The organism is Pseudomonas sp. S3_B11 (assembly GCF_054667715.1).
This window is the reverse complement of sequence record NZ_CP162749.1, coordinates 4410904-4467670: the sequence shown is the minus strand read 5'-3', so window position 1 is coordinate 4467670 and position 56767 is coordinate 4410904. Positions and strand designations below refer to the sequence as shown.

Genomic DNA, 56767 nt, shown 5'->3' with positions numbered 1-56767 from the left:
GCCACCAGCACGAACCTGAACGACGGGAGCACAGCCATGGGCTTGCGTGAGTGGTCGATTGGCGGGGTGTTGCTCAGCCCGTTCCTGATTTATGTGGTGCTGGCGTTGCTGGTGACCGGTGCGTTGCGCCTGTTGCTCAGCCTGGTGCCGGCCGGGCGCTGGATCTGGCATGAAGCCTTGTTCGACTGCGCCCTGTATGTCTGTGTCCTGACCGTTATTACCGTGGTCCTCGGGCCGCTATAGGAGTTGAACATGCGTACATCCGTACGTGTCGCCGTCACGCTGTGCATGGTGGCCGTGGCGATCTTCGCCGGGTTTCACCTGTGGCAGTACTACATGCTCACACCCTGGACTCGCGATGCGCGGATCCGCGCCGACGTGGTGGTGATTGCACCCGATGTGTCGGGTTGGGTGCGCGAGCTCAAGGCGGTGGATAACCAACAGGTCAAGGCCGGCGATGTGTTGCTGAGTATCGACCGCGAGCGTTTCGAGGCGGCGGTGGAGAAGGCTCGGGCGGTGGTGCAGACGCGCCAGCAGCAACTGAGCCTGCGTGAACACGAAGCCAGCCGCCGTGCGGCCCTTGGACCCCAGGCCATCAGCGCCGAACTGCGGGAAAACGCCCAGATCAACGCCGGCATCGCCCGCGGCGAACTGCGCGAAGCCCAGGCCGAGGCCAAGGTGGCCGAGCTCAACCTGGCCCGCAGCCAGGTCCTGGCCCCACGCAACGGCCACATCACCAACCTGCGCCTGGCCGAAGGCAACTACGTGAATGCCGGGCAGCCAGTGATGGCGTTGATCGACGACTCGACGTTCTATGTGCAGGCCTATTTCGAAGAAACCAAGTTGCCGAGGATCCGCGTGGGCGATCCGGTCAAGATCTGGCTGATGAGCGCCGGCCATGCGCTGGAGGGTCATGTCGAGAGCATCAGCCGTGGCATTACCGACCGCAACACCAATCCCGATGCGCAGTTACTGGCGGAGGTCGAGCCGACCTTCAACTGGGTGCGCCTGGCCCAACGGATACCGGTGCGGATCAAGTTGGACAAGTTACCGGAGGGGGTGAACCTGAGCGCGGGGATGACGGCGAGCGTGCAGGTGCGCGAAGACCAGCCATAACTTGCCGCGTAACCGTCATTGTGGCGAAGGCCTGCTGTGTGGGAGCAAGGCTTGCCCGCGATGAAGATAACTCGGTCTCTCAGGGAACCGAGGTGCCTGCATCGCGAGCAAGCTTTGCTCCCACACAACGGCTCGCCACAAGTCACTCACCGTAGGCGCCTGTGAATCAACCGACGGTGATCGCCGGCAATGTCGGCAAGGTCACGGTCTGCTGCTTGCGCGGTGCGAGGATTTCGGCTTCGCCGTCCACCACCAGCTCGTCGCGCTGGTTGAACACGCGTGTGGCGATGCGTACACGGAATTTCGGCAGTTTTTCCAGGATCTCCAAGCGCACGGTCAGGGTGTCGCCGATTTTCACCGGCTTCTGGAAGCTCATCTGCTGGCCGATATAGATAGTGCCCGGCCCAGGCAACTCGCAGGCCACCGCGGCGCTGATCAGCGCACCGCTGAACATGCCATGGGCGATGCGCTCCTTGAACATGCTCGCGGCGGCGAACTCGGCGTCCAGGTGCACCGGGTTGTGATCGCCCGACATCGCCGCGAACAGCTGGATGTCACGCTCTTCGACGGTCTTGCTGTAGCTGGCGGTCTGGCCTACTTCGAGGGCTTCGTAAGGAGTGTTGGTAACCTGGGTCATCTGTTTCAAATCCTGTGAAGGAGTAAAGGAAAAATGCTGCAAGCCTACTCGCTGCGTGGCGGCCGCTTGTGGCTCAGGGCCTGGGCAATCCAGGCCAGTACGTCGGCGGTCACTTCATCGCGGTTGGTTTCATTGAACAGTTCGTGCCGGGCCTGCGGGTAAATCGTCAATTGCAGGTGCCGGATGCCGGCGTCACGCAAGGCGTCGGCCAGATCCTTCAGACGCTTGCCTTCGCTCACCGGATCACATTCGCCACCGATCACCAGCACGGGCAGGCCCGGATCGATCTGGGCGAGATTGGACGCTTTGCTGATTTGCTGCAACCCGCCGAGCAGGTCGACCCACAGTTGATTGGTGCAGCGAAAGCCACACAGCGGGTCGTGGACATACTGGTCGACTTCGGCCGGGTCGCGGCTGAGCCAGTCGAAGGGGGTACGCGTGGGTTTGAATTTCTTGTTGAAACTGCCGAACGACAGCCACTCGATCAACGCGCTGCGCCCCGTGGCACCCTGGCGCCGACGTTCGAAGCGGGCGATCAGGCGAGCGCTGCGGTAGAGCGTCACCGGTTGAAAGTTCGATCCGCTGAGAATCGCCCCGTGCAGGCTGGCGCTGTGATGCAACAGGTAACCCTGGGCGATGTAGCTGCCCATGCTGTGGCCCAGCAGCAGGATCGGGGTATCGGGGTATTGCTGGACGATGTGGTGGTTGAGGCTGGCCAGATCGCCCACGACCTTGGCCCAGCCGTCCTCGTCGGCAAAATGGCCGAGAATCGCTTCCTCGCCGGTCTTGCCATGGCCGCGCAGGTCCATGGCGCAGACACCGTAGCCTTCGTCGCACAACGCCTGGGCCAGACGGGCGTAGCGGCCGCTGTGTTCGGCCATGCCGTGGGCCAGCATGATCACCGCCAAAGGGGCGGTTTCGGGCAGCCACTGGTTGACGAACAGGCGGCTATGGTCGGTCGCGGTCAGCCAGAACGTTTGGTGGATCATGGCGATTCCTTTGCACAAAGTCAGACGCAGCGTCGCTGCATTGTATAGCGCATCCGCTGCGTCTCGCCTGATCAGGCCACGCCATGGCAGGAAGATTCACACAATCTATGACGCAGGTTGCCATATTTGCCTGATTGGCCATAGCTGCTAGTGTCCCAGGAGCTCCGCCTCTGCAAGCGATACAGATGCGGCCCGGACATGCTCAGGTAAAGAGGACAAAAACAATGCAGCCTGATTTCTGGAATGACAAACGCCCGACCGGCGTGCCCCTGGATGTTGATCTTGGGGCCTACAAGTCGGTGATCGAGGTGTTCGAACGTTCCTGTAAGAAATTTGCCGACCGTCCGGCGTTCAGCAACATGGGGGTGACCCTCACCTATGCCGAGCTGGAGCGCTACAGCGCGGCTTTCGCCGGCTACCTGCAAGCCCATACCGACCTGGCGCCGGGTGATCGAATCGCGGTGCAGATGCCTAACATCCTGCAGTACCCGATCGCCGTGTTCGGTGCCTTGCGCGCCGGGCTGATCGTAGTCAACACCAACCCGTTGTACACCGCGCGGGAAATGCGTCATCAGTTCAAGGACTCCGGTGCCCGGGCGCTGGTGTACCTGAATATGTTCGGGCAGAAAGTCCAGGAGGTGTTGCCCGATACGGACCTGCAGTACCTGATCGAAGCGAAGATGGGTGACCTGATGCCCACCGCCAAGGGCTGGCTGGTCAACACGATGGTGAGCAAGGTCAAGAAAATGGTCCCGGCCTATTCGCTGCCCCAGGCCATTTCCTTCAAGAGCGCCTTGCGCCTGGGGCGCGGCCAGGGCATCAAGCCGCTGAAAGTCAGCCTCGACGATATTGCGGTGTTGCAATACACCGGCGGCACCACCGGATTGGCAAAGGGCGCGATGCTGACCCACGGCAACCTGGTGGCCAACATGCAACAGGCCCGGGCCTGCCTGGGGCAGCTCGGCGATGACGGCCATCCACTGTTGCGCGAAGGCCAGGAGGTCATGATCGCACCGCTGCCGCTGTACCATATCTATGCGTTCACGGCGAACTGCATGTGCATGATGGTGACCGGCAACCACAACGTGCTGATCACCAATCCGCGGGACATCGGTGGTTTCATCAAGGAACTGAAGAACTGGCGTTTCTCGTTGCTGCTGGGGCTCAATACGTTGTTCGTGGCATTGATGGACCATCCGGATTTCAAGACCCTGGATTTTTCCAGCCTCAAGGTCACCAACTCGGGCGGCACGGCGCTGATCAAGGCCACTGCCGAGCGTTGGGAGCAGATCACCGGTTGTGGCATCACCGAAGGTTATGGCCTGACCGAAACTTCGCCAGTGGCCAGTGCCAACCCTTACGGCGGCAAGTCCCGGTTGGGCACGGTGGGGATGCCGGTGCCAGGCACGCTGATGAAAGTGATCAACGACGATGGCGTCGAGCAGCCCCTGGGCGAGCGCGGTGAGCTGTGCATCAAGGGCCCGCAGATCATGAAAGGCTACTGGAACAAGCCTGAGGCCACGGCCGAAGTGCTGGACCACGAGGGCTGGTTCAAGTCCGGCGATATCGCGGTGATCGACCCGGACGGTTTCGTGCGCATCGTCGATCGCAAGAAGGACATGATCATCGTCTCGGGCTTCAATGTGTACCCCAACGAGATCGAAGACGTGGTGATGGCCCATCCCAAGGTGGCCAACTGCGCGGTAATCGGTGTGCCGGACGAGCGTTCGGGGGAGGCGGTGAAGCTGTTCGTGGTGGCGCGGGAAACCGGCGTCAGCCTTGAAGAACTCAAGGCCTACTGCAAGGAGAACTTCACCGGCTACAAGGTACCCAAGCACATTGTGCTGCGGGAGTCGTTGCCCATGACGCCGGTGGGCAAGATTCTGCGGAGGGAGCTGCGCGATATTGCCTGAGGTCCGCCGGGGTATCTGTCCTGACGAAAACCTGTGGGAGCACATCTTGCTCGATAGCGGTGGAACAGCCTCATTTGTATTGGCTGACATATCCCTATCGCGAGCAAGCTGTGCTCCCACAGTTGTTTGATTCAGAGATTTAACAGGGTGTAGATTTTTTACTCTAAAAATGACCATAAAATATTCATGAGTCATGTTTGTGACTGTGGGGGCTACTTTTGGCTCTAGTCGGCCCCTGGCAAAGCTGCTACTCTCGGCGCGCTTTTGTGACTTCTCGGCCTTGATTCAAGCCAGATTCACCAATAAACACACACCAATAATAATCGCATCAAATGCGGTGAGAATTCGCGTTGCTGAGGAGTGGGCTTCCATGATTGAAGACTTTTGGAAGGATAAGTACCCAGCTGGGATTGCTGCCGACATCAATCCAGACGAGTATCCGAATATTCAGGCGGTGTTGAAGCAGTCCTGCCAACGCTTTGCCAACAAGCCGGCATTCAGCAACCTCGGCAAGACGATCACCTACGGTGAACTCTACGAGTTGTCCGGTGCCTTTGCCGCGTACCTGCAACAGCATACCGATTTACAGCCCGGCGATCGAATCGCCGTGCAACTGCCCAACGTTCTCCAGTACCCGGTGGCCGTGTTCGGGGCGATCCGCGCCGGGCTGATCGTGGTCAACACCAACCCGCTGTATACCGCGCGGGAAATGGAACACCAGTTCAACGACTCCGGGGCCAAGGCGCTGGTGTGCCTGGCGAACATGGCGCACCTGGCCGAGACCGTGGTACCCAAGACGAGCGTCAAGCACGTCATCGTCACCGAAGTCGCCGACCTGCTGCCGCCGCTCAAGCGCCTGTTGATCAACAGCGTGATCAAGTACGTCAAGAAGATGGTCCCGGCCTATCACTTGCCCAAGGCCGTCAAGTTCAACGATGTGCTGAGCAAAGGCCACGGCCAACCCGTGAGCGAAGCGAACCCCACCAGTGACGATGTGGCCGTGCTGCAATACACCGGCGGCACTACTGGCGTGGCCAAGGGCGCGATGCTCACTCATCGCAACCTGGTGGCGAACATGCTGCAGTGCAAGGCGCTGATGGGCTCCAACCTCAATGAAGGTTGCGAGATTCTGATCACGCCGCTGCCGCTGTACCACATCTACGCCTTCACCTTTCATTGCATGGCGATGATGCTGATCGGCAACCACAACATCCTGATCAGCAACCCGCGTGACCTGCCGGCGATGGTCAAGGAGCTGTCGAAGTGGAAGTTCAGCGGTTTCGTCGGCCTCAATACGCTGTTCGTGGCCCTGTGCAACAACGAAGCCTTCCGCAAGCTGGATTTCTCTGCCCTGAAAGTCACCCTGTCTGGCGGCATGGCCCTGCAACTGGCAGCAGCCGAGCGCTGGAAAGCAGTGACCGGTTGCCCGATCTGCGAAGGCTACGGCATGACCGAAACCAGCCCGGTGGCCACCGTCAACCCGATCCAGCACATCCAGATCGGGACTATCGGCATTCCGGTGCCGTCGACGCTGTGCAAGGTGATCAATGACGCGGGTGTCGAACAGCCATTGGGCGAAATCGGCGAATTGTGTGTGAAAGGTCCGCAGGTCATGAAGGGCTACTGGCAGCGCCAGGAAGCCACCGACGAGATCCTCGACAGCGAAGGCTGGCTCAAGACCGGTGACATTGCGTTGATCCAGCCGGACGGCTACATGCGCATCGTCGATCGCAAGAAAGACATGATCCTGATCTCCGGTTTCAACGTGTACCCCAACGAACTGGAAGATGTGCTGGCAACCCTGCCGGGCGTGCTGCAGTGCGCGGCCATCGGCATACCGGACGAGAAGTCCGGCGAGGCGATCAAGATCTTCATCGTCGCCCGGCCGGGTGTCACGTTGACCAAGGAACAGGTGATGGAACACATGCGTGCCAACGTCACCGGCTACAAGGTGCCCAAGGCCGTGGAGTTCCGTGATGCCTTGCCGACGACCAATGTGGGCAAGATCCTGCGGCGCGAGTTGCGGGATGAAGAGCTCAGGAAACTGGGGCTGAAGAAGTAAGACCGTTGCCAATGAAAAGCCCCGCTGATGCGGTGATGCTATTCACTTAAGGAAACGGCGCTTTTCCGAGGGAGGGAAAGCGCCGTTTTCTTTTGGGCTGGATTGGGTACATATCCGTTACCGCAGCAACGGATCTACACACCAAAGCTAGGAAATCGCATTACAACCTGAACTGCGCAAAATCCAGATTGGTACCCCCCGGACGCATGTCCTGCAGGTAGGAATCCTTGTCAGCGCTCAATTCCAGGCTCAGGGCCGCCTTGCGCTTGCCCTGGTTGCGCACTTCCAGGCCTTCCATTTTCTCGCGCAGGAACACGGTCGGCACCTTCAGGTGCAGCAGCTCATCGGTGGCCGGCGTGTGCAGCAGCAGGTGAATCCATTCGTATTGACCAATGGCCAGGCGCCCCACCGGGATATCGAACCAGAAGATGTTGCGGTTACGGTTCAATTCGCTGAAGTGGCAGTTGTTGACGCCCAGTACGGCGCCGCCCAGTTCCTGGTTTCTGCGGGCGATGGCCTGCTTTTTATCGAGTTTCATAACGTTCCTACGGGGTTGGAGCTTCAGGCCGCAGCCTGAATACGTGGGGCATTCTCGGTGGTTGCCGGGCAAACATAAAGCCCCGGCTGTAGGAACAATGAAACTTGGCTTGGCAATCGTCGGTCAATTCAGCGTCGGGCATGAAAGACGAAATTGATCCAACGTCGCCAAACAGGCTACTTTGTTGTGATAACGGCCCCTGAGTCGCCAAGCGACCCCCTTTTTTGCGGCGAAAGGAGACGCACATGATGTTCCCGGCCTTGAAAGGCTTACCCTTGCATCGTGTGATGATGCGCACCGTGACCGAGTTTCTCGACGACGAGATGTCGACCTACGCCTCGGCATTGGCTTACCAAATGCTGTTTTCGCTGTTTCCTTTCATTCTCTTTTTGATCGCATTGATCGGCTTCCTGCACCTGCCGGACTTCTTCTCCTGGCTGCGCCTGCAATCGGAGCTGGTGCTGCCGCCCCAGGCCCTGGAGCAGGTCAACCCAGTGATCGACCAGCTCCAGCAATCCAAGGGCGGGCTGTTGTCGGTGGGTATCGTCATTGCGTTGTGGACCGCCTCGGCGGGCGTGCGGCTGATGATGAGCGCGATGAACGCCGCCTACGATGTGGTCGAGGGCCGTCCGGCCTGGAAGCGTTTTCCGCTGTCGATTTTCTACACCATCGGCATCGCCGGCATGCTGTTGGCCGCCGCTGCACTGATGGTGCTCGGACCGCAGGTGATGGGCTGGATCGCGGCCCAGGTCGGATTGGAGACGTTCATCGTCACGCTGTGGACGATCGTGCGCTGGCCGGTGATTGTGTTTCTGTTGATGGTGGCCGTGGCGCTGATCTATTACGTGATGCCCGACGTCAAGCAGGAGTTCCGCTTCATCACCCCGGGCTCTGTGCTGGCGGTGGTGGTGTGGATCGTCGCCTCCCTGGGATTCGCCTTCTACGTCAAGACCTTCGCCGACTACAACGCCATGTACGGCAGCATCGGTGCGATCATCGTGTTGTTGCTGTATTTCTATATTTCTTCGGCGGTGCTGCTGCTCGGTGCGGAGATGAATGCGGTGATCGAGCACATGTCCACCGAGGGCAAGAACCCGGGCGAAAAGAGCGCGGGCGAGCACGAAAAACAGCATGTGTCGGGCCTGGGCCGCGACCATTCCATCCCTCATCCCCACCCTGACGAAGCCCGACCATGATCCGTGACATCCTGAAAATGGGCGACGAACGCCTGCTGCGTATCGCCCCACCGGTGCCCGCCGAAATGTTCGACAGCCCAGAGTTGTGGCAACTGATCGACGACATGTTCCAGACCATGGAAAGCGTCGGCGGTGTCGGCCTGGCGGCGCCACAGATCGGCGTGGACCTGCAACTGGTGATCTTCGGCTTCGAGCACAGCGAGCGTTATCCTGACGCCGAGGCGGTGCCCCAGACCATCCTGATCAACCCGCTGATCACCCCACTGGGCCCGCAGATGGAAGAGGGCTTCGAAGGTTGCCTGTCAGTGCCGGGCCTGCGCGGGGCGGTCGAGCGCTACCAGGATATCCGCTACGAAGGCTTCGATCCCAAGGGCGAGCCGATCGTGCGTTACGCCTCGGGCTTTCATGCGCGGGTGGTGCAACATGAATGCGATCACCTGATCGGGCGCTTGTACCCGTCGCGTATCAGTGATTTCAGCAAGTTCGGGTTTACCGAGGTGATGTTCCCGGACCTGGACCCTACGGCCGACGATTGATAACCCACCACAGAACACTGTGGGAGCGAGCTTGCTCGCGATTGCGGTGTGTCAGCCACTATTGATGCAACTGACCTGACGCCATCGCGAGCAAGCTCGCTCCCACAATGGGGTGTGTTGATTTTCAGGATTTTGCAGGCGCAAGCCCCATCGCAATCATCGGCTTGCTACGCGCATACCGGCTCAGGCGTTCGGCCATCGCATAGGGCAGTTCGGGGTCGAAGCTGAAACCACTCCGTTCATAAAAACCGCGCAGATCCGGGTGGCAGAACAGCCACACCGGTTCATTCACGCCGTTCACCGCTTCGGCGATCAACCGTGCGGCGATGCCTTGTACTCGGTACGCCGGGGCGACGAACAACCCTGTCAACCAATGCCCACCCGACACCGGCCGCAGGCACAGGGCGGCGACGATCTCATCGCGCCGCGCCACCCAGAGCTGCGCGTCACGCACCGCTTTCATCGAGGATTGGTGGGCGCGATAGAACTTGTTCATCAGCGGCCAGAGCGACTCTTCGAGCGCTGCATAATGGATTTCGGACATGACAGGGTCGTGGGCGATAAGGGGAGGGCGATTATAAAAGAACGCAGGTGCGGCGATAGGTGTATACCTGACTTCACATCCCGTATGAGTGGAGTACGTATCATGGCCAAAGGCATGGATTCAAAAAAAGCGGCAAAGAAAAAACCGGCGAAAACTGCCGATGAAAAGCGCGCCGACAAAAAAACCAAGAAGGTGAACCTGTTCGGTCATTGAACCGATACTGCTTCGGTTGGCCTCAGGTTTGAGCTGGGGCGCTAACCCCCAGCTCAAACGCTCCGCCATGCGCGAGGCTTAAAGCGAGGCGAGAAACATATCCGTGGCCGAGGCTTTGTCGTCGGTGCGGCTCTGCTGGGCCTTTTCCACCTGTGCGATCGCCGACTTGTCCTGCATGCGCTGGGCAATTTCCTGGCTGACAGCCATCTGCTTCTCGGGCGGCATCGCCTCGAACTCTTCCTCGGTAATGCCCATCTCTTCGAGAATGCTGTCGCGCAGGCGCTCTTCGGGCGTCTTGCTCATGTAGTCCTTGAATTCTGCCGTCGCAGAACCACCCAATGTCGTGGTTTCTTCGGATGCTGGTGAAGCCACGGTCTGCAATTGCACGCGGGTCTTGGCGAACGCCTCGTCGACGTTGTCGCTGATGGCGGTGCTCGCATTGACCTGTTGCGTGGCTCGTTGGGTGAAGGACTCCTGGACCTGGGCAGCGCCCTGGCTGGCCTGGGCCTGGACGTTATCGCGCAAAGCCTGCAACGCGGCACTTTGCAGGCCGCTGGCGGCTTCGGCAGTGGGATCTTCGCCCGGGCGTTTGAGCGGCAAGACCATCGCTTGCTGTTTTGCACTGACCAACATGATGAATACCTGTGGGTAATGACTGAGCGATGGGCAGGAGCAATTCCCATGCCGTCGCCGCGAGGCCCGTATTCCAACGCGATGGGCTGGCGCGGGGCGAGCGGGGCGGCCAATCCTTGCCGTTCGTCGGCATGGATCGACCGCATCGTGCCGGGCTCAGGTGCTTTCGCGGACCTTGAGCTCAAAGCCCATGTCCACCACCGGCTGCGCGATGCGGTTGCCGGCCATTAACGTCAGCATTTGCTCGGCTGCGCGGCGGCCGATGGCTTCCCGTGGGGTGCTGATGCTGCTCAGGCGCGGCACCGTGTGGGCCGAGGCGGGCAGGTCGTTGAAGCCCAGCACCGCAACCTGCTCGGGAATCTTGATGCCGCAGCGAAGGGCCTCGAACAAGGCACCGTGGGCCAGGTCGTCGTTGCCGAAGAAGATCGCATCGACATCGGGGTGGTTGTCCAGCAACTGCAGGAACAATTCGCCGCCCAGGCCTACCGATGACGGGCGCGGGGTCAGCAGTTCCAGGTCCGGGTCATACAGACCGGCTTTCTGCAGGGCGCGGCGAAAACCTTCGCCACGCAGCAGGGTGCGTTGGTCCAGTTGCGCGCCGATGTAGGCCAGGCGCTTGCGGCCCTTGGAGATCAGATGCTCGGCCGCCGTTTCGCCGGCCTTGAGCTGGGAGAAGCCGACGCAATTGAGCCCCGCGCCGGGGTCCAGTTCCATCATGTACACGCAGGGAATATTGCTGGCCTCGATCATGCGTCGGGCGCTTTCGGTGCGGTCGAAACCGGTCAACAGCAAACCACGCGGCTGATAGGCCATGTAGTTGCGCAACAGGTCTTCTTCTTCGTCCCGGGAATAGTGGTAGTTGCCGATCACCACTTCGAAACCCTTGGGTCGCAGGACCCGATGAATGGCTTCCAGGGTGTCGATGAACAACAAGTTGGACAACGACGGCACCAGCACCACCACCGAATGGCTCTGGGCCGAAGCCAGGGCGCGGGCGGCGGGGTTGACGACGTAGTTGAGCTCCACGGCGGCCTGGCGGACCTTTTCCACCAGATCGACGGCTACGGTGCTGACGCCGCGCAGGGCACGGGAGGCGGTGATCGGGCTGACACCGGCCAGGCGTGCGACTTCGTTGAGCGTAGGGCGACCGGTGGTGCGAGTATTCTTATCGTTTTTAGGGGCGGTCATCAGGGCGGCTTGCCAAACAAAAATCAAGGCACTAAGGTAGCGCTGTCTCGACGCGGCTGCAATTGCGTAAGTGGGGTTTGCCTGATCCCCCGTGTGCTGGTGTCGTGAACGAACATGCTGCAACCACAAAAATGACAAGAAGGCGTCGGCAACTTCTGCTTTTGCTGCGGTGTCATAACTGGCAAAGGTAGCGCTGTCTGCGCGCTGAGGTGTTACATGAATAATCCCATCACCGCCCTGGTCATCATGGGCGTTGCCGGTTGCGGCAAAACTTGCGTCAGCCAGGCGCTATGCGAGCTGAGCGGCGCCACTGCCATTGAAGGCGACACTTTCCACCCAGCGGCCAACATCCAGAAGATGAGCGCCGGTATTCCCTTGAACGACGACGACCGTGCCGGCTGGCTCGACAGCCTGTGCGATGAGTTGCGCCGTGTCGATGCCACGGGCGAGCGCCCGGTGCTGACCTGCTCGGCCCTCAAGCACAGTTATCGCGAGCGTCTGCGCAGTGCCTTGCCTGGCCTGGGCTTCGTATTCCTTGAATTGACCCCCGAAGTGGCCGCCGACCGCGTTTCCCATCGTCCCGGCCATTTCATGCCGTCGACCCTGATCGACAGCCAGTTTGCCACCCTTCAATCCCCTGTCGGCGAGCCCCTGACCCTGGCTCTGGATGCGTCCAGCCACAGCGTTGAAGAGTTGGCGCATCAGGCTTACGTCTGGTGGTTGGACCATGGTTTGAAGCTTGCCGGCTGAGTTTCAAAAAATTTGCGTCAGAAAGATAGCGCTACCCCGACGGCTAACCAATAACTGCTTCAATAACAACAACAAATCAGGAGACACCTCCCATGTTCGGCATGTCCCACGAGACGTTCCTGCTGCTTGATGCAGTGGTCACGGTGATCGGACTCATCATCCTCATCACCAAGTTCAAATTCCACCCGTTCATTGCACTGACCATCGCCGCCGCGTTCCTCGGCCTGACGTCGGGCATGCCGACCGGCACCATCATCAAGGCGTTCCAGGACGGCTTCGGTGGTGTGCTGGGCTTTGTCGGCATCATCCTGGCGCTGGGCACGATGCTCGGCAAAATGATGGCCGAGTCGGGCGGGGCCGATCAGATCGCCCAGACCCTGATCCGCGCCTTCGGCAAGGACAAGGTGCAGTGGGCCATGATGTTCGCCGCGTTCCTGGTGGGCATCCCGCTGTTCTTCGAAATCGGCTTCGTGTTGCTGATCCCGCTGGTGTTCATCGTCGCACGTCGCACCGGCGTGTCGATCATCAAGATCGGTATCCCGCTGCTGGCCGGTCTTTCCGCCGTCCACGGCCTGGTGCCGCCGCACCCGGGGCCGCTGCTGGCGATCGGCGTGTTTGGCGCCGACATCGGCAAGACCATTCTCTATGGCCTGATCGTAGCGCTGCCGACGGCCATCATTGCCGGGCCGATCTTTGGTACGTTCATTGCCAAGCACATCCCCGGCCATCCGAACCAGGAGCTGGTGGACCAACTGGCCCGCGAGACGGACTCCGCCGAACTGCCAAGCTTCAGCATCACCCTGATCACCGTGCTGTCGCCGGTATTCCTGATGTTGCTCAAGACGTTCGCTGACGTAGCGCTGCCCGATGGCAACCTCTTCCGCGCCTGGATGGACATGATCGGCCACCCGATCTCGGCGTTGCTGCTGGCGTTGCTGCTGTCGCTTTACACCTTCGGCTACAAGCAGGGCATCGGTGCCAACCAGATGCTCAAATGGCTGGATGCCAGCCTTGCGCCGACCGCCGCGATCATCCTGATCATCGGTGCCGGTGGTGGCTTCAAGCAGATGCTGGTGACCAGTGGTGTGGGCGACGTGATCGGCCACATGGCGGTGAGTGCGCAGATCTCGCCGATCCTGCTGGCGTGGCTGGTGGCTGCGGTGATCCGCATTGCCACAGGCTCGGCGACGGTGGCGACCATTACCGGTGCCGGGATCGTGGTGCCAGTGGTGGGGATGATGCCGGGTGTGAACCGTGAGCTGCTGGTGCTGGCGACCGGTGCCGGTTCGTTGATCCTGTCCCACGTCAACGACGCGGGCTTCTGGCTGGTCAAGCAGTACTTCAACATGACCGTGGCCGAAACGTTCAAGACCTGGACCGCGATGGAAACCATCCTGTCCGTGGTGGGGTTGATCTTTATCCTGCTGCTGTCGCTGGTGGTCTGAACCAGAGCAATACCCAACTGTGGGAGCGAGCTTGCTCGCGATGGCGGTGTAACAGTCGACAGAGATGCTGACTGTTATGTCGCTATCGCGAGCAAGCTCGCTCCCACACTGGTTTCGGGTGATCAACAGATCCAGGGTGGGAGCAAACTCCCACCGTTGTTTTTGCGTCAGGCGCCAGGTTTGTTTATCAACCCATCCGCCCGGAACATCCCACGTATCCCGCGCACGGCCTGGCGAATCCGGTCCTGGTTTTCGATCAGCGCGAAGCGCACGTGATCATCCCCATATTCCCCGAACCCCACCCCCGGCGAGACGCAGACCTTGGCTTCGGCCAACAGCTTCTTGGCAAATTCCAGTGAGCCCAGATGGGCATAGGCTTCGGGAATCTTGGCCCAGACGTACATCGACGCCTTGGGGTTTTCCACCATCCAGCCCAGTTCATGCAGGCCCTTGACCAGTACGTTGCGGCGCTGGCGGTACTGCTCGGCGATGTCGCGCACGCATTGCTGGTCGCCTTCCAGGGCGGCGATGGCGGCCACTTGCAGCGGGGTGAAGGTGCCGTAGTCGTGGTAGCTCTTGATCCGCGCCAGGGCGTTGACCAGTTCCGGGTTGCCCACCATGAAACCGATGCGCCAGCCGGCCATGTTGTAGCTCTTGGACAGGGTGAAGAACTCCACCGCGATGTCTTTCGCGCCAGGCACCTGCATGATCGACGGGGCTTTCCAGCCGTCGTAGACGATGTCGGCGTAGGCCAGGTCGTGGATCACCAGGACGTCGTACTGCTTGGCCAGGGCGATGACCCGTTCGAAGAAATCCAGCTCCACGCACTGGGCGGTGGGGTTGGAGGGGAAGCCGAGGATCATCATCTTCGGCTTGGGAATCGAGCCGCGAATGGCCCGCTCCAGTTCAGCGAAGAAATCCACCCCTGGCACCAGCGGTACCGAACGCACCTGGGCGCCGGCGATCACCGCGCCGTAGATGTGGATCGGATAGCTGGGGTTGGGCACCAGCACCGTGTCGCCCTGGTCCAGGGTTGCCAGCATCAGGTGGGCCAGGCCTTCCTTGGAACCGATGGTGACGATGGCTTCGGTTTCCGGGTCGATGTCCACCTCATAGCGGTCCTTGTACCAGCGCGAAATGGCGCGGCGCAGGCGCGGGATGCCTTTGGAGGTGGAATAGCCGTGGGTGTCTTCCCGCTGGGCGACGGTGACCAGCTTTTCCACAATGTGCGGGGGCGTGGCGCCGTCGGGGTTACCCATGCTCAAGTCGATGATATCTTCGCCGCGCCGACGCGCAGCCATCTTCAGCTCGGCAGTGATATTGAATACGTACGGGGGGAGTCGATCGATACGCGCAAAGCGGCGCGGCGAACCTTGTTCGGCCATTGTTGCCTCGAGATACGTGAGCGCCCGGAACCGTCCGAGCGACGTTGGCCACTGCGGTGGCCTGCGGCGCAAGATAATCGGGCGGATGTCGGATTGTCCAGTAGCCGCGCACAACTATTTTCGACGACACTGTCGACCTCGCCACGCAGCCATCAACGCCGGCTGCGGGCAGTTGAATTCGCTGTAGCCCAATCGAACGGAATGAATGATGGAATTTTCCAGCGGTTTCCTGCTGAGTCTCTCCCTGTGCCTGGACATAGGCGTGGCCAATATCGCGATGATCACCCTGGCGATGCAGCGCGGTTACTTCCAGGGTTTCGCCCTGGGCCTGGGCACCTGCGTGGGCGACCTGGTCTACGCCGTCCTGGCCCTGGCGGGCATGACTGTCCTGCTGCAATACGAAGCGGTGCGCTGGGTGCTGTGGCTGGGTGGCTCGGTGCTGTTGCTGTATTTCGCGGCGAAGATGATCCATTCGGCGATCTATCACAGCGCCGTGCTGGCCGAGGCTGGGGAGGTGCAGGGCAACTCCCCGCGCCAGGAGTTCTTTCGCGGGATTTTCCTGGCCATGTCATCGCCCAGTGCCATCCTCTGGTTCGCTGCGGTGGGCGGCACACTGATCGCGCGTTCGGGTGGTGGCACCTTGCTCAGCTCGGCGCTGTTCCTCAGTGGTTTTCTCTGTGCCGGGTTGTTGTGGTGCGCGGCCCTGTGCCTGGCGGCGACCCAGGGCGGCAAATTGTTGGGGGATAAACTGCTGCGTTACTCCTATTGGGCATCCGCCGCGATCTTCTGCTATTTCGCGGTGTACGTGATTGTTTCTGGCTACAACGAGTTTGTCGGAAAAGCCGTCACCAGCGCCTTGCCTGGAATCTGACAAGCGAAACGGCCCTGGCAATCACGGTTTGGCTTCTATACTGCCAAGCCCGACTTCACGTTTGCTGGAGTGTTGCCGCATGGAAAAGCCCAAACGCGATTACATAGCCGAACCACGCTTTGAACAGGGACGTTTTCAGCTTATTGCCGGCTTTGGTGCTCGGTTTACCCAGGACACTGCCCAAGATATTCCTTTGCTCTGGGAAAAGTTCCTGCCCTGGCTCGGCAAGGTGCCAGGGCAGAAAGATGAAGTGACCTACGGCGTGTGTTGCAACCCGGACGGGAAGGGTGGGTTCGAATACATCGCTGGCGTGGAAATCAGCCGGCTCGACGATCTGCCGGAACAATACCGCTGGATCGAAATCCAGCCGGGGTATTACGCCGTCTTCGAACATAAGGGGTCGTTGAAACAACTGCCGGACACGTTCCAATACATCTGGAAGGAGTGGCTGCCGCGTTCCGGTCACACGGCGGCGCAATTGCCGGAGTTCGAGCGCTACAGCGAAGACTTCAACCCCAGGACCGGCGAAGGCACCCTGGAGATCTGGATCCCGCTCAAGCCAAGTTGATCGTCGCTGCTTCAGTACAGGCTGGCCTGCACCCGCGCAGGTGCTTCACGGTCATAAGTCTCGGCATCGAACTGCCCATCATTCAAGCGCTTGTGGATCGCCCCGGCGCTGGGCAGGGCCGAGCGTTCGAGATGGCGAGCCGGATTCCACAGGTCTGAGCGCACGATGGCTTTGGCGCAATGGAAAAACGCCGCTTCGACCGTCACCAGCAGCACCGTGCGAGCCGGCTTGCCGTTGACTGCAAAGCGCTCCAGCAGCGCGGGTTCGGCGCTGATCCGGGCCGTACCGTTGACCCGCAAGGTTTCGCCAATCCCGGGAATGAGGAACAGCAGCGATACCCGCGGATCGTGCAGGACGTTGCGCTGGGTGTCGATGCGGTTGTTGCCGGGACGATCCGGCAAGGCCAGGGTGCACTCGTCGAGGACCTGCACGAAACCCGGCACATCGCCCCGCGGCGAGCTATCAAGGCCGTCGGGCCCTGCCGAACCGATGACCACCAGCGGCGAGGCCCGGACCATCGCCTGGTAATCCTCGTTCAGGAAGGGGATCTGTTTGCGCACTGCCCGTTCGTGGGGCAGGCCATAAAGCGCTTCCAGCTGTTCAATCGACGTCAACATCATCCATTCATCCTGAGTCTATGGGTCAAGGTCCATCAAAACGCCAACCCCATTCGCCGCTCGTAACCGATGCGGCCCTTGTAGGCCTCGCCACTGTCGACCCAGCCCAGCCGGGTGTACAGGCCGATGGCCGAGTCGTTATCGGCGTCAACCGAGAGCTCCAGCCCGCGGATTTCCGGCCAGGCGGCTCGCGCCACGGCGGGCAGCGCCTGCAGGCAGGCCTTGCCATAACCTTTGCCCTGGGCCCGGTGATCGACTTGCAGGGCATGCAGGGTGGCGCTGTGTTCATTGGCCCAGGCGGGCAGTACCGGCGGGCGCTTGAGCAGCAGGAAGGCCACCGGCACCTCTTCAGCCAATAGCGCAAACCCTTTGACCCCGGGGCCGGGCTTGGACAGCAGCGTGTGCAGGGCGCCGTGGATATCGCCGGCGAACTTGATCTGTTCGGGGTGGATTTCGATGGCGCTGACCTGTTCGCGTTGCAGCGGGGTCAGGTCTTCGTAGGGTACGAGCTGAGCGGTCACAAAAACATCCGTTGTTTACCAGCAGAATAGGACCTGGATTCTAGCGAATTTTTTCTTTGAATTATTTTTGTTGGGTTGTCGATTCGCTGTTTCTCCAAACGACAAAGGGTGTCTTCAACAAAAAACTGCGGAGAATCACCATGAATACCCAAGCCACTGAAACCGAAATCCAGGCCCTGATCGACACCTATCGCCAAGCGGTCATGGCCAAGGACGTCGAAAAGGTCATGGCGCTCTATGACGAAGACATCGTCTCGTTCGATGCCATCCAGGCCTTGCAATTCAAGGGCAAGACCGCTTACCGGGCCCATTGGCAAGCCTGCATGGAAATGTGCCCCGGCCCGCACAAGTTCGACTTCCATCAGGTCAAGATTACCCCGGCCGAGAACATCGCCTTCGCCCACTGGCTGGCCTATTGCGGCGGCACCAACGACAAAGGCGAGGAACAAGCCTGCTGGATGCGCGTGACGGCCTGCTACCGGCGTGTAGCCGGGCAATGGCGGATCGTCCATGAACATTGGTCCGCGCCGTTCGACCCGATGGCCGGTACGACGCTGTTCGACCTGCAACCCTGATCGTCGGTTTTTTTGCTGAGCCTCATTCTGCCGTCCATAGTTGATCAGTCCGATCACGGAGCCTTCCATGAAGTACCTATGCCTGGTGTATAGCAACGAACACACGCTGCACAACTCGCCCGACAGCCCGGAGGACGCCGAGTGCATGGCCTATGCCGAATCGATCCAGGGCAGTGGGCGGATGCTGGCCGCCGAGGCCCTGGAGTCGGTGCAGACCGCTACCACGGTGCGCATGCGCGGCGGCAAGCTGTCGATCACCGACGGCCCGTTCGCCGAAACCAAGGAGCAACTGGCGGGCTTCTACCTGATCGATGCCAAGGACCTCAACGAAGCCATCCAGGTCGCTGGCAATATCCCGGCGGCCCGGGTCGGCTGCGTCGAAGTGCGACCGGTACGCCAACTGAACCCCTGAACAACAAATACAAACAGGACTTCATTCATGAACCTTGCAGCTGTCCCTTATGCGTTATCCATCAGCCGAATGATCGACGCCCGGCGTCAGAGGATTTTCCGCGCCCGGAGCGAGCCGGCCTTACGAGGCCAAGGGTGGGGCCCCCAAGGCATGCCCGACTGATGTCGGTCGAAGCGGTCAAGGCGCGGGTCGAGCAGGTTTATCGGCAAGACTCGCGGCGGATCCTGGCGACGTTGATTCGCCTGCTGGGGGATTTCGATCTCGCCGAAGAAGCCTTGCACGAGGCCTTCTTCATTGCGGTCGAGCGCTGGCAGCGCGACGGGGTGCCGGACAACCCGCGGGCCTGGCTGGTGTCTGCCGGGCGTTTCAAAGCCATCGACAGTTTGCGCCGGCGCGCGCGTTTCGCCGCGTCCCGGCCGATGTTGATCGCCCAGCTCGAAGAGCTGGAGCAGGGCCAGTGGAGTGACGAAGACGTGGAAGACGATCGCCTGCGGCTGATTTTCACCTGTTGCCACCCGGCCCTGGCGGCGGACGCGCAGGTGCCCCTGACGCTGCGGGAAGTCTGCGACCTGACCACCGAGCAAATCGCCCGGGCTTTCCTCGCCGCCCCGGCGGCCATTGCCCAGCGCATCGTACGGGCCAAGGCGAAGATCCGCGATGCCAGGATCCCCTATCAGGTGCCGTCCCGCGCGGAACTGCCAGAACGGCTGGACAGCGTGCTGCGGGTGATCTACCTGGTGTTCAACGAAGGTTATTCGGCCTCGATGGGCGCCGAGCTGACCCGCGAAGACCTGACGCGCGAAGCCATCCGCCTCGGGCGCCTGCTGATGGAGTTGCTGCCCGAGGCTGAGGTCATGGGGTTGCTGGCGTTGATGCTGCTGCACGAATCCCGGCGTCCGGCGCGAACTTCATCGACCGGTGAGCTGATCCTTTTGGATGAACAGGCGCGATCCTTATGGGATGCCGAGCTGATCGCCGAGGGCTGTGCGTTGGTGGAAGCCGCGCTGAAAACTCGCCGGTTCGGGCCGTACTGCCTGCAAGCGGCGATTGCGGCGGTGCATGCCGAAGCGCCGACGGCGCAGGAGACCGACTGGCCGCAGATCGTCGGGCTTTATGATGTGCTGCTGCGCGCCGTGCCATCGCCGGTGATCGAACTCAACCGCGCCGCTGCCCTGGCCAAGCGCGATGGACCGGAAGCCGGCTTGCGCCTGGTCGAGGCGATCCTGGGGCGTGGGGAATTACTCGACTATCACCTGGCCTACTCGGCGCAGGCGGAGTTCTGTCGTCAACTGGGACGCTTGGACGAGGCGAGGTCGGCGTATCGACGCGCGCTTGAGTTGACGCAGCAATTGCCGGAACGGCGGTTTATCGAAGGGCGGCTTGCGGGGTTGCAATGATGAATCACAAGCAACGAAATTCCTGTGGGAGCGAGCTTGCTCGCGATGGCGGTAGACCGGCCAACATGAATGTCGACTGATAGCCCCCAATCGCGAGCAGGCTCGCTCCCACAGGTTTGTGGCTTGGCTGGCTGCGTTAACCGTCAGCCAGCCGGCGTTGATCAGAACTCGTGATCAGCGTTGTCCGGGTTCAGGTCGCTGATGCCCAGTTTGCCCGCAGCCTGTTCGATCGAACCGGTCTGCTTGACCAGTGCGGCGATGGCGTCGCGCACGATCTGGTTGCCCGCGGTGTTGCCGGCGGCGATCAGTTGGTCGTAGTGCTCACCTTTGTTGGCGTGATCGACCATGACCTGGATCTTGGCCTCGGTGTCGGCCAGGTCGGCCTTGAGCGCGGTGTCCGCGGTCGGATCGGCCTTGGCGACCAGGGACGACAGGCTCGCGCCGGTCATCTTGGTGCCGTCGACGCGGGTGTATTCGCCCAGGTACACGTTACGTACACCCTTGGCATCGTAGAAATGCGAGTTATGGGTGTTGTCGCTGAAGCAATCCTGCTCGTCTTCTGGCGAGTTGGCTTCCAGGGACACTTTCATGCGTTCGCCCGCCAGTTCCCCCAGGGACAGGCTGCCCATGCCGAACAGCATCTTGCGCAGGCCGCTTTCGGCGGGCTCGGCTTCCAGGGTGGCGCGGTAGTTGTCAGACACGTTCGGCTTCCAGTTGCCGACCATCTCTTCGAGGTCGTTGACCAGCAATTGGGTCACGGACTTGAGGTAGGCACGACGACGGTCGTTGTGACCGCCGGTGGCGCCAGCGCCTTGCAGGTAGTCCGACGCCGGGCGGTTACCCGCGCCAGGGCCGGTGCCGTTGAGGTCCTGGCCCCACAGCAGGAATTCGATGGCGTGGTAGCCGGTGGCGACGTTGGCCTCGGAACCGCCCAGCTCATTGAGGCTGGCGAGTTTTTCCGGGGTGATGTCCTTCACATCGACCTTGTCTTCGCCGACCTGGACTTCGGTGTTGGCGATGATGTTGGCGGTGGCGCCCGGGTTACCCAAGGCGTGCTCGTAGGATTTGTCGACGTAGTCGATCAGGCCCTCGTCCAGGGGCCAGGCGTTCACCTGGCCTTCCCAGTCGTCGATGATGGTGTTGCCGAAGCGGAACACTTCGCTTTGCAGGTAAGGCACGCGTGCGGCGACCCAGGCAGTCCGGGCGGCCTTCAGGGTCTCGGCGTTCGGCTTGGCCAGGAACGCGTCGACGGCGGTTTGCAGGGTTTTTGCCGTGGATTCGGCATCGCTGTAGACGGCATAGACGATGTCGGCATAGTGCGCGACAACGGCCTTGGCGGCAGCTTCGTCGATTTTGCCGGCGGCAGCAGGGGCGACCGGTGCCGCGGTGCTGGCGGCAGGCGTTGGCGCTTGCGGCGCGGCGGCCTTGTCTTTGCCTTCGCCGCAACCGGCGAGGGAAATAGCGATAGCCAGCAGACTGGCAGTAGCCAGGGGCATACGAATCATGGCAAATCCTGCTTCGATGATGGATGGGACAGGCGCGAGGTGCGCGAAACTGCGACATAATGCGAAAGATTTGCATTATGTGTAAAGGGTTGCAGGTGTAAATATTTCTTATTTAATGATGGGAGATTGCCGCCTTCGGTAGCGTCTGTAGGAGCTGCCGAGCGAAGCGAGGCTGCGATCTTTTCACTGACGCTTGAATCCCAGGCGAACAAACCGAAGATCGCAGCTTCGCCAGCTCCTACAAAGGCTTGGCGCCGGGGGGAGAAATCAGATGATGGAAACCTTGCTGCGCTCGGCCTGCTTCAGGTAAAGGCCCAATTCCCGTGCCGGCAGCGGTTTGCTGTAGTAATACCCCTGACCTTCGTGGCAGCCCTCGGCGATGATGTAGGCTTCCTGTTCGACCGTCTCGACGCCTTCGGCAATGACCTGCATCCCCAGGCTCTTGCCCAACTGGATGATGGCCCGGACGATGGTTGCATCGTCCTCGTCGTCGAGCAGGTCCTGGACGAAGCTCTTGTCGATCTTGATCTTGTCCAGCGGCAGGCTCTTGAGGTAGCTCAGGGACGAATAGCCGGTCCCGAAGTCATCGATGGCAATCAGCGCCCCGGAGCGGCGCAGGCTCAGCAAATGCTGGGCAGCGGTGGTGATGTCTTCCATCAGGCCTGTCTCGGTAACTTCCAGTTCCAGGCTGCGCGGCGGCAGCCGGTACATTTGCAGGAGATTGTTCACCACCCGCGGCAGTTCGGCGTGGTGCAGTTGCACCGTCGACAGGTTGACCGCCATGCGCAGGTCGAGGAAGCCCTGGTCGTGCCATTCGCGCAATTGCCTGCAAGCCTGGTCCAGCACCCATTCACCGATGGCGATAATGGTGCCGTTCTGCTCGGCCAGGGGAATGAACAGATCCGGCGGCACCAGGCCGTGCTCGGGATGGTGCCAGCGGATCAGGGCTTCGGTGCCCACCACCCGCAGGTCGCGGTAGCTGATCTGCGGCTGGTACACCAGGGTGAACTGCTCGCGGGCCAGGGCCTCGCGCAAGTCTTTCTCCAGTTCGCGACGGCGGCGCATCTCGCTGTCGACGCTGGCGATGTAGAACTGGTAGCGATTGCGCGAGCGGCTCTTGGCCAGGGTCATGGTCTGCTCGGCTTTCTGCAACAGTTTCTCGGTGCTGTCGCCGTCTTCGGGGAAGAGGGTGATGCCGATGGTGGCCCGCAGGCGGATTTGTTGATCGTCGATGGCGAACGGCGCTTCCAGGTCATCGAGGATGCTCTGGGCCAGTTCGGCGGCCTCGTAAGGCTGTTCGATGTCGGCCTGGACCAGGGCGAACTGGTCGCCCCCCAGCCGCGCCAGTGCGCCGAGCCGACCGCTGTGGGCCCGCAGTCGGTCGGCCAGGGCCAGCAGCAACTGGTCGCCGGTCTGATAGCTGAACTGTTCGTTGATGCCCTTGAAGTCATCCAGCCCCACACACAGCACCGCCACCCGGCGTTGCAGGCGCCCGGCGTCCACCAGGATCTTGTCCAGTTGCTGTTGCAGCTGCTGGCGGTTGGGCAGGCCGGTGAGGAAGTCGTACTGGGCCATGCGCAGCAGGCTGTTTTCCGCTTCGTGGCGCAGGTGCGTGTTGCGCTCGATGGATTCGAGCAGTTGGTTGGCCGTATTGATCCACAGGCCCAGCTCGTTTTGTTCGTGACCGCGCAACTGCGGGATTTTGTGCTCGCTGGGGCGATCGGGGTTGATTTCGGTCAGGTGCTGGATGATCCGCGACAATGGTTTGGTCAGCAGCCAGTGATAGACCAGGTACAGCACCAGGCCCATGGCCAGGGCTCGCAGCATCCCGGAAATGAAAATGATCACCGAGTTGACGATGAAGCCTTCGCCGTAGGTGGCGGTGTCGAGGGTAATGCTCAGGTCGCCGTAATATTCGCTATAGGGGCCGCGTCCCACCAGTTGCGTGGTAAAGGTGCGCTCCTTGCCCAGGATCAGGTCGGTCAGCCAGCGGCTTTCGGAGTGCTGCAAGGGCCGGGTTTTTTCGGCGAGCATGGTTTCGCGTGGATGGCCGATGGAAGCCATGCGTACGGCTTCGTCCTGGAACAGGCCCTCGATCACTTGCATGCCCATCTCCCGGTCCAGGCTGTAGACGGCCTGGGTCGAAGGATCACGGAACATGTCGAGGATCCGCTGGGCGTCACTGGCGACGGCCTGGTTGGTTTTGTAGGCATCGTACACGATCTGGGCGCAGCTCAAGACCATGCCAACGATCAATGCCGAGAGGAGCACGACCCGGAGCAACTTCACAGACAAGCTGTTCTTGAGTTCCAGCTTCAAAGAGTGGTTCCTTGTTCCGTGCGGGTAGCGTCAAGTTGCCATGAGTATTGGCAATCCTGTGATGTCAGTCAAAGGGACAATCAAACACAAGGGTTTTCGCTTGAAACCTCACCGATGTACGTTTTTTCCAGAGTGATTGCTCTACGACCATTGTGTCGGTTGGAAGGGGCCGCAACTTGAGGCCTCCAGGGATTTTTTCTTGGGTTCCAGACCCGAGGTATTTTGCCTGCGGTCATTTTTGCCCGGCAAAAAAAACCCGGCACGACGCCGGGTTTTCTTGTCTGGCATCGACGCTTAGGCGGTGAAGGCTTTGCCTTCGAACTGCTCGGCGACGAATTTCCAGTTGACCAGGTTCCAGAACGCTTCGACGTATTTCGGACGAACGTTGCGGTAGTCGATGTAGTAGGCGTGTTCCCACACGTCGCAGGTCAGCAGCGGGGTGTCGCCGCTGGTCAGCGGGTTGCCGGCGCCGATGGTGCTGGCCAGGGCCAGGGAACCGTCAGCCTTTTTCACCAGCCAGCCCCAGCCGGAACCGAAGGTGCCGATGGACGTCTTGCTGAATTCTTCCTTGAACTTGTCGAATGAACCGAAGGCCTTGTTGATGGCTTCAGCCAGCGCGCCGGTTGGTTGACCGCCGGCGTTTGGCGCCAGGCAGTTCCAGTAGAAGGTGTGGTTCCAGACCTGAGCGGCGTTGTTGAAGATACCGCCCGAGGAAGTCTTGACGATTTCTTCCAGGGTCTTGCCTTCGAACTCGGTGCCAGGCACCAGGTTGTTCAGGTTCACGACATAGGTGTTGTGGTGCTTGTCGTGGTGGTATTCCAGAGTCTCTTTGGAGATGTGCGGCTGCAGTGCATCGTGTGGATAGGGCAGCGGCGGCAATTCGAAAGCCATGGTGATTCTCCTAATCAGGTCAGTTGCGGTGAGCGCAAGGCCGATCACGGGCGGCCAGACTAGCGCCGGGGAGTTTGTACTCTTTGCGGCGCAGGAGTCGGATCATAGCACCGGGGGTGCGGCATAACCACGCAACAACTGTGTGGAATAGAGGTTCCAGAGCGGTTTGGAATAATCAGCCGTTCACGATCAATTGCACCGCCACGGTAAACATCATCGTCGCCACGAGCAGGTCGAGGATCCGCCAGGTGCTTGGGCGAGCGAGCCAGGGTGCCAGCCACGCAGCGCCGAAGGCCAGGGTGAAGAACCACAGCAGCGAGGCACTGGCCGCGCCCACGACATAGGCGCCGGGCACGCTCTGCTGGGCACCGAGGGAGCCGATCAGCAGCACGGTGTCGAGGTAGACGTGGGGGTTGAGCAGCGTCACCGCCAGGGCGCTGAGCAGCACCGCCCGCAGCGAGCGCACGGCCTGGTTTCCCCCCTGTTGCAGGCTTTGCTTCGAGCAGGCCCGGCGCAGTGCCAGGCTGCCGTACCAGAGCAGGAAAGCCGCACCGCCCCAGCGGGCTATCGACAGCAGCAACGGACTCTGGGCCAGCAATGTCGCCAAGCCGAAAACCCCGGCGGCGACCAGCAGCGCATCGAATGTGACGCACAGCGCCGCCACGGGCAGATGATGTTCGCGGCGCAGGCTCTGGGCCAGCACAAATGCGTTCTGGGCGCCGATGGCCATGATCAGCCCAAGGGCTACCAGCAGGCCGTTCATATAACTTTGCCACATAGGTTTGATCCCCGGTTTGTGTACGAATGCTGGCCATTCTCCGGGGAAGGGTTGTATAAGAAAAACCAATCCTGCTGATTGCTCATTAGGAAAACTGATGTTCGACTACAAATTGCTTTCTGCCCTGGCTGCCGTGGTCGAGCAGGCCGGTTTCGAACGCGCGGCCCAGGTGTTGGGTTTATCGCAATCGGCCATTTCCCAACGGATCAAACTGTTGGAAGCGCGCATCGGCCAGCCCGTGCTGGTACGTGCCACGCCGCCGGCACCCACGGAGATCGGCCGACGGCTGCTCAATCATGTGCAACAGGTGCGCCTGCTTGAGCGCGACCTGCAAAGCCTGGTGCCGGCCCTGGATGAAGAGGGTCTGCCGGAACGTTTGCGCATCGCCTTGAACGCCGACAGCCTGGCAACCTGGTGGGCGGCAGCCGTGGGCGATTTCTGCGCCGAGCATCACCTGTTGCTCGACCTGGTGGTGGAGGACCAGACCGTTGGCCTCAAGCGCATGCGCGCCGGTGAAGTGGCGGCGTGTGTCTGCGCCAGCGAACGTCCGGTGGCGGGCGCCCGCAGCGTGTTGCTGGGAGCGATGCGCTACCGGGCGCTGGCCAGCCCGGCGTTCATTGCCCGGCATTTCCCCGACGGGGTACGGGCCGATCAACTGGCCCATACGCCGGCATTGGTGTTTGGCCCGGATGACTTCCTGCAGCACCGCTACCTTGCGTCCGTGGGCGTGGAGGGCGGTTTCGAGCACCATCTGTGCCCCTCGTCCGAAGGTTTCATTCGTCTTGCTGAAGTCGGGCTGGGCTGGGGGCTCGTGCCGGAGCTGCAAGTGCGCGAACAGCTGGAGCGAGGCGTGCTGGTGGAATTGCTGGCAGATAAACCGATCGATGTGCCGCTGTACTGGCATCATTGGCGCAATGGCGGGCAGTTGCTCGGCTTGTTGACCGAACAGTTGATCCGCTCCTCCCGGCAGTGGCTGGTGCCTTGGGAGGCGCAGTAGACGTCAAGCTGCTGGTAAAAGCGGCGCACAGATAAATTTGCAGGTTGTAGCGCGAGACTCGTAACCGCATTTCTTAGGAGCATTCATGAAAATTCTGGTCACCGGCGCGAGCGGCTTCATCGGCGGGCGCTTCGCGCGTTTCGCCCTGGAGCAAGGCCTGGATGTACGGGTCAACGGTCGCCGGGCCGAGAGCGTGGAGCACCTGGTGCGTCGCGGTGCACAGTTTGTCCAAGGGGATCTGAACGACCCGCTGCTGGCCCGGGATTTGTGCCTGGATGTCGAAGCCGTGGTGCATTGCGCCGGCTCCGTGGGGCTCTGGGGCCGCTATCAGGATTTCCACCAGGGCAATGTCCAGGTCACGGAAAATGTCGTTGAGGCCTGCCTCAAGCAAAAGGTTCGCCGGCTGGTTCATCTGTCCTCGCCGTCCATCTACTTCGACGGGCGTGACCACCTCGGGTTGACTGAAGAACAAGTGCCCAAGCGCTTCAAGCACCCTTACGCCGCCACCAAGTACCTGGCTGAGCAGAAAGTCTTCGGCGCCCAGGAGTTCGGCCTCGAAGTGCTGGCCCTGCGCCCGCGTTTCGTGACCGGCGCCGGTGACATGAGCATTTTTCCGCGGCTGTTGAAAATGCAGCGCAAGGGGCGCCTGGCAATTGTCGGCAACGGGCTGAACAAAGTGGATTTCACCAGCGTGCAGAACCTCAACGAAGCGCTGCTCAGCAGCCTGCTGGCGACCGATTCAGCGTTGGGCAAGGCCTATAACATCAGCAATGGGGCACCGGTTCCTCTGTGGGATGTGGTCAATTATGTGATGCGCCAGATGGAAGTCCCACAGGTCCGGCGTTATCGTTCCTACGGCTTGGCTTATAGTGTCGCGGCCCTGAATGAAGGTTTCTGCAAATTGTGGCCGGGCCGCCCCGAACCGACGCTGTCGCGCCTGGGCATGCAGGTCATGAACAAAAATTTCACCCTGGACATCAGCCGGGCCCGGCATTATCTCGATTATGATCCGCAGGTCAGCCTGTGGACCGCCCTCGATGAATTTTGTGCCTGGTGGAAGGTCCAAAGTGCCCGCTGATCGCCCCGTCATGAACCGAGTGCCAGGTTCGGGGTCAATCGGTGCGGCGGGTGAGGGGGTTATACTCACCGCATCAAGCCATCACCGGTTTCCCAAAGGTTGAACCATGCCCATGCGTAACGATGCCAACGACGACTTCGATGATGTACCGAGCCTGCGGATGCGGGCCGACATTCCCGATGACGATGATTTCCTGCCCAACCGCCAGCCTCATGTGCAAGCGCGCCCGGCGCCCGTAGCCGCGGTCAAGGTCAAGGGGCCCAGCACCGGGCCGCTGTGGGCATTGGTCGGCGCGCTGCTGTGTGCGTTCGGTTTCCTGGCCTGGTGGAGCTTCCAGCAGATTTCCCTGATGGAGCAGCAACTGGTGGCCACCCAGGAGAGCTTCGCGCGGATCAGTGAAGATGCGGCGGGACGACTGCAGGAGTTTTCCGGCAAGGTCGTCGCCGGCCAGTCCAACGTGATGAGCGACAGTGAGGCCTTGAAACTGCAGATCAAGCAGTTGGAAAGCAAGCTGCAGGATCAGGGCAAGCAATTCGACAACAAACTGCTGGAGCAGTACAAGCAACAGCAAGCTACCTTCGGTCCGTCTGCCGACTTGGACAAGGAACTGGCCCAGCTCATTGCCCAGGCCACTGAACAGCAGAACACCAACACTCAGTTGCAAGCTTCCAACAAGGAGCTCCAAGCCCAGGTCAAGACGCTGGTAGCTGAAGTTACCGCCCTGAAAAGCCAAGGCGAGGGTGGTGCCCTGGATGCTCAGCTCAAGAGCATCGGTGCTGACATCACCGCCCTGAAAAGAGCCACCTCCAACTCGGCTATCGATCGCCTGGAGCAGGATGTGATCGTGCTCAAGAGCCAGCAGGACAAGGGCGGCAACACCGCCGAGTTCGACGCCTTCCGCGGCCAGGTCACCCGTAATATCAACACCCTGCAGGCGCAGATCCAGAATTTGCAGCAGCAACTCCGCAGTCAATAAGCCTGTTGGCGTTTGTTCGCGATAGTGGCGTGTCAGTGCGCATCATGCTGAATGTGCCGCCGTTATCGCGAGCAAGCTCGCTCCCACAGGGTAAGCACCTCCAGTGTGGGAGCGAGCTTGCTCGCGATGACGTCCTGTCAGTCAGTATCAATACCCACTGATGCACCAGGCCTCCCCAGCAATTCCCTGAATACTCCAACATCACCCCACGCCGTCTACGCTCTTGAAACACCAACAAGAACGAGGGGCGCGCATATGGTTTTTTTTCACAGGATGGCCTGGCTGGGCGCAATGCTTGTGCTGGGGCTGGCACCGGTTCATGCCGCGACACCGGATGACGGCCAGGCGGCCCGCTCGCTGCTGGAAAAGGCCTTGGCCTATTACCATGACAACGGCGACAAAGCCTTTGCCGCTTTCAGTCGCCAGGGGGATTTCGTCGACAAGGATCGCTACGTATTCGTGGTGGATACCCAGGGTGTGATGCTCGCCAGCGGCGGGCCTTCCTCAGCGCTGATCGGGCGAGACGTGTCCGAAGTGCTGGGCCCGGACCTGCGCAAAGCCTTCAAGGACGCCTTGAAAACCCCCGAGGCCAGCGGCATCCAGCAAGCCGAGTACCGTTGGCAGAACTGGTCGGACGGCAAGGTTGAGCGCAAGCATGTGTATTTCCAGCGTGTCGGCGAGCGAATCCTGGCCGTCGGCTACTACCTGCCACGGGCTTCCGCCGAACAGGCCAAGGCGTTGCTGGACAAGGCCTCGAGCGACCTGCTGAAAAACGAGAAAGCCACGCTGACGGCGGTCAACTCCCTCAAGGGCGGTTATCTGCAGGATGACCTGTATGTCTTTGTCGTTGACCTCGATACCCGGCGGTATGTCGGCCATGGCACCAACCTGCGCTTGATCAATACCGATTTTGCCAAGGTCAAGGATCCGGATGGCAAACCGGTGGGGGAGCCGATCCTGACCATGATCGGCAAGCAGGATGTGGGGGAGTATGAGTATCGGTGGAAGAACCCGGTGACTGGCAAGGTCGAGGACAAGCATGCTTACCTGAAGAAGGTTGGGCATTTCCTGGTGGCGGTGGGGTATTACAGTCCTTGAGGGGGGCTTCGTTTGGTGTGTATATCCGTTACCGCAGCAACGGATATACACCCGATAAAACCACCACAGCGGGGACCCATATCGGGCCCCCCGCCAATCTCAGCCCGCCACCAACACCCGAATCGCCTCCAAACGCAACGCCGCCTTCTCAAGCATCGCCAGGCCTTGCTCGCGCTGTTGGCGCAGGGCTACCAGTTCGCTGTCGCGCACGGTCGGGTTGACCGCTTGCAGGGCGGTCAGGCGGGCCAGTTCCTCGTCGGTATCGGCGGCCAGGCGACGTTGGGCCTCGGCCACGCGTTCGGCGTGACGCGGGGCGATCTTTTCTTCGCCGGCATTGATCCGTGGCGTGAGCTGGTCGCGCTGGGCCTGGATGAACTTGTTGGCGCTGGCACGGGGCACGCTTTCGAGCTGGTCGTTCAAGGTTTCGAACGAGACCCGGGCGGCCAGGTCGTTGCCGTTGGCGTCCAGCAGGCAGCGCAGGGCGGCCGGCGGCAGGTAGCGGCCCAGTTGCAGCGAGCGTGGGGCCACTACTTCACTGACGTAGAGCAGCTCCAGCAACACGGTGCCGGGTTTGAGGGCCTTGTTCTTGATCAGCGCCACGGCGGTGTTGCCCATGGAACCAGACAGCACCAGGTCCATGCCGCCTTGCACCATCGGGTGCTCCCAGGTGATGAACTGCATGTCTTCGCGCGACAGCGCCTGGTTGCGGTCGTAGGTGATGGTCACGCCTTCGTCGTCGCCCAGCGGGAAGCTGGCGTCGAGCATTTTTTCGCTCGGCTTGAGGATCAGCGCGTTTTCCGAATGATCCTCGCTGTCGATGCCAAAGGCGTCGAACAGGGTTTCCATGTAGATCGGCAGGGCGAACTGGTCGTCCTGCTCGAGAATGGCTTCCACCAGCGCATCGCCTTCACCAGCGCCGCCGGAGTTGAGCTCCAGCAAACGGTCGCGACCGGTGTGCAGCTCGGCCTCCAGGCGCTCGCGTTCGGTGCGGGCTTCGTCGATCAGCGCTTGCCACTGGCCATCGTCGGCTTCTTCCAGCAATGGCAGCAGGCGCGGGCCGAACTGATGCTGCAAGGCGTTGCCAGTCGGGCAGGTGTTGAGGAAGGCATTCAGGGCTTCGTGATACCACTGGAACAGCCGCGCTTGCGGGCTGGTTTCCAGGTACGGCGCATGCAGCTCGATGGTGTGCTTCTGGCCGATCCGGTCCAGGCGGCCGATGCGTTGCTCCAGCAAGTCCGGGTGCGCTGGCAGATCGAACAGCACCAGATGATGGGCGAACTGGAAGTTGCGGCCCTCGCTGCCGATTTCCGAACAGATCAGCACCTGGGCACCGAACTCTTCGTCGGCGAAATAGGCCGCCGCGCGGTCGCGCTCCAGAATGTTCATGCCTTCGTGGAACACCGTGGCCGGGATACCGGAGCGCACGCGCAAGGCGTCTTCCAGGTCCATGGCGGTTTCGGCGTGGGCACAGATCACCAGTACTTTGGTGCGCTTGAGCATCTTCAGGGTGTCGATCAGCCACTCGACCCGCGGGTCGAAACGCCACCAGCGTTCTTCTTCGCTGGCGTCCGGCTGGGCCTGGAAGCTGACTTCCGGGTACAGCTCGGGGTGATCGCCCAGGGGCAGCTCGAGGTACTCGTCCGGGCACGGCAGCGGGTAGGCGTGCAGCTTGCGCTCGGGGAAGCCTTGCACCGCTGCGCGGGTGTTGCGAAACAGCACGCGGCCGGTGCCGTGGCGGTCCAGCAGTTCACGCACCAGGCGAGCACTGGCTTCGACATCGCCATCACTGACCGCGGTCAGCAACGCTTCGCCTTCATTGCCCAGGAAGCCTTGGATGGTCTTGTGAGCCTCAGGCGAAAGACGGCCTTTGTCCAACAGCTCCTGCACGGCTTCGGCCACCGGGCGATAGTTTTCGCTCTCGGCGCGGAAGGCCTTGAGGTCGTGGAAGCGATTTGGGTCCAACAGGCGCAGACGAGCAAAGTGGCTGTCCTGGCCCAGTTGTTCCGGGGTTGCGGTCAGCAGCAGCACGCCCGGGATTGTCTCGGCGAGTTGTTCGACCAGCGCGTACTGCGGGCTGACCTGATCTTCGTGCCATACCAGGTGATGAGCCTCGTCGACCACCATCAGGTCCCAGCCGGCGGCGAACAGCGCGTCCTGGGCCTTCTCGTCGTCCACCAGCCACTCCAGCGCCACCAGGGCCAGTTGAGTGTCTTCGAACGGGTTGCTGGCATCACTTTCGATGAAGCGTTCTTCGTCGAACAGCGCGACCTGCAGGTTGAAGCGTCGGCGCATTTCCACCAGCCATTGGTGCTGGAGGTTTTCCGGCACCAGGATCAGGACGCGGTTGGCGCGGCCGGACAGCAGTTGACGGTGGATGACCAGGCCGGCCTCGATGGTCTTGCCCAGGCCCACTTCGTCCGCCAGCAATACCCGCGGCGCAATGCGGTCGGCCACTTCACGGGCAATGTGCAATTGGTGGGCGATAGGCTGGGCACGAACGCCGCCCAGGCCCCAAAGCGAAGACTGTAACTGGCGGCTGGTGTGTTCCAGGGTGTGGTAGCGCAGGGAGAACCAGGCCAACGGGTCGATCTGGCCGGCGAACAGACGGTCGCTCGCCAGGCGGAACTGGATAAAGTTCGACAGTTGGGTTTCCGGCAGGGTGACGACTTCGTTCTGCCCGTTGAGGCCGTGATAGACCAGCAACCCGTCGACGTCATCGACTTCGCGCACGGTCATTTTCCAGCCTTCGAAGTGAGTGATCACATCGCCCGGCGAAAACCGTACACGGGTGAGCGGCGCATTCCGTAGCGCGTACTGGCGAGTGTCGCCAGTGGCCGGATAGAGCACGGTCAACAAGCGGCCGTCCTGTGCCAGAACGGTGCCTAAACCCAGCTCGGCTTCGCTGTCACTGATCCAGCGTTGCCCCGGTTGATACTGCTGCGCCATGCTGCCTGACTCCCGCCTTGAAAAAGCCGGTTATCTTAACGGAAGGATCCCTCAGACCAAAGGATTTACGTACGCTGATTAGTTACTGACGGCACGGAACTTAAGCTTGCCCAGCGATCAAACAAGCTCGGCCCTGGGGATCGCTGCAATGCCAACTGGGTCACAAGTTTCAGACCGGCGGTTCAAGCTGCCACTTTCCCAGCCGACAACCTGAAGACAGGAGACCTTTATGTTGCCACCCATGCTCCCTTTGAGCGCCGTACCCATCACCGCTCAACAGGATCCGGTTCGCCAGCGACCGGACATACCGCCCGTGGTCCCGGTGCAGCCAAGCTCCAACGAAAGCACCATCGACCTGCAAAACCGCGACCCGGAAGAGGCCGCGCTGCTGTTGCGCGAGGAACAGCGTCGCCGGCAGGAGCGCGACAAGCGCCACCGCGAGGCCAATGAAGACCCTGAAGAACATCTGGCCGTACCGGGGACCGAACTCAACGCCGACAACACCGTGCCGGTGGTGCCGCTGATAGACGAAGAGTCGCGCCAGGGCTTGTGGGTCGATATCCAGATCTGATCCAGGTGTTTGCCGACGTACGCAGGCTGGTCAACTCCGCCAACAGCCCGCATCATGGGCGCATCCGCAATTCACTGCACGATGCCCACACGCCATGAGCCAAGACGACAAGCTGATCGACCTCAGTGCCGAGCGCGCCAAGCGCGTTCACGACCTCAACGAAAAACGCCTCAATGAAGTCCGCCAGGCTTTCGAGCAGGCCATGCCGTTGGGCAAGCCCAAGAAAAAGTCGAAAAACAAACCGAAAAAGCGCTGAACCCCCTCGATCCATTGATGCAGATCAGTTATTTCCCCACCTTTTCGCCCCGTTGCGGGCGTTATTGACCCCAGTCAATTTTCATCCAGGCCTGATTGGTTAACTTGAACCCATCGCAACAGGGGCAAGACCAGGAGGCCAGTCATGTTTTTCGATAATGTGGTGTTTGCCGGGGTGTTGACGGTCGGCCTCATGGTCGTGTTTTTCGCAGGCTTTGGATTATTCATCTGGAAAGACGCGCACAAGCGGAAAAAACCGTAGGTCTTTCCGGCTATAACGAGCACGCAAGGCATTTTGGGCGACTTCGGTCGCCCTTTTTTTTGTTCGTGATTCTCCAGCCAGATACCCAATCAACTGTGGGAGCGAGCTTGCTCGCGATAGTGGTATGTCTGTAGATACATGTGTTGACTGACCCACCGCCATCGTGAGCAAGCCCGCTCCCACAGGTGTCTGGCGTCAGGGCATAAAAAAAGGTGCGAACCGCAAGGATCGCACCTTTTTTTGAGTCGCTGGAATCAGCTACCCAGAGCCTTGGACGCCAGCCAGAACAGCCCGGCCGACAGCGCCACCGTGGCTGGCAGGGTCAGCACCCAGGCCAGCAGGATGTTGCGCACGGTGCCACCTTGCAGGCCGCTCTTGTTCGCGACCATGGTACCGGCCACGCCCGAGGACAGTACGTGGGTGGTGGAAACCGGCAGGCTGAAGATGTTCGCCATGCCGATCATGCACGCGGTGGTGATCTGCGCCGACATGCCCTGGGCGTAGGTCATGCCTTGCTTGCCGATCTTCTCGCCGATGGTCAGTACCACACGCTTCCAGCCGACCATGGTGCCCAGGCCCAGTGCCAGGGCGACCGCCAGGATCACCCAGAACGGGGCGTACTCGGTGGTGCCGGTCAGGTCCTTGCGCAGCTTGTTCAGGTCGTCTTTCTCACGGGCGGCCAGGCCTGGCAGCTTGCCGACCTTCTTCGCCGTGTCGTCCAGGCAGAGCAGGTAGCGACGCACTTCGATACGGCTTTCCGACGGCAGCGAATGGTAGTCGGCGACGCCCTTGAGGGTGTTGAGCAGGGCATCGATGGTGGGTTCGGTCTGCTGCGGGTTGCACCGGAATTTTTCCGGCAGATCGCCTTCCACGCTCTTGCCCAGTGCCAGGAATTCACCCAGGGATTCGCTGTTGCGCTGGTAGAACTGGCTCAGGTGCAGGGTCGCGTCGCGGGTCCGCTCGATCTGATACGTGGTGCTGCTCAGGTCGAGTACGAACTGCGAAGGCACGATACCGATCAGTACCAGCATGATCAGGCCGATGCCTTTCTGGCCATCGTTGGAGCCGTGGACAAAGCTGACGGCCATGGCCGAGATCACCAGTACCAGGCGGTTCCAGAACGGCGGGTGTTTCTTGTCGTCGATCTGGCGGCGCTGTTCCGGTGTCTTGTGCATCTTCGACAGCGGACGCCACCATTTCAGGCCGATCAGCACCAGGGCAGCGATCAGGAAACCGGCCATGGGCGAGAACACCAGGGAGGCGCCGATATCGATCGCCTTCTGCCAGTTCACTCCGTCGGCCAACGGGATATCGTTGATCAACGCGTTGGCCAGGCCCACGCCGAGGATCGAGCCGATCAACGTGTGGGAACTGGACGCCGGGATACCGAAGTACCAGGTGCCCAGGTTCCAGGTAATGGCCGCTGCGAGCAGCGAAAACACCATGGCCAGTCCATGTCCGGTGTTCACATTGATCAGCAGCTCTACGGGCAGCAAGTGAACGATGGCGTACGCCACCCCCACACCGCCCAGCAGCACACCGAGGAAATTGAACACACCGGAAAAGAACACCGCCAGATGAGGCGGCATGGCTTTGGTGTAGATAACAGTGGCAACCGCGTTAGCGGTGTCATGAAAGCCGTTGATGAACTCGAAGGCGAGGACAAAAGCCAGGGCGAGCAAGAGGCTCACAAGCACCCAAGCATCCAGTCCGCTGAATAAATCGATCATGAAGGTTTTCTGACCCGGTCATAAGGGGGCGCGATTATGCCAGAAAACCATGGCAATCGATGCATTGCCTGCTCGTCGGCAACATTCTTCAACGAAATAATTTGTAGGAATGCCTCTGGCGCGAGGTTTTCCGTGGGGCGCGTAACCCTTTGATTCAGGGGCGCAAAGCGTCCCGGAACCTGATCGCCGCCCGCTGTAGAGCACTTCGAGCGGTTGTATGAAATATCTGAAAAGATGGTCGGCCATGAGCCTTCCCCGGCCGTCGGACGGGAGCGGATGGCGGCCCGCTCATGGCGGGCGTGCGCTGTGGTTTCCGGCCTGGGTGGTGGCCGGAGACCTCCTCACAAGAACATCAGGCCCCGAGCGTCACTGCTCTTCGGCTTTGAGTTCTTTTTCCATTTTCTGGAGTTCCTGGGTGAAGGCCTGGTCCTGAACGGTGGCGCGCTTACGCCAGGGTTTGCGTTCCGGTTCAGGCTGCGCGGCGTAGGTGGTGATTTCCCCGCCGTAAACTTCCTTGTAACGTTGTTCCTGGCGCTCAAGTTCCGCGCGCAGTTCGTCTTTCGTCACAGTTGTACCTAATTAATTGAAATTGAATCTGGTGATACGCACTGCATGTAGACATGCAGACGGCCACGGCACCAGAGCTGACAGCTGACGTAGCATCAGGGCTTCGTGTTGTTGCCAATACAGGGGAAGCGACCCTAAAGGTGCTTCGGGCGCCAGGGTATTAACCAAGGTGCCTGCGTACGGGAGCGGTCGATTGGCCGTACCGTCGCTGAATTGCATTATAGCGGTCCAGCTGAATAACACTATCGGGAAATATTTAAAGGGGCCTGTTGTTGTGTGAAACGATGTTTGTATGTGCAAACTTGTGTCAATCAGGTTTCAGAAGATGCTTGCTAGTGCCGATGTCCTGATGCCATTCAAGGCGACAAGTTCAATATCGCCCACGCCCTCACGTCAAATCGCTTGTTGCTCTCGCTCAACTTGTTATCGAGCGTTCGACGGCTGGCGAACTCATGACACCGGGCAGGATTGCGATTATCGGTTGCCGGTTCGATAATCGAACACTGTTGACGGTCCGACCCTTGTCTGTCCGTCGGGCAGCCGCTTGTAATAGCCGTCATTCCCGGGGAAAACCAGACATGAACGACCAATTGCGCAATGCTTTCACCTCAGTCGCGCCACCGATCGTCGCCTCGCCGGCCAAGCGGATCCAGGCCCTGACTGGCGATCCTGATTTCATGACGTCCCTGGCCCGCGGATTGGCCGTGGTCCAGGCCTTCCAAGAACGCAAGCGGCACCTGACCATCGCCCAGATCAGCCATCGCACGGAAATCCCTCGCGCCGCCGTCAGACGTTGCCTGCATACCTTGATCAAGCTTGGCTACGCCACCACGGACGGGCGCACTTATTCGCTGCTGCCCAAAGTGCTGACCCTGGGGCACGCCTATCTGTCCTCGACACCCCTGGCCGTTTCTGCCCAGCCGTACCTGGACCGCATGAGCGAGCAACTGCACGAAGCCTGCAACATGGCGACGCTCGAAGGCGACGACATCCTCTATATCGCTCGATCAGCCACCACCCAGCGCCTGATTTCGGTCGATCTGTCGGTCGGAGGGCGTCTGCCAGCCTATTGCACTTCGATGGGCAGGATTCTCCTGGCGGCCCTGGATGATGCTTCGTTGCGCGACTACCTGGACCATGCCGACCTGCAAGCCAAGACCAGCCGCACCTTGCACACCCCCGAGGCGTTGCTTGAATGCCTGCAACAGGTGCGGCAGCAGGGCTGGTGTATCGTCGACCAGGAACTGGAACAGGGCCTGCGTTCGATTGCCGTGCCGGTGTATGACGCTTCCGGTCAAGTGGTGGCCGCGCTCAACGTCAGTACCCATGCCGGGCGGGTCAGCCGCAATGAGCTGGAACAGCGTTTCCTGCCAGGCCTGCTGGGGGCCAGCCGCGACTTGAGCGCGCAGCTGTTCACTTAAGCTGTTCGATAAACGCACACAGTCGGCGGCGATGAATTGACGGTATTTGCCTGCCCTCATTAATGTCGCGCAGCGTCATCCGGCGTGTTTCGCCGGTCCCTGATCGTTCGCCTGCGTTTATCGCGTGGAATAAAAATAAAATGAATCAGCCCCAGACCTCCGTAGGCAACTGCCTCGATGTGCAGTCCTTCATCAATGCCCAACCCATTTCGCGCTACCAGTGGCGGGTGGTGATTCTTTGTTTCCTGATTGTTTTCCTCGACGGCCTCGATACAGCGGCCATGGGCTTCATCGCCCCGGCGCTGTCCCAGGACTGGGGTATCGATCGCGCCAGCCTTGGCCCGGTGATGAGCGCCGCGCTGATCGGCATGGTGTTTGGCGCATTGGGTTCAGGGCCGCTGGCTGATCGCTTCGGACGAAAAGTCGTACTGGTGGGCGCGGTCCTGCTGTTCGGCGCGTTCAGCCTGGCGTCGGCCTACAGCACCAACGTCGATCAATTGCTGGTACTGCGTTTCCTGACCGGTCTGGGATTGGGCGCCGGGATGCCGAACGCCACCACCTTGCTCTCGGAATACACCCCGGAACGCAAGAAATCCCTGTTGGTGACCAGCATGTTCTGCGGCTTCAACCTGGGCATGGCCGGCGGCGGGTTCATCTCCGCCAAGCTGATACCGGCGTTCGGTTGGCACAGCCTGCTGCTGATTGGCGGGATCCTGCCGTTGATCCTGGCGGTCGTGTTGCTGTTCTGGCTGCCAGAGTCGGCGCGTTATCTGGTGGTGCGCAATCGCGGCACCGACAAGGTGCGCAAGACCCTGGCGCCGATCGAACCGAACACGGTGGCCCAAGCGGCGAGTTTCAGTGTGCCGGAACAGAAAACCGTGAAAGCCCGCAACGTGCTGGCGGTGATCTTCTCTGGCACCTACAGCGCTGGCACCTTGCTGCTGTGGCTGACCTATTTCATGGGCCTGGTGATCGTCTACCTGTTGACCAGTTGGCTGCCGACCCTGATGCGCGACAGCGGCGCGAGCATGGAGCAGGCAGCGTTTATCGGTGCGCTGTTCCAATTCGGCGGCGTGTTGAGCGCCGTCGGGGTGGGTTGGGCGATGGACCGGTTCAATCCGCACAAGGTCATCGGCATTTTCTACCTGATGGCCGGGTTGTTTGCCTACGCAGTGGGGCAGAGCCTGGGCAACATCACTTTGCTCGCCACCCTGGTGCTGGTGGCCGGCATGTGCGTCAACGGTGCGCAATCGGCGATGCCTTCCCTGGCCGCGCGTTTCTACCCGACCCAGGGTAGGGCCACCGGTGTCTCGTGGATGCTGGGCATCGGTCGTTTCGGCGCGATCCTCGGCGCCTGGATGGGCGCGACCCTGTTGGGCCTGGGCTGGAACTTCGAACAAGTCCTGACCGCCCTGGTGATCCCGGCGGCCCTGGCGACCACGGCGGTGGTGATCAAGGGCATGGTCAGCCATGCGGATGCGACCTGAGCCCACGACATAACCCCTGTGGAAGACAAATCTGAGGGCATGCAGGCTCCCACAGGGTCTGCTTCCACAGGGGCTCCGTGTGCTTGGCGAATATAGATAGCCAAACAACAATCTGTTCGATAAACGAACACTCAGTCGATTATCGGATTGTTTGGCTTTTCCCCCAGGCTTAATCTTCAGTCACTCCGGCGCTTAACCTCGCGCCTTTTTCTTCATGTCGGTCTACTGGAACACGGGAGCCTGCCCCATGGCTGAAATCCTTTCGCTGCACGACGCGGTGAAGCAATTCGTCAACGACGGCGATACCGTCGCGCTCGAAGGCTTCACTCACCTGATCCCTACGGCGGCGGGTCATGAAATCATTCGCCAGGGAAAGAAAGACCTGACCCTGGTGCGCATGACACCTGACCTGATCTATGACCAGTTGATCGGCGCCGGTTGTGCTCGCAAGTTGATTTTCTCCTGGGGCGGCAACCCTGGCGTCGGGTCGTTGCACCGCTTGCGCGATGCCGTGGAGAAGCAGTGGCCACACCCGCTGGAGATCGAGGAACACAGCCACGCCGACCTGGCCAACGCCTACGTCGCCGGCGCCTCTGGCCTGCCGTTCGCGGTGCTGCGGGCCTACGCCGGTTCCGACCTGCCGAAGGTCAACCCACTGATCAAGAGCGTGACCTGTCCCTTCACCGGTGAAGTATTGGCCGCTGTACCTTCGGTGCGCCCGGACATCACGGTGATCCACGCCCAGAAAGCCGACCGCAAGGGCAACGTGCTGCTGTGGGGCATTCTCGGCGTGCAGAAAGAAGCGGCCCTGGCCGCCAAGCGTTGCATCGTCACCGTGGAAGAAATCGTCGACGACCTGAACGCGCCGATGAACGCTTGCGTACTGCCGACCTGGGCATTGAGCGCCGTGTGCCTCGTGCCGGGTGGTGCCCATCCGTCCTACGCCCACGGCTACACCGAGCGTGACAACCGTTTCTACCAGGCGTGGGATCCGATCGCCCGGGACCGTGAGACCTTTACCGCATGGATCAACGAATACATCCATGGCACTAAAGACTTCAGTGAATTCCAGGCCAGACTGGCAGCCGCTTCGCAGGTGAAACCATGACTTACTCCACCAACGAAATGATGACCGTCGCCGCGGCGCGTCGCTTGAAGAACAATGCCGTGTGCTTCGTTGGCATCGGCCTGCCGTCGAAAGCGGCCAACCTGGCGCGGCTGACGTCGTCGCCGGACGTCGTGCTGATCTACGAATCCGGCCCGATCGGTGCCAAGCCCAGCGTACTGCCGCTGTCCATCGGCGACGGTGAGCTGGCGGAAACCGCCGATACCGTCGTACCGACCGGTGAGATTTTTCGCTACTGGCTGCAGGGCGGGCGCATTGACGTCGGTTTCCTCGGCGCAGCCCAGGTCGACCGTTTCGGCAACATCAACACAACGGTGGTGGGCGACTACCATCAGCCGAAAGTCCGCCTGCCGGGTGCCGGTGGCGCACCGGAAATCGCCGGTTCGGCCAAGAGCGTGTTGATCATCCTCAAGCAGTCGGCTCGCTCGTTTGTCGACAAGCTGGATTTCATCACTTCGGTCGGCCATGGTGAAGGCGGCGATTCGCGCAAACGTCTGGGCCTGCCCGGCGCCGGTCCCGTGGGCATCATCACCGACCTGTGCATCATGGAACCGGAAGCCGACACCCATGAGTTCGTGGTCACTGCGCTGCACCCCGGCGTGACCCGCGAGCAAGTCATTGCGGCCACCGGGTGGGCGATCCGTTTCGCCGACCAGGTGCAAACCACCGCCGAGCCGACCGAGCTGGAGCTGAGCGCACTGCGCGACCTGGAAGCTCGTACTGCGGCGGCCCACGGTCAGACACCGGGAGAAGCCTGATGCGCGACGTTTATATCTGTGATGCGATTCGAACCCCCATCGGTCGGTTTGGCGGCGGTTTGTCCGCCGTGCGCGCCGACGACCTGGCGGCCGTGCCGATCAAGGCGCTGATGGAGCGCAACCCATCGGTGGACTGGAGCGCAGTGGACGAAGTGTTTCTCGGCTGCGCCAACCAGGCCGGCGAAGACAACCGCAACGTGGCGCGCATGGCGCTGTTGCTGGCGGGCCTGCCGGAAAGCATTCCCGGCGTGACCCTCAACCGCCTTTGCGCCTCGGGCATGGACGCCATCGGTACGGCGTTCCGTGCCATCGCCAGTGGTGAGATGGAGCTGGCCATCGCCGGTGGGGTGGAGTCAATGTCCCGTGCGCCGTTTGTGATGGGCAAGGCCGACGCGGCGTTTTCCCGCAACATGAAGCTGGAAGACACGACCATCGGCTGGCGTTTCATCAACCCATTGATGAAAGCCCAGTACGGTGTGGACGCGATGCCGCAGACCGCTGATAACGTGGCTGATGACTACGCCGTGTCCCGCGCCGACCAGGACGCTTTCGCCTTGCGCAGCCAACAGCGCACGGCAGCGGCCCAGGCGGCAGGTTTTTTCGCCGAAGAAATCGTTCCGGTGCGTATCACCCACAAGAAAGGTGAAACCGTGGTCGAGCAGGATGAGCATCCTCGCGCCGATACCACGCTGGAAACCTTGAGCAAACTCAAACCGGTCAATGGTCCCGACAAAACCGTCACTGCCGGCAACGCCTCGGGTGTCAACGATGGCGCGGCTGCACTGATCCTGGCGTCGGCCGAAGCGGTAAAAAAACACGGCCTGACGCCGCGCGGCAAAGTGCTGGGCATGGCCAGTGCCGGCGTGGCGCCGCGGGTGATGGGCGTCGGGCCGGTGCCGGCGGTGCGCAAGCTCATTGAGCGCCTGGGCCTGGCGGTTGCGGATTTCGATGTGATCGAACTCAACGAAGCTTTTGCCAGCCAGGGCCTGGCGGTGTTGCGCGATTTGGGGCTGGCGGACGATGCGCCCCAGGTCAACCCGAACGGCGGAGCCATCGCCCTCGGCCATCCCCTGGGCATGAGCGGGGCGCGCTTGGTGATGACGGCGCTGCACCACTTGGAAAAGACCGGCGGCAAGAAAGGCTTGGCGACCATGTGCGTCGGCGTCGGCCAAGGGCTGGCGCTGGCGATCGAACGCGTCTGACGCGTCGTTCTACTAATAAGAATCCGAGGAACGCTGCATGACTGACAAGCCTGGTTATCGTCGCCCCCAAGCGGGCACCCAGCCGGAGTATCTGCACCCGCCGTACCAGTCCACCAACCTGCGCTCGCCGTCCAAGCCGTTGGTGTTCCTGCCTCATTCGCTGTCGGAAATTACCGGCCCGACTGTCGGTGCCGACCGCGTGCAAGAGAAGGACCACGACCTGACCGCCCAGCATGCCGGCGAGCCGCTGGGGGAGCGGATCATCATTCACGGGCGCGTGCTGGACGAGCATGGCCAGCCGGTGCCGGGCATCCTGGTGGAGATCTGGCAGGCCAACGCCGCCGGTCGCTACAACCATGACCGCGACAACCATGACGCGCCACTGGACCCGAATTTCACCGGCACCGGTCGCACCGTCACCGACGCCGACGGTTGGTATCAGTTCCAGACCATCAAGCCTGGCGCCTATCCGTGGGGCAACCATCACAATGCCTGGCGCCCGGCGCACATCCATTTCTCACTGTTCGGGCCGAGCATTCTGACGCGCCTGGTGACGCAGATGTATTTTCCGGGCGACCCGTTGCTGGAATACGACCCGATCTACAACTGCGTGCCGGACACCCGCGCCAAGGAACGCTTGATCGCCAGTTTCGACCTGGAAAAAACCGTCCCTCACTACGCCCTCGGTTACCGCTGGGACATCGTCTTGCGCGGCCGCGATGCCACGCCGATGGAGAAATAAGATGACGCTCACCGCCACCACGTCCCACACCGTTGGCCCTTACTACCACATCGGCCTGACCTGGCTGAACCGCGAAGACCTGACCGTCGCACAAACCCTCGGTCAGCGCGTGGCGATCACCGGGCAGGTGGTCGACGGCAATGGCCAGTTCGTCAACGACGCGATGCTGGAAGTCTGGCAGGCCAACGCTGCCGGTAAATACGCCCACCCGGAAGACGACCAGGACAAACCCCTGGACCCGCACTTCGAAGGCTTTGGCCGGGTGCCGGTGGATGCCGAAGGGCGCTTCCGATTCACCACCATCAAGCCGGGCACTGTGCCAGGGTTGAACGGTACGACCCAGGCACCGCATCTGGTGGTGCTGGTGTTCGCTCGCGGGCTGGTCAAGCATTTGCTGACGCGTATCTATTTCGACGGCGAACAGGCCAACGAAACCGACCCGCTGCTGGCCTGCGTACCCGAGGAGCGTCGCGCCACGATCGTGAGCAAGCCCGATGCGTCGGGTGTGTATCAATGGAACGTGATCCTGCAGGGCACGGATGCCGAGACGGTGTTCTTCGATTACTGAGTGAGTCAACACTGGCGCCATCGCGGGCAAGCCTTGCTCCCACAGGGGTACACGACATGCGATGGGCAATGGCAACAACCTCTGTGGGAGCAAGGCTTGCCCGCGATAGCGTCAGTCCAGGCAATGCAATACTGTGGAACGGGACTGTTACTAAGTGTGTCTAGACTTTGTTAAGTCCCCAACGAGCGAGTAACCCATGACCACCCCAACCAGCCACTACACCGGTGAAGAACGCAGCAAGCGCATCTTCGCCATCGTCGGTGCCTCATCCGGCAACCTGGTCGAATGGTTCGACTTCTACGTCTACGCGTTCTGCGCGATTTATTTCGCGCCGGCGTTCTTCCCCTCGGACAACCCTACGGTGCAACTGGTCAACACGGCCGGTGTGTTCGCCGCCGGTTTCCTGATGCGGCCTATCGGCGGTTGGATTTTCGGCCGGGTGGCGGACCGTCACGGGCGCAAGAACTCGATGATGATCTCGGTGCTGATGATGTGCTTCGGCTCGTTGCTCATCGCCTGCCTGCCCACTTACAAGGACATCGGCGTCTGGGCGCCGCTGTTGCTGTTGTTCGCGCGTTTGCTGCAGGGGCTGTCGGTGGGTGGCGAATACGGCACCACCGCCACCTACATGAGCGAAGTCGCCCTCAAGGGCCAACGCGGCTTTTTCGCCTCGTTCCAATACGTGACGCTGATCGGCGGGCAATTGCTGGCGGTGTCGCTGGTGGTGATCCTGCAACAGTTCCTCAGCGAAGACGAGCTGCGTGCCTATGGCTGGCGGATTCCATTCGTGGTGGGCGCCGTGGCTGCGTTGATTTCCCTGTTCCTGCGGCGCTCCCTGAAGGAAACCAGCAGCAAGGAAATGCGCGAGAACAAGGACGCCGGCAGCATTATGGCGTTGTTTCGCAATCACAAGGCCGCGTTCATCACCGTGCTGGGCTACACCGCCGGTGGTTCGCTGATTTTCTACACCTTCACCACTTACATGCAGAAATACCTGGTGAACACCGCCGGCCTGCACGCCAAGACCGCCAGCTACATCATGACCGGTGCGCTGTTCCTCTATATGTGCATGCAGCCGTTGTTCGGCATGCTGGCGGACAAGATTGGCCGGCGTAATTCCATGCTCTGGTTCGGAGCCCTGGGGGCGTTGTGCACGGTGCCGATCCTGCTGACCCTCAAAAGCATCAGCAGCCCGTTCCTGGCGTTTGTCCTGATTACGTTGGCGCTGGCGATTGTCAGTTTCTACACCTCCATCAGTGGCCTGGTGAAAGCGGAAATGTTTCCACCTGAAGTGCGGGCGCTGGGAGTAGGGTTGGCTTACGCGGTGGCCAATGCGATTTTTGGCGGCTCGGCGGAGTACGTTGCCTTGAGCCTGAAGGCCCAGGGCATGGAGAACACTTTTTACTGGTATGTCACGGTGATGATGGTGGTGGCGTTCCTGTTCAGCCTGCGCCTGCCCAAGCAGCCGGCGTATTTGCACCACGACCTTTGACCCAACCGCGCCGGCCGTGAGGCCGGCGCACCCAAGGACTGTTTATGAGCGAACGACCGGGCAATCAGCTGTTCGATGCCTACTTCACGGCTCGCGACATGCGCGAGGTGTTCTGCGATGCGGGGCGGGTCCAGGCCATGCTGGATGTCGAGGCCGCGCTGGCCCGGGCCGAGGCGCGGGTAGGGTTGATCCCCCAGGATGCGGTGGCGCCGATCGAGAACGCCTGCCGTGCCCAGTTGTACGATTTTTCGGCATTGAGCGAAGCGATTGCCAGTGCCGGCAATTCGGCGATCCCGTTGGTCAAGGCATTGGGCAAGCGCATCGCCACCGAGAGCGCCGAGGCCGAGCGCTATGTGCACCTGGGCGCGACCAGCCAGGACGTGATGGACAGCGGGCTGGTGCTGCAACTGCGCCAGGCGTTGGGCTTGATCGAGGCGGAGCTGGCGCAACTGGCCGGCACCCTGGCCCGCCAAGCCGAACGCTACGCCGCCACGCCGCTGGCCGGGCGCACCTGGTTGCAGCATGCGACGCCGGTGACCCTGGGGATGAAAATCGCCGGTTGGCTGGGGGCGATCACCCGCAGTCGCCAACGTTTGAAAGAACTCAAGCCGCGCTTGCTGGTACTGCAATTCGGCGGCGCCTCCGGAACGCTCGCCGCGTTGGGTGAGCAGGCGCTGCCTGTCGCCGAAGCCCTGGCTGCCGAGTTGCAACTGAACCTGCCGGAACAGCCGTGGCACACCCAGCGCGATCGCCTGGTGGAGTTCGGCGCGGTGCTGGGTTTGATCGCCGGTAGCCTGGGCAAGCTGGGCCGCGACATCAGCCTGTTGATGCAGACCGAAGCCGGCGAAGCGTTCGAGCCGTCGGCGCCGGGCAAGGGCGGTTCGTCGACCATGCCGCACAAACGCAACCCGGTGGGCGCGGCAGTGCTGATCGGCGCAGCGACGCGAGTACCTGGCTTGTTGTCGACGCTGTTCAGCGCCATGCCCCAGGAACACGAGCGCAGCCTGGGCCTGTGGCACGCCGAATGGGAAACCCTGCCGGAGATCTGCTGCCTGGTGTCCGGTGCCTTGCAACAGGCGCGGCTGCTGGCCGAAGGGCTGGAAGTGGACGCGGCGCGCATGGCCCGCAACCTGGAACTGACCCAGGGATTGGTGCTGGCCGAAGCGGTGAGCATCGTCCTGGCCCAGCGTGTGGGGCGCGACACGGCGCACCATCTGCTGGAGCAATGTTGCAAGCGCGCCGTGGCCGAGCAACGGCATTTGCGTGATGTGCTGGGGGATGAACCCCAGGTCACTGCGCAGCTATCCGCGACCGAGCTTGATCATCTGCTCAACCCGGCGCACTACCTCGGACAAGCCCAGACCTGGGTCGCCCGGGCCGTGGCCGAACACCTTTTCTTGAACGCCTGAAAGGAGATTGTTGTGGGATTCGTCAAACTCGCCGAGGGCGATCTGAACTATCGTTTTGATGGGCCGCAAGACGCCCCGGTGTTGGTGCTCTCCAATTCCCTGGGCACCGATCTGCACATGTGGGACGAGCAGGTTGCGGCCTTCAGCGAACACTTTCGCGTGCTGCGCTTCGACACGCGCGGACATGGCCAGTCGCTGGTGACCGAAGGCCCCTACAGCATCGAACAACTGGGCCGCGATGTGCTGGCGATGCTTGATCAGTTGAACCTCGACAAGGTGCATTTCTGTGGCTTGTCCATGGGCGGGTTGATCGGCCAGTGGCTGGGGATCAATGCCGGCGAGCGTCTGCACAAACTGGTGGTGTGCAACACCGCGGCCAAGATCGGCGATCCGTCGGGGTGGAACCCGCGCATCGAAACCGTGCTGCGTGACGGCAAGGCGGCGATGGTGGCGTTGCGCGATGCCTCGATTGCCCGTTGGTTTACCCCTGACTTTGCCGAGGCCCAGCCTGCGACGGCAAAAAAAATCACCGACATGCTCGCCGCCACTTCGCCCCAGGGCTATGCGGCCAACTGTGCGGCGGTGCGTGATGCCGATTTCCGCGAGCAGTTGTCGTCGATTCGCGTCCCGTTGCTGGTGATCGCCGGCACCGAAGATGCCGTGACGCCGCCGTCGGGTGGGCACTTCATCCAGGAGCGGGTCCGTGGGGCCGAGTACGCCGAGTTCTACGCCGCGCACCTGTCCAACGTCCAGGCCGGTGCCGCGTTCAGCGCGCGGGTGTTGGATTTCCTGCTCGATTCTGGCCGTGCCTGAGGAGTTTTTTGTGGACGAGAAACAACGTTACGACGAAGGCATGCAAGTACGCCGCGCGGTCCTGGGCGATGCCCACGTCGATCGCAGCCTCAGTGCCCTGACCGAGTTCAACAGCGAATTCCAGGAGATGATCACCCGCCACGCCTGGGGTGATATCTGGACCCGCCCGGGCCTGCCGCGCCACACCCGCAGCCTGATTACCATTGCCATGCTGATCGGCATGAACCGCAACGAAGAACTCAAGCTGCACCTGCGCGCCGCCGCCAACAACGGCGTGAGCCGCAGCGAGATCAAGGAAGTGATCATGCAGAGCGCCATCTACTGCGGCATCCCGGCGGCCAACGCGACCTTCCACCTGGCCGAATCCGTCTGGGATGAACTGGGCGTCGAATCGCGGGTTTGAGAACCACCGCCGATCCCTGTGGGAGTCAATACTGTGGGAGCAAAGCTTGCTCGCGATGCAATGCCACACTCACCAGAAATGCCACAGACCCACCGCTATCGCGAGCAAGCTTTGCTCCCACACGGGATCTTCAGTGAGCACTGATTTTGTGCTCGGCACCGATTCCTTGTGGGAGCGAGCCTGCTCGCGATGACGGTGGTACTGCCTCCCTCCATGTTGGGTTTTTACAGCAGGCTGATCGGATAGCTGATGATCAACCTGTTCTCATCGAACTCATTGGTGCTGTAATCCCGACGCATCGTCGAGTTGCGCCACTTCACATTGAGGCTCTTCAGCGCGCCGCTCTGCACGGTATAGGCCAGCTCACTTTCACGGCCCCATTCCTTGCCGTCATCAACGGTGGCGGTGTGCACGTTGTCACCGCTGATGTAGCGGTTCATCAGGGTCAGGCCCGGCACGCCGACAGCGGCGAAGTTGAAGTCGTGGCGCACTTGCCAGGATTTTTCCTTGGCGTTGTCGTAGCTGGAGTTGTAGCTGTCGTTGGCCAGGGTGCCGCCGCTGGTGCCGTTGACGCGCATCCAGGCATCATCGCCGCCGACTTTCTGCAGGCCGACGTAGAAAGTGTTGCCGCCGTATTTGGCCGAAAGCATGGCGAACGCGGTTTTGTTGTCCAGGTCGCCGGCCAGGGCGCTGCCGTCTTCCTTGCCGATGAAGTAGCCGAGGTTGGCGCCCAGGGTCCAGTCGCCGATGGGCTGGCTGTGGGTCAGGTTGAAATATTGTTGCTGGTAGATGTCGGACAGTTCCGAGTACCAGACGCCGACCTGGGTGCGTTTTTCGTTGAAGGCGTATTCACCGCCGCCGAAGTTGAAACGGTCGGAGGTGAACGCACCGCGGCCGTTCATCGACATGTCTTCCATGCTCGCGTCGTTGCGCGGGCTGTTGGCGCGGAACTGGCCGCCGTAGAGAGTCAGGCCGCTGATTTCGGTGGAGGTCACTTGGCCGCCACGGAAGGTTTGCGGCAGGGAACGGCCATCGTCGGAACGCAGGATCGGCAGTACCGGCATCCACTCACCGACTTTCAGTTCGGTCTTCGACACCTTGGCCTTGAGGGCGACACCCAGGCGACCGAAGTCATCGGCGGGGCGCCCGTCATCATGCACCGGCAGCAGTTGCGTACCGGCCGTGCCACGACCGCCGTCGAGCTTGACCGAGTACAGGCCCAGCACGTCCACGCCGAAACCGACCACGCCCTGGGTGAAGCCGGACTTGGCGTCGAGAATGAAACTCTGGGTCCATTCCTCGGCTTTGCCTTGGGCATTGTTCGAGTTGGTGAAGTTGCGGTTGATGTAGAAGTTGCGCAGATTGAGGTTGACCTTGGCATCCTCGACAAACCCCGACTCCGCGGCCAGGACGGGCAGGGCGGCGCTGGTCAGGGCGACGGCGATGAGGCTGGGGAAAAGGTGCTGTGTGGGCTTCATGGGCGTTGTCTCTATTTTTTATGGACGAAGCGAGTTGTTGCCGCACGTTTGAGGCGCAGGCGCTAAGGGTGGAGCCAGGGGCATCAGGGCGATCGGGGATCAGCCGGGTGAGGCGGGGCGTAGGGGCATGGCGTCGAACCTGTTGTTATTGGTTTTGTGCGAGCGATGGTGAAGGGCGGCCCGGGATCGGTTCAATTGCCGTTTGCGGGTTTTGGGCGATTATCGAACGGCAAAACAACTGATTGGATGGACGCATTCCACTGTGGGAGCGAGCTTGCTCGCGATGGCGGCCTAACAGACGACCGGGTTCTGGCAGCTGTACTTCGACCCAACTGTGGGAGCGACCTGCTCGCGAAAGCGGCCTGACAACCGACCTAGCTCTGGCGGCTGTACTTCAATCCAAGTGTGGGAGCGAGCTTGCTCGCGAAGGCGGTATCACAGTCGGTGGAGATGTTGAATTTGCCGGCCTCTTCGCGAGCAAGCCCGCTCCCACAGGAGGAACGCGGTCCCACCAAGAACCAGGTCGGCTACCAGGCCGCCTCGTGGTGGACGTTGATCTCGGGCGCCCCGTTAACCACGATGGCCCTTCGCGGCGGCCCACGGAGCAATGCCTTCGTTCAGGCATGCCGAGCCTAGGCGAGGCACCGAGTGGTGGGGCAGGAGCGTTTTGTTTACTTTTGACTGGGCCGGCTTCCGGGCTTCTCAAAAGTGAGCCGCCGTCAGGGCGGAACCCTAAGCCGCCGTGACCGCAGCAATGGATATGTACCCGATCAACAGAATCTTGGCCAGCCGTAAGGCCGCCATCGCGGGCAAGCCTTGCTCCCACAGGATTTGTGGCCGGTCTGACAGACGCGGCGACTTTTCCGACGAGGTTTTAAGGTTGCTGCTCGGAAGCGGTATCTCTAGCTTGTTCGTGTCGCTGCCCATTCAGCGACCGGGACTGCAAGCCCGCCGAATTCGTTAGGCGCCAGCGCCCGGACCTAATGTCTCGGGCTCCAATTGATGCAGGAGCGCCGTTATGAAAAAACATCATCCTTCTTCGCCATCAGAGAGCACCTTCCCCTACAACGACCCCGATCCAGAAAAGCTCCAAGAGGCCGCAGACCGAGCACTCGATTACCATCTGGGCACCCACCCTGATCCCAAGCCAAAAACCTCAACTCAAGTTTTCACCGTCATCGATACCCTCGACACCGAATGTCTACTGGCGAACCTCAGCGAAACCCTGGCCTCAGCCAGTGCCATGGTCAACGACCTGGCGTTCGATCTGGAAGGCTCGCGGCGGCATGTCGCGCTCGGCGTGGCGCAGATGATTGACTTGAGTGAGTTGTTGGCCAATCGAGCGCTGGATCTCATCGACCCGCGTTAACCAAGTGTGGCGAGGGGATTTAGCGAAGCGTCGCATCGCCCCGCTGGGCTGTGGGAGCAAAGCTTGCTCGCGAAACAGGCGCCTCGGCTCCTGAAAGCCCGCATCGCCTTCGTCGCGGGCAAGCCTTGCTCCCACATAGGCCGGCGTTAAAGCGCACACAAACAAAAAGCCCACCTTCCGGTGGGCTTCGTATTTCAACACTCAGGCATCAAATCAGAACAATTTCATCTTCGGCGCTTCTTCTTTCACCGGTTCGTTCTTGCCCGTCTCGGCGTTCCAGCCACCGCCCAGTGCCTTGTACAGATTGACCTCACTGGTCAGTTGCGCAAGACGGTCAGTGATCAGCGACTGTTGCGCGCTGAACAACTGGCGTTGGGCGTCGAGGAAGGTCAGGTTGCTGTCGACGCCGATACGGTAGCGACGCTCGGCCAGGCGGTAGTAATCCTGGTTGGCGGCGACGAAGTCGGTCTGGGCCTGCAACTGTTCGTTGTAGGTCTGGCGCGCGGCCAGGCCGTCGGAGACTTCCTGGAACGCCGTCTGAATCGATTTCTCGTACTGCGCGACGTTGATGTCTTTCTGGATCTTGGCGTAGTCCAGGCTCGCACGCAGACTGCCGGCGTTGAAGATCGGCAGGTTGATTTGCGGCGCGAAGGTCCAGGTGCCCGAACCACCCTTGAACAGGCCGGACAGGTCCGGGCTCAGGGTGCCGGCGTTGGCCGTCAGGCTGATGCTCGGGAAGAACGCGGCCCGCGCGGCGCCGATATTGGCGTTGGCGGCCAGCAGGTTGCGTTCGGCCTGGAGGATGTCCGGACGACGTTGCAGCAGGTCCGACGGCAGCCCGGCCGGCACTTCGCTGAGCAGGTCATCGTTCAACGGTTGCGAGCTCAGGTTCGCCGGCAGGCCGGTGCCCAGCAGCAGGGTCAGGCTGTTTTCGTCCTGTGCGACCTGGCGGGTGTAGCGGGCCAGTTGCACACGGGCGTTTTCCACGGCGGTGCGCGCCTGGCTCAGGTCCAGGGCCGAGGACACGCCGACTTCGGCGCTGCGCGAGGTCAGCTTGAAGCTTTGCTCGTAGGCTCCGAGGGTTTCCTGGGTCAGCTTGAGCAGTTCCTTGTCGGCTTGCCAGGTCAGGTAGGCATTGGCGACGTTGGCCACCAGGCTGATCTGGGTGCTGCGACGGGCTTCTTCGGTGGCGAAGTAGCTTTGCAGCGCTTGCTCGCTCAGGCTGCGAACCCGACCGAACAGGTCCAGTTCATAGGCGCTGATGCCCAGGGTGGCCGAGTAGGAGCTGCTGATGGCCGCTTCACCGCTTTGCGAAGCCCGTGCCGGTACCCGCTGGCGGCTGCCGGAGCCGGTGGCCGAGACCGCCGGGAAGAGGTCCGCGCGCTGGATGCGGTATTGCGCGGCATAGGCATCGATGTTCAGTGCCGCGACGCGCAGGTCGCGGTTGTTTTCCAGCGCGACCTGGATCAGCTGTTGCAGGGTCGGATCATGGAAAAACTGCTTCCAGCCTTGCTCGGCGGCGGCCTGGCCGGGCGCATTGGCCGCCTCGTAGGCCGGCCCTTGCGGGTATTGCGCCGCGACCGGTGTTTCGGGCCGCTGATAGTCGGGGATCAGCGAGCAACCGCTGAGCACGACGGCGGCGATGGTCAGGGAGAGTAGCGACTTGCTCATTGGCCAGCCTCTTTAGAAGTTTCAGGAGTGTCGTCCTGGTCGATAGGTTTGCGACGACCCATTGACGACACCGTCACGAAGAACAATGGCACCCAGAAGATTGCCAGGATGGTAGCAGTGAGCATACCGCCAATCACGCCGGTACCGATGGCGTGCTGGCTGCCCGAACCGGCACCGGTGGAGATGGCCAACGGGACTACCCCGAGGATGAATGCCAGGGACGTCATGATGATCGGCCGCAGACGCATCCTGCAGGCTTCGATCGCGGCTTCCATCAGCGTGCGGCCCTGCTCATGAAGTTCCTTGGCAAACTCGACGATCAGAATGGCGTTTTTCGCCGCCAAACCGATGGTTGTCAACAAGCCCACCTGGAAGTACACGTCGTTGGACAGGCCGCGCAGGCTGGTCGCCATCAGGGCACCGATGATCCCCAGCGGCACCACGAGCATGACCGCGATCGGAATCGACCAGCTTTCATACAGCGCCGCCAGGCACAGGAACACCATCAGCAGCGACAGGGCGTACAACGCAGGTGCCTGGGAGCCCGACAGGCGCTCCTCGTAGGACAGGCCCGTCCAGGAAATACCAACACCGGCCGGCAGCTTCTTGGCGATGGCTTCGACTTCGGCCATGGCTTCGCCAGTGGAGTAACCCGGGGCGGGGGCGCCAAGTATTTCCATCGCTTCCACGCCGTTGTATCGGGCCAGTTTCGGCGAGCCATAGACCCACTCGCCCTTGGCGAATGCCGTGAACGGCACCATGGTCCCGGCGCTGTTGCGCACGTACCATTTCTTCAGGTCTTCCGGGCTCATGCGAGCGCCGGGTTGACCCTGTACATACACCTTCTTCACCCGACCACGGTCGATGAAGTCGTTCACGTAGCTACTGCCCAGGGCAATCGACAGGGTGTTGTTGATGTCCGACAAGGTGATGCCCAGCGCGCTGGCCTTCTCGTCATCGATTTCCAGTTGGTATTGCGGCTCGTCGTTCAGGCCGTTTGGACGCACCTGGGACAGGATCTTGCTTTGGGATGCCATTCCCAGGAACTGGTTACGGGCTTGCATCAACTTATCGTGGCCAATGCCGGCACGGTCCTGCAGGAACACGTCGAAACCAGTGGCGTTACCCAGCTCCAGTACCGCTGGCGGAGCAAAGGCGAACACCATCGCATCACGGAACGTGAAGAAGTGCTGCTGGGCGCGGGCTGCGAGTTTGAACACGCTGTTGTCGGCGTTACGCTCTTCCCATGGCTTGAGCATGATGAACGCCATGCCGGAGCTCTGGCCACGACCGGCGAAGTTGAAGCCGGTCACGGTAAATACCGAGGCCACCGCATCGCCTTCACCGCCGTCCTTGCTGGGGCGCAACAGGAACTCGCGCATCTTGTCCACCACCACCTGGGTACGCTCGGCACTGGAGCCCGCCGGCGTTTGTACCTGGGCGAACAGTACGCCCTGGTCTTCTTCGGGCAGGAACGCAGTCGGGATGCGGGTGAACAGCCAGATCATGCCAACCACGATGAGCACGTAGGCCAGCAGGTACGGGGCCTTGTGCTTGAGCATATTGCCCACACCACGCTCGTAGCTGCGCACGCCACGGTCGAAGTTGCGGTTGAACCAGCCGAAGAAGCCGCGTTTCGGCGTGCCGTGCTCACCCTTGGGGATCGCCTTGAGCATGGTGGCGCACAGGGCCGGGGTGAAGATCAAGGCCACCATGACCGACAAGGCCATGGCCGAGACGATGGTGATGGAGAACTGCTTGTAGATCACCCCCGTGGAGCCACTGAAGAACGCCATCGGCAGCAGTACCGCCGAAAGCACCAGGGCGATACCTACCAGGGCGCCCTGGATCTGGCCCATGGATTTCTTGGTGGCTTCCTTGGGTGACAGGCCTTCTTCGCTCATCACCCGTTCGACGTTTTCCACCACGACGATGGCGTCGTCCACCAGCAAGCCGATGGCCAGCACCATGCCGAACATGGTCAGGGTGTTGATGCTGAAGCCGAACGCCGCGAGGATCCCGAAGGTACCCAGCAACACCACCGGCACCGTCATCGTGGTGATGATGGTCGCGCGGAAGTTCTGCAGGAACAGGAACATCACCAGGAACACCAGCACGACCGCTTCGACCAGGGTTTCAACCACACCCTTGATCGATTCGCTCACCACCGGCGTGGTGTCGTACGGGAACACCACTTCCACGCCTTGCGGGAAGAACGGCTTGAGGTCGTCGATGGTCTTGCGCAGGGCCTTGGCCGTGTCGAGGGCGTTGGCACCGTTGGCCAGTTTTACCGCCAGGCCCGACGCCGGGGCGCCGTTGAACTGGGCGCTGACGCTGTAGTTCTCACCACCCAGACCCACTTCGGCAACATCGCCGACGCGCACTTGCGAGCCGTCCGGGTTGACCTTGAGCAGAATCGCCTTGAACTGCTCGGCGGTCTGCAAACGAGTCTTGCCGATGATGGTGGCGTTCAGTTGCTGGCCGGGCAGGGCAGGCAAGCCGCCGAGTTGGCCGGACGAGATCTGGACGTTTTGCGCGGCAATGGCGTTTTTGACGTCCACCGGAGTCAGGTTGAAATTGTTCAGCTTGGCCGGGTCGAGCCAGATGCGCATGGCGTACTGGGCACCGAAGACCTGGAAGTCACCGACACCGGCGGTACGCGAGATAGGGTCTTGCAGGTTGGACACGATGTAGTTGGCCAAGTCGTCCTTGGTCATGCTGCCGTCGCGCGACACCACGCCGATGACCATCAGGAAGTTCTTCACGGCCTTGGTCACGCGGATACCCTGCTGCTGCACTTCTTGCGGCAGCAGCGGGGTGGCCAGGTTCAGCTTGTTCTGGACCTGGACCTGCGCCGTATCGGAGCTGGTGCCCTGTTCGAAGGTCGCGGTGATGGTCATGCTGCCGTCGGAGTTACTTTCCGAGGACACATAACGCAGGTTGTCGATGCCGTTGAGTTGCTGCTCGATGACCTGCACCACGGTGTCTTGCACGGTTTGCGCGGACGCACCCGGGTAGGTCACCTGGATCGCAATGGCCGGTGGCGCGATACTCGGGTACTGGTTGATCGGCAATTTGAGGATCGATAGAGCCCCGACCAGCATGATCACCAAGGCAATTACCCAGGCGAAAATCGGACGGTCGATAAAAAATTTCGACATGGTTTACTCCCCTTTGCCGCCGGCTGCTTTATCAGCTGCCTGAGCGGGGGCCGGGTTCTTGGCATCGACATTGGTGGCTTCGGTGGCTTTGACTTCCACTCCGGGCCGTACGTATTGCAACCCTTCGGTGATCAGGCGGTCGCCGGCCTTGAGCCCATCTTCGATCAGCCACTGGCTGCCGACGGTGCGACTGGCCTTGAGCTGACGCAGCTCGACCTTGTTGTCCGGGCCCACCACCAGGGCAGTCGGCATGCCTTTGAGGTCGCGGGTCACGCCTTGTTGCGGGGCGAGGATCGCCGCGCTGTTCACGCCGGCCTGCAGTTGCGCATGGACGAACATGCCCGGCAGCAGGGTGTGGTCAGGGTTGGGGAATACGGCGCGCAAGGTCACCGAACCGGTGGTCTGGTCGACCGACACTTCGGAAAATTCCAGCTTGCCTTCGTGTGGGTATTGGCTGCCGTCTTCCAGGGTCAGCTTGACCATGGCTGCATTGTCACCGGCCTTCTGCAAACGACCACTCTGCAGCTCGCGGCGCAGTTGCAGCAGCTCGACCGAGCTCTGCGTCACGTCGACGTAGATCGGGTCCAGTTGCTGGATGGTCGCCAGGGCGTCGGTCTGACCATTGCTTACCAACGCGCCTTCGGTCACCGAGGAACGCCCGATACGGCCGGAGATCGGCGCGTAGACCTTGGTGTAGCGCACATTGATCTGGGCGGTCTGCAGGTTGGCTTCCGACTCCAGGCGGTTGGCCACGGCGGTGTCGTATTCCTGACGGCTCACCGCCTGTTCGTCCACCAGTTGCTTGTAGCGGTCGGCAATCGACTTGGTGGAACGCAGGTTGGCCTCGGCGCTCTTGAGGGTCGCTTCATAGACGGCCGGGTCGATCTGGTACAGCTGCTGGCCGGCCTTGACGTCAGCACCTTCCTTGAACAGGCGCTTGAGAACGATGCCGTTGACCTGTGGCCGTACTTCCGCGACGCGGAATGCGCTGGTGCGCCCCGGAAGCTCCGACGTCAGGGTGAAAGGCTGGGTCTTGAGGGTTACGACGCCGACCTGAGGAGGCGGAGGAGCAGGTGCAGCCTCTTCCTTTTTGCATCCGCTGAGCAGCGATGCCAGGGCGATGGCAGTAACCAGGGCAGTAACAGCTGGCTTGAATTGCATGGAAATCCTCGGGTCCAGGCGCGCAACTGGCGCACTCGAAAGGTGGAAAGATAAAAGGCGCACTATTTCAATTAGTAGGATGCTAAGAAATATACTTACGTACACGGTTGTTTGTAAACAGCCAAATTGCGTAATATCCGGATTTACAAAAGCCTGACAAAGGCCAGCGTAGATCGGGGACGCGTTCCAAGAGACGTCGCCTCATATTTGTCCAACTGATTCTTACGCATTGCTGACGCGTTGCTGACGCATCCTGATTGAGGTGTTTACTGCCATGGTCCGTCGTACCAAAGAGGAAGCCCAGGAGACTCGCAGCCAGATACTCGAAGCCGCCGAAAGGGCGTTTTTCGAGCGAGGCGTGGCGCGTACGACCCTGGCCGACATCGCGACACTGGCCGGAGTGACGCGCGGCGCCATCTATTGGCAC

At 61.2% G+C, this 56767-nt stretch carries 54 protein-coding genes (2 of these 54 running past the window's edge); 34 read left to right on the top strand and 20 right to left on the bottom strand.

Going from position 1 to position 56767, the window contains the following annotated elements; translation table 11 throughout:
- The 3 genes in view from AB4O22_RS20095 to AB4O22_RS20085 are tightly spaced (at most 9 nt apart) and all read left to right on the top strand, a layout consistent with a single transcriptional unit that may run on beyond the window.
- On the top strand, positions 1-50 hold the 3' end of the coding sequence (locus AB4O22_RS20095) for an FUSC family protein (protein ID WP_003198563.1). Its footprint begins 1951 nt before the window's first position; the window shows 50 of its 2001 coding nt (coding positions 1952-2001); its start codon lies off the left edge, out of view; it ends in the stop codon at positions 48-50.
- Positions 37-243, top strand: coding sequence for a DUF1656 domain-containing protein (locus AB4O22_RS20090; protein WP_003198565.1), 207 nt, complete (start codon positions 37-39; stop codon positions 241-243). Before AB4O22_RS20095 ends, AB4O22_RS20090 begins: the two co-directional genes overlap by 14 nt.
- Before the next feature lie 9 nt (positions 244-252).
- Entirely contained in the window at positions 253-1116 is an 864-nt protein-coding gene (locus AB4O22_RS20085; protein ID WP_003198567.1) for an efflux RND transporter periplasmic adaptor subunit, read from the top strand.
- 166 nt (positions 1117-1282) lie between these two features.
- Here AB4O22_RS20085 and AB4O22_RS20080 read toward each other — a convergent pair whose 3' ends face one another.
- Both AB4O22_RS20080 and AB4O22_RS20075 read right to left on the bottom strand, forming a co-directional pair.
- The gene (locus AB4O22_RS20080) at positions 1283-1753 is read right to left on the bottom strand and encodes a MaoC family dehydratase (protein ID WP_003198569.1); all 471 of its coding nucleotides are present in this window, start codon (positions 1751-1753) and stop codon (positions 1283-1285) included.
- 44 nt (positions 1754-1797) lie between these two features.
- Positions 1798-2742 (bottom strand): alpha/beta hydrolase, encoded by a 945-nt coding sequence (locus AB4O22_RS20075; protein WP_003198571.1) that lies wholly within the window; start codon positions 2740-2742, stop codon positions 1798-1800.
- A gap of 224 nt (positions 2743-2966) precedes the next feature.
- Here AB4O22_RS20075 and fadD2 point away from each other — a divergent pair, with 224 nt between their 5' ends.
- The gene (fadD2, locus tag AB4O22_RS20070; RefSeq protein ID WP_013692441.1) at positions 2967-4655 is read left to right on the top strand and encodes a long-chain-fatty-acid--CoA ligase FadD2; all 1689 of its coding nucleotides are present in this window, start codon (positions 2967-2969) and stop codon (positions 4653-4655) included.
- Between the two features lie 370 nt (positions 4656-5025).
- Positions 5026-6717, top strand: a complete 1692-nt coding sequence (fadD1, locus tag AB4O22_RS20065; RefSeq protein ID WP_003198575.1) for a long-chain-fatty-acid--CoA ligase FadD1 — start codon at positions 5026-5028, stop codon at positions 6715-6717.
- A gap of 160 nt (positions 6718-6877) precedes the next feature.
- Here fadD1 and AB4O22_RS20060 read toward each other — a convergent pair whose 3' ends face one another.
- Entirely contained in the window at positions 6878-7255 is a 378-nt protein-coding gene (locus AB4O22_RS20060) for a hypothetical protein (protein WP_003198577.1), read from the bottom strand.
- Positions 7256-7500: 245 nt separating this feature from the next.
- Here AB4O22_RS20060 and AB4O22_RS20055 point away from each other — a divergent pair, with 245 nt between their 5' ends.
- Together AB4O22_RS20055 and def are read left to right on the top strand one after the other, a co-directional pair.
- Positions 7501-8451 carry a YihY/virulence factor BrkB family protein gene (locus AB4O22_RS20055; RefSeq protein ID WP_003198579.1) on the top strand — a complete coding sequence of 317 codons (951 nt, stop codon included), beginning with the start codon at positions 7501-7503 and terminating at the stop codon, positions 8449-8451.
- A complete protein-coding gene (gene def / locus AB4O22_RS20050) occupies positions 8448-8987 on the top strand; it encodes a peptide deformylase (protein ID WP_003198581.1) in 540 nt (179 codons plus the stop codon). The genes AB4O22_RS20055 and def overlap by 4 nt, the downstream gene beginning before the upstream one ends.
- Positions 8988-9111: 124 nt before the next feature.
- On the opposite strand, the gene AB4O22_RS20045 is transcribed toward def, so the two are convergent.
- The 3 genes from AB4O22_RS20045 to gntR form a co-directional block, all read right to left on the bottom strand.
- Positions 9112-9531, bottom strand: a complete 420-nt coding sequence (locus AB4O22_RS20045; protein ID WP_003198583.1) for a GNAT family N-acetyltransferase — start codon at positions 9529-9531, stop codon at positions 9112-9114.
- A gap of 291 nt (positions 9532-9822) precedes the next feature.
- Entirely contained in the window at positions 9823-10377 is a 555-nt protein-coding gene (locus tag AB4O22_RS20040) for a hypothetical protein (protein WP_003198586.1), read from the bottom strand.
- 156 nt (positions 10378-10533) lie between these two features.
- On the bottom strand, positions 10534-11565 hold the full coding sequence (gene gntR, locus AB4O22_RS20035; RefSeq protein ID WP_027912033.1) for an HTH-type transcriptional regulator GntR: 1032 nt from the start codon (positions 11563-11565) through the stop codon (positions 10534-10536).
- Positions 11566-11781: 216 nt separating this feature from the next.
- On the opposite strand from gntR, the gene AB4O22_RS20030 reads away from it, so the two are divergent.
- Both AB4O22_RS20030 and AB4O22_RS20025 read left to right on the top strand, forming a co-directional pair.
- Positions 11782-12315: a gluconokinase gene (locus tag AB4O22_RS20030; RefSeq protein ID WP_003198590.1), complete on the top strand. Its 534-nt coding sequence runs from the start codon at positions 11782-11784 to the stop codon at positions 12313-12315.
- A 92-nt stretch (positions 12316-12407) separates the two neighbouring features.
- Positions 12408-13760, top strand: coding sequence for a GntP family permease (locus AB4O22_RS20025; protein ID WP_003198592.1), 1353 nt, complete (start codon positions 12408-12410; stop codon positions 13758-13760).
- 167 nt (positions 13761-13927) lie between these two features.
- Here the strand turns inward: AB4O22_RS20025 and alaC are convergent, their stop codons facing one another.
- On the bottom strand, positions 13928-15145 hold the full coding sequence (alaC, locus tag AB4O22_RS20020; protein ID WP_003198594.1) for an alanine transaminase: 1218 nt from the start codon (positions 15143-15145) through the stop codon (positions 13928-13930).
- 208 nt (positions 15146-15353) lie between these two features.
- Here alaC and AB4O22_RS20015 point away from each other — a divergent pair, with 208 nt between their 5' ends.
- Positions 15354-16016: a LysE family translocator gene (locus tag AB4O22_RS20015; RefSeq protein WP_003198596.1), complete on the top strand. Its 663-nt coding sequence runs from the start codon at positions 15354-15356 to the stop codon at positions 16014-16016.
- Positions 16017-16095: 79 nt separating this feature from the next.
- On the top strand, positions 16096-16584 hold the full coding sequence (locus tag AB4O22_RS20010; RefSeq protein WP_003198597.1) for a GyrI-like domain-containing protein: 489 nt from the start codon (positions 16096-16098) through the stop codon (positions 16582-16584).
- Positions 16585-16595: 11 nt separating this feature from the next.
- Here the strand turns inward: AB4O22_RS20010 and AB4O22_RS20005 are convergent, their stop codons facing one another.
- Both AB4O22_RS20005 and AB4O22_RS20000 read right to left on the bottom strand, forming a co-directional pair.
- Positions 16596-17201 (bottom strand): pyridoxamine 5'-phosphate oxidase family protein, encoded by a 606-nt coding sequence (locus AB4O22_RS20005; RefSeq protein WP_460097732.1) that lies wholly within the window; start codon positions 17199-17201, stop codon positions 16596-16598.
- A 35-nt stretch (positions 17202-17236) separates the two neighbouring features.
- Positions 17237-17722 (bottom strand): GNAT family N-acetyltransferase, encoded by a 486-nt coding sequence (locus AB4O22_RS20000; protein ID WP_003198602.1) that lies wholly within the window; start codon positions 17720-17722, stop codon positions 17237-17239.
- Between the two features lie 140 nt (positions 17723-17862).
- Between AB4O22_RS20000 and AB4O22_RS19995 the strand changes: the two genes are divergently transcribed.
- The 3 genes from AB4O22_RS19995 to AB4O22_RS19985 all read left to right on the top strand — a co-directional run bounded on the left by AB4O22_RS19995 (position 17863) and on the right by AB4O22_RS19985 (position 20106).
- Positions 17863-18297, top strand: coding sequence for a YybH family protein (locus tag AB4O22_RS19995; RefSeq protein WP_003198604.1), 435 nt, complete (start codon positions 17863-17865; stop codon positions 18295-18297).
- A gap of 67 nt (positions 18298-18364) precedes the next feature.
- On the top strand, positions 18365-18709 hold the full coding sequence (locus tag AB4O22_RS19990; protein ID WP_003198606.1) for a YciI family protein: 345 nt from the start codon (positions 18365-18367) through the stop codon (positions 18707-18709).
- A gap of 161 nt (positions 18710-18870) precedes the next feature.
- Positions 18871-20106 (top strand): RNA polymerase sigma factor, encoded by a 1236-nt coding sequence (locus tag AB4O22_RS19985; protein WP_003198610.1) that lies wholly within the window; start codon positions 18871-18873, stop codon positions 20104-20106.
- 161 nt (positions 20107-20267) lie between these two features.
- On the opposite strand, the gene AB4O22_RS19980 is transcribed toward AB4O22_RS19985, so the two are convergent.
- The 4 genes from AB4O22_RS19980 to AB4O22_RS19965 all read right to left on the bottom strand — a co-directional run bounded on the left by AB4O22_RS19980 (position 20268) and on the right by AB4O22_RS19965 (position 25599).
- Positions 20268-21611, bottom strand: coding sequence for an imelysin family protein (locus AB4O22_RS19980; protein ID WP_460097020.1), 1344 nt, complete (start codon positions 21609-21611; stop codon positions 20268-20270).
- 267 nt (positions 21612-21878) lie between these two features.
- A complete protein-coding gene (locus AB4O22_RS19975; protein ID WP_003198614.1) occupies positions 21879-23930 on the bottom strand; it encodes a putative bifunctional diguanylate cyclase/phosphodiesterase in 2052 nt (683 codons plus the stop codon).
- A gap of 294 nt (positions 23931-24224) precedes the next feature.
- Complete coding sequence (locus tag AB4O22_RS19970) at positions 24225-24821, bottom strand: superoxide dismutase (protein ID WP_003198616.1); 597 nt, start codon at positions 24819-24821, stop codon at positions 24225-24227.
- Between the two features lie 175 nt (positions 24822-24996).
- Complete coding sequence (locus AB4O22_RS19965; RefSeq protein WP_003198617.1) at positions 24997-25599, bottom strand: LysE/ArgO family amino acid transporter; 603 nt, start codon at positions 25597-25599, stop codon at positions 24997-24999.
- Positions 25600-25696: 97 nt separating this feature from the next.
- On the opposite strand from AB4O22_RS19965, the gene AB4O22_RS19960 reads away from it, so the two are divergent.
- From AB4O22_RS19960 to AB4O22_RS19945, 4 genes are all read left to right on the top strand, one after another.
- A complete protein-coding gene (locus tag AB4O22_RS19960; RefSeq protein ID WP_003198619.1) occupies positions 25697-26596 on the top strand; it encodes a LysR family transcriptional regulator ArgP in 900 nt (299 codons plus the stop codon).
- A gap of 85 nt (positions 26597-26681) precedes the next feature.
- Positions 26682-27674 carry an NAD-dependent epimerase/dehydratase family protein gene (locus AB4O22_RS19955; protein WP_223472027.1) on the top strand — a complete coding sequence of 331 codons (993 nt, stop codon included), beginning with the start codon at positions 26682-26684 and terminating at the stop codon, positions 27672-27674.
- Between the two features lie 106 nt (positions 27675-27780).
- Positions 27781-28650, top strand: a complete 870-nt coding sequence (locus tag AB4O22_RS19950) for an ATPase (protein ID WP_223472028.1) — start codon at positions 27781-27783, stop codon at positions 28648-28650.
- 255 nt (positions 28651-28905) lie between these two features.
- Positions 28906-29748 carry a cache domain-containing protein gene (locus AB4O22_RS19945; RefSeq protein WP_223472029.1) on the top strand — a complete coding sequence of 281 codons (843 nt, stop codon included), beginning with the start codon at positions 28906-28908 and terminating at the stop codon, positions 29746-29748.
- Between the two features lie 99 nt (positions 29749-29847).
- On the opposite strand, the gene rapA is transcribed toward AB4O22_RS19945, so the two are convergent.
- Positions 29848-32694: an RNA polymerase-associated protein RapA gene (gene rapA, locus AB4O22_RS19940; protein WP_057449677.1), complete on the bottom strand. Its 2847-nt coding sequence runs from the start codon at positions 32692-32694 to the stop codon at positions 29848-29850.
- 229 nt (positions 32695-32923) lie between these two features.
- Here rapA and AB4O22_RS19935 point away from each other — a divergent pair, with 229 nt between their 5' ends.
- The 3 genes from AB4O22_RS19935 to ccoM all read left to right on the top strand — a co-directional run bounded on the left by AB4O22_RS19935 (position 32924) and on the right by ccoM (position 33782).
- A complete protein-coding gene (locus tag AB4O22_RS19935; RefSeq protein WP_003198629.1) occupies positions 32924-33265 on the top strand; it encodes a hypothetical protein in 342 nt (113 codons plus the stop codon).
- A 94-nt stretch (positions 33266-33359) separates the two neighbouring features.
- Positions 33360-33521: a hypothetical protein gene (locus tag AB4O22_RS19930; RefSeq protein WP_003198631.1), complete on the top strand. Its 162-nt coding sequence runs from the start codon at positions 33360-33362 to the stop codon at positions 33519-33521.
- A gap of 144 nt (positions 33522-33665) precedes the next feature.
- Positions 33666-33782, top strand: a complete 117-nt coding sequence (gene ccoM / locus AB4O22_RS19925; RefSeq protein WP_014336959.1) for a cytochrome c oxidase subunit CcoM — start codon at positions 33666-33668, stop codon at positions 33780-33782.
- A gap of 254 nt (positions 33783-34036) precedes the next feature.
- Here the strand turns inward: ccoM and AB4O22_RS19920 are convergent, their stop codons facing one another.
- Both AB4O22_RS19920 and AB4O22_RS19915 read right to left on the bottom strand, forming a co-directional pair.
- Positions 34037-35512, bottom strand: coding sequence for an inorganic phosphate transporter (locus tag AB4O22_RS19920; RefSeq protein WP_003198633.1), 1476 nt, complete (start codon positions 35510-35512; stop codon positions 34037-34039).
- A gap of 366 nt (positions 35513-35878) precedes the next feature.
- A complete protein-coding gene (locus AB4O22_RS19915; protein ID WP_003198635.1) occupies positions 35879-36079 on the bottom strand; it encodes a hypothetical protein in 201 nt (66 codons plus the stop codon).
- 578 nt (positions 36080-36657) lie between these two features.
- Here AB4O22_RS19915 and pcaR point away from each other — a divergent pair.
- The 11 genes from pcaR to pcaC all read left to right on the top strand — a co-directional run bounded on the left by pcaR (position 36658) and on the right by pcaC (position 47500).
- Complete coding sequence (gene pcaR / locus AB4O22_RS19910; protein ID WP_003184507.1) at positions 36658-37500, top strand: pca regulon transcriptional regulator PcaR; 843 nt, start codon at positions 36658-36660, stop codon at positions 37498-37500.
- 140 nt (positions 37501-37640) lie between these two features.
- Positions 37641-38987, top strand: coding sequence for a 4-hydroxybenzoate transporter PcaK (locus AB4O22_RS19905; RefSeq protein WP_003198637.1), 1347 nt, complete (start codon positions 37641-37643; stop codon positions 38985-38987).
- 247 nt (positions 38988-39234) lie between these two features.
- Entirely contained in the window at positions 39235-40095 is an 861-nt protein-coding gene (locus tag AB4O22_RS19900; protein WP_003198638.1) for a CoA transferase subunit A, read from the top strand.
- Entirely contained in the window at positions 40092-40871 is a 780-nt protein-coding gene (locus AB4O22_RS19895; protein ID WP_003198639.1) for a CoA-transferase subunit beta, read from the top strand. Before AB4O22_RS19900 ends, AB4O22_RS19895 begins: the two co-directional genes overlap by 4 nt.
- Positions 40868-42073: a 3-oxoadipyl-CoA thiolase gene (pcaF, locus tag AB4O22_RS19890; RefSeq protein WP_172681394.1), complete on the top strand. Its 1206-nt coding sequence runs from the start codon at positions 40868-40870 to the stop codon at positions 42071-42073. Before AB4O22_RS19895 ends, pcaF begins: the two co-directional genes overlap by 4 nt.
- Before the next feature lie 37 nt (positions 42074-42110).
- On the top strand, positions 42111-42815 hold the full coding sequence (gene pcaH / locus AB4O22_RS19885; protein WP_003198643.1) for a protocatechuate 3,4-dioxygenase subunit beta: 705 nt from the start codon (positions 42111-42113) through the stop codon (positions 42813-42815).
- Between the two features lies 1 nt (position 42816).
- The gene (gene pcaG / locus AB4O22_RS19880; RefSeq protein ID WP_013692452.1) at positions 42817-43383 is read left to right on the top strand and encodes a protocatechuate 3,4-dioxygenase subunit alpha; all 567 of its coding nucleotides are present in this window, start codon (positions 42817-42819) and stop codon (positions 43381-43383) included.
- 196 nt (positions 43384-43579) lie between these two features.
- Positions 43580-44875 carry an MFS family transporter gene (locus tag AB4O22_RS19875; protein ID WP_003198647.1) on the top strand — a complete coding sequence of 432 codons (1296 nt, stop codon included), beginning with the start codon at positions 43580-43582 and terminating at the stop codon, positions 44873-44875.
- Between the two features lie 44 nt (positions 44876-44919).
- Positions 44920-46284 (top strand): 3-carboxy-cis,cis-muconate cycloisomerase, encoded by a 1365-nt coding sequence (locus tag AB4O22_RS19870; protein WP_013692453.1) that lies wholly within the window; start codon positions 44920-44922, stop codon positions 46282-46284.
- 12 nt (positions 46285-46296) lie between these two features.
- The gene (gene pcaD, locus AB4O22_RS19865; protein WP_013692454.1) at positions 46297-47097 is read left to right on the top strand and encodes a 3-oxoadipate enol-lactonase; all 801 of its coding nucleotides are present in this window, start codon (positions 46297-46299) and stop codon (positions 47095-47097) included.
- A gap of 10 nt (positions 47098-47107) precedes the next feature.
- Entirely contained in the window at positions 47108-47500 is a 393-nt protein-coding gene (gene pcaC / locus AB4O22_RS19860) for a 4-carboxymuconolactone decarboxylase (RefSeq protein ID WP_003198653.1), read from the top strand.
- Positions 47501-47724: 224 nt separating this feature from the next.
- Here pcaC and AB4O22_RS19855 read toward each other — a convergent pair whose 3' ends face one another.
- Positions 47725-48978 (bottom strand): OprD family porin, encoded by a 1254-nt coding sequence (locus AB4O22_RS19855; RefSeq protein WP_223472030.1) that lies wholly within the window; start codon positions 48976-48978, stop codon positions 47725-47727.
- Between the two features lie 1018 nt (positions 48979-49996).
- On the opposite strand from AB4O22_RS19855, the gene AB4O22_RS19850 reads away from it, so the two are divergent.
- Complete coding sequence (locus AB4O22_RS19850) at positions 49997-50347, top strand: DUF6124 family protein (protein ID WP_223472031.1); 351 nt, start codon at positions 49997-49999, stop codon at positions 50345-50347.
- Between the two features lie 213 nt (positions 50348-50560).
- Here AB4O22_RS19850 and adeC read toward each other — a convergent pair whose 3' ends face one another.
- The 3 genes from adeC to AB4O22_RS19835 are packed head-to-tail and all read right to left on the bottom strand — an operon-like array spanning position 50561 to position 56340.
- Complete coding sequence (gene adeC, locus AB4O22_RS19845) at positions 50561-52018, bottom strand: AdeC/AdeK/OprM family multidrug efflux complex outer membrane factor (RefSeq protein ID WP_003198658.1); 1458 nt, start codon at positions 52016-52018, stop codon at positions 50561-50563.
- Entirely contained in the window at positions 52015-55179 is a 3165-nt protein-coding gene (emhB, locus tag AB4O22_RS19840; protein WP_003198660.1) for an efflux RND transporter permease subunit EmhB, read from the bottom strand. Before emhB ends, adeC begins: the two co-directional genes overlap by 4 nt.
- Before the next feature lie 3 nt (positions 55180-55182).
- A complete protein-coding gene (locus AB4O22_RS19835; protein WP_028236964.1) occupies positions 55183-56340 on the bottom strand; it encodes an efflux RND transporter periplasmic adaptor subunit in 1158 nt (385 codons plus the stop codon).
- A 274-nt stretch (positions 56341-56614) separates the two neighbouring features.
- On the opposite strand from AB4O22_RS19835, the gene AB4O22_RS19830 reads away from it, so the two are divergent.
- Positions 56615-56767: the 5' portion of a TetR family transcriptional regulator gene (locus tag AB4O22_RS19830; RefSeq protein ID WP_003198664.1), read on the top strand. Its footprint extends 480 nt past the window's final position; 153 of the gene's 633 nt are visible here — the first part of the coding sequence; the start codon lies at positions 56615-56617; the stop codon falls past the right edge of the window.

Coding starts and splice junctions, on each gene's coding strand:
- AB4O22_RS20090 (WP_003198565.1), top strand. CDS start 37: ATGGGCTTGCGTGAGTGGTCGATTGGCGGGGTGTTGCTCAGCCCGTTC.
- AB4O22_RS20085 (WP_003198567.1), top strand. CDS start 253: ATGCGTACATCCGTACGTGTCGCCGTCACGCTGTGCATGGTGGCCGTG.
- AB4O22_RS20080 (WP_003198569.1), bottom strand. CDS start 1,753: ATGACCCAGGTTACCAACACTCCTTACGAAGCCCTCGAAGTAGGCCAG.
- AB4O22_RS20075 (WP_003198571.1), bottom strand. CDS start 2,742: ATGATCCACCAAACGTTCTGGCTGACCGCGACCGACCATAGCCGCCTG.
- fadD2 (WP_013692441.1), top strand. CDS start 2,967: ATGCAGCCTGATTTCTGGAATGACAAACGCCCGACCGGCGTGCCCCTG.
- fadD1 (WP_003198575.1), top strand. CDS start 5,026: ATGATTGAAGACTTTTGGAAGGATAAGTACCCAGCTGGGATTGCTGCC.
- AB4O22_RS20060 (WP_003198577.1), bottom strand. CDS start 7,255: ATGAAACTCGATAAAAAGCAGGCCATCGCCCGCAGAAACCAGGAACTG.
- AB4O22_RS20055 (WP_003198579.1), top strand. CDS start 7,501: ATGATGTTCCCGGCCTTGAAAGGCTTACCCTTGCATCGTGTGATGATG.
- def (WP_003198581.1), top strand. CDS start 8,448: ATGATCCGTGACATCCTGAAAATGGGCGACGAACGCCTGCTGCGTATC.
- AB4O22_RS20045 (WP_003198583.1), bottom strand. CDS start 9,531: ATGTCCGAAATCCATTATGCAGCGCTCGAAGAGTCGCTCTGGCCGCTG.
- AB4O22_RS20040 (WP_003198586.1), bottom strand. CDS start 10,377: ATGTTGGTCAGTGCAAAACAGCAAGCGATGGTCTTGCCGCTCAAACGC.
- gntR (WP_027912033.1), bottom strand. CDS start 11,565: ATGACCGCCCCTAAAAACGATAAGAATACTCGCACCACCGGTCGCCCT.
- AB4O22_RS20030 (WP_003198590.1), top strand. CDS start 11,782: ATGAATAATCCCATCACCGCCCTGGTCATCATGGGCGTTGCCGGTTGC.
- AB4O22_RS20025 (WP_003198592.1), top strand. CDS start 12,408: ATGTTCGGCATGTCCCACGAGACGTTCCTGCTGCTTGATGCAGTGGTC.
- alaC (WP_003198594.1), bottom strand. CDS start 15,145: ATGGCCGAACAAGGTTCGCCGCGCCGCTTTGCGCGTATCGATCGACTC.
- AB4O22_RS20015 (WP_003198596.1), top strand. CDS start 15,354: ATGGAATTTTCCAGCGGTTTCCTGCTGAGTCTCTCCCTGTGCCTGGAC.
- AB4O22_RS20010 (WP_003198597.1), top strand. CDS start 16,096: ATGGAAAAGCCCAAACGCGATTACATAGCCGAACCACGCTTTGAACAG.
- AB4O22_RS20005 (WP_460097732.1), bottom strand. CDS start 17,201: ATGTTGACGTCGATTGAACAGCTGGAAGCGCTTTATGGCCTGCCCCAC.
- AB4O22_RS19995 (WP_003198604.1), top strand. CDS start 17,863: ATGAATACCCAAGCCACTGAAACCGAAATCCAGGCCCTGATCGACACC.
- AB4O22_RS19990 (WP_003198606.1), top strand. CDS start 18,365: ATGAAGTACCTATGCCTGGTGTATAGCAACGAACACACGCTGCACAAC.
- AB4O22_RS19985 (WP_003198610.1), top strand. CDS start 18,871: ATGTCGGTCGAAGCGGTCAAGGCGCGGGTCGAGCAGGTTTATCGGCAA.
- AB4O22_RS19980 (WP_460097020.1), bottom strand. CDS start 21,611: ATGATTCGTATGCCCCTGGCTACTGCCAGTCTGCTGGCTATCGCTATT.
- AB4O22_RS19970 (WP_003198616.1), bottom strand. CDS start 24,821: ATGGCTTTCGAATTGCCGCCGCTGCCCTATCCACACGATGCACTGCAG.
- AB4O22_RS19965 (WP_003198617.1), bottom strand. CDS start 25,599: ATGTGGCAAAGTTATATGAACGGCCTGCTGGTAGCCCTTGGGCTGATC.
- AB4O22_RS19960 (WP_003198619.1), top strand. CDS start 25,697: ATGTTCGACTACAAATTGCTTTCTGCCCTGGCTGCCGTGGTCGAGCAG.
- AB4O22_RS19955 (WP_223472027.1), top strand. CDS start 26,682: ATGAAAATTCTGGTCACCGGCGCGAGCGGCTTCATCGGCGGGCGCTTC.
- AB4O22_RS19950 (WP_223472028.1), top strand. CDS start 27,781: ATGCCCATGCGTAACGATGCCAACGACGACTTCGATGATGTACCGAGC.
- AB4O22_RS19945 (WP_223472029.1), top strand. CDS start 28,906: ATGGTTTTTTTTCACAGGATGGCCTGGCTGGGCGCAATGCTTGTGCTG.
- rapA (WP_057449677.1), bottom strand. CDS start 32,694: ATGGCGCAGCAGTATCAACCGGGGCAACGCTGGATCAGTGACAGCGAA.
- AB4O22_RS19935 (WP_003198629.1), top strand. CDS start 32,924: ATGTTGCCACCCATGCTCCCTTTGAGCGCCGTACCCATCACCGCTCAA.
- AB4O22_RS19930 (WP_003198631.1), top strand. CDS start 33,360: ATGAGCCAAGACGACAAGCTGATCGACCTCAGTGCCGAGCGCGCCAAG.
- ccoM (WP_014336959.1), top strand. CDS start 33,666: ATGTTTTTCGATAATGTGGTGTTTGCCGGGGTGTTGACGGTCGGCCTC.
- AB4O22_RS19920 (WP_003198633.1), bottom strand. CDS start 35,512: ATGATCGATTTATTCAGCGGACTGGATGCTTGGGTGCTTGTGAGCCTC.
- pcaR (WP_003184507.1), top strand. CDS start 36,658: ATGAACGACCAATTGCGCAATGCTTTCACCTCAGTCGCGCCACCGATC.
- AB4O22_RS19905 (WP_003198637.1), top strand. CDS start 37,641: ATGAATCAGCCCCAGACCTCCGTAGGCAACTGCCTCGATGTGCAGTCC.
- AB4O22_RS19900 (WP_003198638.1), top strand. CDS start 39,235: ATGGCTGAAATCCTTTCGCTGCACGACGCGGTGAAGCAATTCGTCAAC.
- AB4O22_RS19895 (WP_003198639.1), top strand. CDS start 40,092: ATGACTTACTCCACCAACGAAATGATGACCGTCGCCGCGGCGCGTCGC.
- pcaH (WP_003198643.1), top strand. CDS start 42,111: ATGACTGACAAGCCTGGTTATCGTCGCCCCCAAGCGGGCACCCAGCCG.
- pcaG (WP_013692452.1), top strand. CDS start 42,817: ATGACGCTCACCGCCACCACGTCCCACACCGTTGGCCCTTACTACCAC.
- AB4O22_RS19875 (WP_003198647.1), top strand. CDS start 43,580: ATGACCACCCCAACCAGCCACTACACCGGTGAAGAACGCAGCAAGCGC.
- AB4O22_RS19870 (WP_013692453.1), top strand. CDS start 44,920: ATGAGCGAACGACCGGGCAATCAGCTGTTCGATGCCTACTTCACGGCT.
- AB4O22_RS19855 (WP_223472030.1), bottom strand. CDS start 48,978: ATGAAGCCCACACAGCACCTTTTCCCCAGCCTCATCGCCGTCGCCCTG.
- AB4O22_RS19850 (WP_223472031.1), top strand. CDS start 49,997: ATGAAAAAACATCATCCTTCTTCGCCATCAGAGAGCACCTTCCCCTAC.
- adeC (WP_003198658.1), bottom strand. CDS start 52,018: ATGAGCAAGTCGCTACTCTCCCTGACCATCGCCGCCGTCGTGCTCAGC.
- emhB (WP_003198660.1), bottom strand. CDS start 55,179: ATGTCGAAATTTTTTATCGACCGTCCGATTTTCGCCTGGGTAATTGCC.
- AB4O22_RS19835 (WP_028236964.1), bottom strand. CDS start 56,340: ATGCAATTCAAGCCAGCTGTTACTGCCCTGGTTACTGCCATCGCCCTG.